At 49.1% G+C, this 57,671-nt stretch carries 50 protein-coding genes (1 of these 50 running past the window's edge); 3 read left to right on the top strand and 47 right to left on the bottom strand.

Annotated features, from left to right (window positions below):
* The 25 genes from VN447_RS05150 to VN447_RS05030 form a co-directional block, all read right to left on the bottom strand.
* Window positions 1–426: the 5' end (the start) of an anaerobic glycerol-3-phosphate dehydrogenase subunit C gene (locus tag VN447_RS05150; RefSeq protein ID WP_325523503.1), read on the bottom strand. Its footprint begins 768 nt before the window's first position; the window shows 426 of its 1,194 coding nt (coding positions 1–426); the start codon lies at window positions 424–426; the stop codon falls past the left edge of the window.
* 52 nt (window positions 427–478) lie between these two features.
* Window positions 479–1,723: an anaerobic glycerol-3-phosphate dehydrogenase subunit GlpB gene (gene glpB / locus VN447_RS05145; protein WP_325523501.1), complete on the bottom strand. Its 1,245-nt coding sequence runs from the start codon at window positions 1,721–1,723 to the stop codon at window positions 479–481.
* Window positions 1,710–3,320 carry an anaerobic glycerol-3-phosphate dehydrogenase subunit GlpA gene (gene glpA, locus VN447_RS05140; protein WP_325523499.1) on the bottom strand — a complete coding sequence of 537 codons (1,611 nt, stop codon included), beginning with the start codon at window positions 3,318–3,320 and terminating at the stop codon, window positions 1,710–1,712. The genes glpB and glpA overlap by 14 nt, the downstream gene beginning before the upstream one ends.
* 184 nt (window positions 3,321–3,504) lie before the next feature.
* Window positions 3,505–5,001: a glycerol kinase GlpK gene (gene glpK, locus VN447_RS05135; protein ID WP_325523497.1), complete on the bottom strand. Its 1,497-nt coding sequence runs from the start codon at window positions 4,999–5,001 to the stop codon at window positions 3,505–3,507.
* An 85-nt stretch (window positions 5,002–5,086) separates the two neighbouring features.
* Window positions 5,087–5,812, bottom strand: coding sequence for an MIP/aquaporin family protein (locus VN447_RS05130; protein WP_325523495.1), 726 nt, complete (start codon window positions 5,810–5,812; stop codon window positions 5,087–5,089).
* A 299-nt stretch (window positions 5,813–6,111) separates the two neighbouring features.
* A complete protein-coding gene (locus tag VN447_RS05125) occupies window positions 6,112–6,678 on the bottom strand; it encodes a glycerol-3-phosphate responsive antiterminator (RefSeq protein WP_325523493.1) in 567 nt (188 codons plus the stop codon).
* A 294-nt stretch (window positions 6,679–6,972) separates the two neighbouring features.
* Window positions 6,973–8,388, bottom strand: coding sequence for an RNA polymerase factor sigma-54 (rpoN, locus tag VN447_RS05120; RefSeq protein WP_325523491.1), 1,416 nt, complete (start codon window positions 8,386–8,388; stop codon window positions 6,973–6,975).
* Window positions 8,389–8,472: 84 nt separating this feature from the next.
* Window positions 8,473–9,489, bottom strand: coding sequence for a hydrogenase expression/formation protein HypE (hypE, locus tag VN447_RS05115; protein ID WP_325523489.1), 1,017 nt, complete (start codon window positions 9,487–9,489; stop codon window positions 8,473–8,475).
* Complete coding sequence (gene hypD, locus VN447_RS05110; protein WP_325523487.1) at window positions 9,482–10,579, bottom strand: hydrogenase formation protein HypD; 1,098 nt, start codon at window positions 10,577–10,579, stop codon at window positions 9,482–9,484. Before hypD ends, hypE begins: the two co-directional genes overlap by 8 nt.
* Window positions 10,563–10,790 carry a HypC/HybG/HupF family hydrogenase formation chaperone gene (locus VN447_RS05105; protein WP_325523485.1) on the bottom strand — a complete coding sequence of 76 codons (228 nt, stop codon included), beginning with the start codon at window positions 10,788–10,790 and terminating at the stop codon, window positions 10,563–10,565. Before VN447_RS05105 ends, hypD begins: the two co-directional genes overlap by 17 nt.
* Before the next feature lie 2 nt (window positions 10,791–10,792).
* Window positions 10,793–13,063 (bottom strand): carbamoyltransferase HypF, encoded by a 2,271-nt coding sequence (gene hypF, locus VN447_RS05100; protein WP_325523483.1) that lies wholly within the window; start codon window positions 13,061–13,063, stop codon window positions 10,793–10,795.
* Window positions 13,064–13,095: 32 nt separating this feature from the next.
* Window positions 13,096–14,451: a thioether cross-link-forming SCIFF peptide maturase gene (scfB, locus tag VN447_RS05095; RefSeq protein WP_325523481.1), complete on the bottom strand. Its 1,356-nt coding sequence runs from the start codon at window positions 14,449–14,451 to the stop codon at window positions 13,096–13,098.
* 90 nt (window positions 14,452–14,541) lie between these two features.
* Window positions 14,542–14,682, bottom strand: coding sequence for a six-cysteine ranthipeptide SCIFF (scfA, locus tag VN447_RS05090; RefSeq protein ID WP_075757400.1), 141 nt, complete (start codon window positions 14,680–14,682; stop codon window positions 14,542–14,544).
* A gap of 143 nt (window positions 14,683–14,825) precedes the next feature.
* The gene (locus tag VN447_RS05085; RefSeq protein ID WP_325523476.1) at window positions 14,826–15,911 is read right to left on the bottom strand and encodes a copper amine oxidase; all 1,086 of its coding nucleotides are present in this window, start codon (window positions 15,909–15,911) and stop codon (window positions 14,826–14,828) included.
* 81 nt (window positions 15,912–15,992) lie between these two features.
* Window positions 15,993–16,754, bottom strand: coding sequence for a polysaccharide deacetylase family protein (locus tag VN447_RS05080; protein ID WP_325523475.1), 762 nt, complete (start codon window positions 16,752–16,754; stop codon window positions 15,993–15,995).
* Complete coding sequence (whiA, locus tag VN447_RS05075; protein WP_325523473.1) at window positions 16,744–17,709, bottom strand: DNA-binding protein WhiA; 966 nt, start codon at window positions 17,707–17,709, stop codon at window positions 16,744–16,746. The genes VN447_RS05080 and whiA overlap by 11 nt, the downstream gene beginning before the upstream one ends.
* Window positions 17,710–17,726: 17 nt before the next feature.
* A complete protein-coding gene (locus tag VN447_RS05070; RefSeq protein WP_325523471.1) occupies window positions 17,727–19,082 on the bottom strand; it encodes a YvcK family protein in 1,356 nt (451 codons plus the stop codon).
* Window positions 19,083–19,140: 58 nt separating this feature from the next.
* Window positions 19,141–20,016 (bottom strand): RNase adapter RapZ, encoded by an 876-nt coding sequence (gene rapZ / locus VN447_RS05065; RefSeq protein WP_325523541.1) that lies wholly within the window; start codon window positions 20,014–20,016, stop codon window positions 19,141–19,143.
* A 195-nt stretch (window positions 20,017–20,211) separates the two neighbouring features.
* On the bottom strand, window positions 20,212–21,948 hold the full coding sequence (locus tag VN447_RS05060; RefSeq protein ID WP_325523469.1) for a methyl-accepting chemotaxis protein: 1,737 nt from the start codon (window positions 21,946–21,948) through the stop codon (window positions 20,212–20,214).
* 216 nt (window positions 21,949–22,164) lie between these two features.
* Window positions 22,165–23,853, bottom strand: coding sequence for a putative bifunctional diguanylate cyclase/phosphodiesterase (locus VN447_RS05055; RefSeq protein ID WP_325523467.1), 1,689 nt, complete (start codon window positions 23,851–23,853; stop codon window positions 22,165–22,167).
* 13 nt (window positions 23,854–23,866) lie between these two features.
* Window positions 23,867–24,292 (bottom strand): response regulator, encoded by a 426-nt coding sequence (locus VN447_RS05050; protein ID WP_325523465.1) that lies wholly within the window; start codon window positions 24,290–24,292, stop codon window positions 23,867–23,869.
* A gap of 100 nt (window positions 24,293–24,392) precedes the next feature.
* A complete protein-coding gene (locus VN447_RS05045) occupies window positions 24,393–25,190 on the bottom strand; it encodes a Cof-type HAD-IIB family hydrolase (RefSeq protein WP_325523463.1) in 798 nt (265 codons plus the stop codon).
* A 118-nt stretch (window positions 25,191–25,308) separates the two neighbouring features.
* Window positions 25,309–25,653 (bottom strand): phage holin family protein, encoded by a 345-nt coding sequence (locus VN447_RS05040; RefSeq protein WP_325523461.1) that lies wholly within the window; start codon window positions 25,651–25,653, stop codon window positions 25,309–25,311.
* A gap of 184 nt (window positions 25,654–25,837) precedes the next feature.
* Entirely contained in the window at window positions 25,838–26,359 is a 522-nt protein-coding gene (locus tag VN447_RS05035) for a methylated-DNA--[protein]-cysteine S-methyltransferase (RefSeq protein ID WP_325523459.1), read from the bottom strand.
* Window positions 26,353–27,366 carry an alpha-hydroxy-acid oxidizing protein gene (locus VN447_RS05030; RefSeq protein ID WP_325523457.1) on the bottom strand — a complete coding sequence of 338 codons (1,014 nt, stop codon included), beginning with the start codon at window positions 27,364–27,366 and terminating at the stop codon, window positions 26,353–26,355. The genes VN447_RS05035 and VN447_RS05030 overlap by 7 nt, the downstream gene beginning before the upstream one ends.
* A gap of 152 nt (window positions 27,367–27,518) precedes the next feature.
* Between VN447_RS05030 and VN447_RS05025 the strand changes: the two genes are divergently transcribed.
* On the top strand, window positions 27,519–28,058 hold the full coding sequence (locus VN447_RS05025; RefSeq protein WP_325523455.1) for a DUF3231 family protein: 540 nt from the start codon (window positions 27,519–27,521) through the stop codon (window positions 28,056–28,058).
* A gap of 45 nt (window positions 28,059–28,103) precedes the next feature.
* Here the strand turns inward: VN447_RS05025 and rd are convergent, their stop codons facing one another.
* The gene (gene rd / locus VN447_RS05020; protein WP_325523453.1) at window positions 28,104–28,262 is read right to left on the bottom strand and encodes a rubredoxin; all 159 of its coding nucleotides are present in this window, start codon (window positions 28,260–28,262) and stop codon (window positions 28,104–28,106) included.
* A 78-nt stretch (window positions 28,263–28,340) separates the two neighbouring features.
* Window positions 28,341–30,146, bottom strand: a complete 1,806-nt coding sequence (gene uvrC / locus VN447_RS05015; protein WP_325523451.1) for an excinuclease ABC subunit UvrC — start codon at window positions 30,144–30,146, stop codon at window positions 28,341–28,343.
* A gap of 145 nt (window positions 30,147–30,291) precedes the next feature.
* On the opposite strand from uvrC, the gene VN447_RS05010 reads away from it, so the two are divergent.
* Window positions 30,292–31,623, top strand: a complete 1,332-nt coding sequence (locus VN447_RS05010) for an acetyl-CoA carboxylase biotin carboxylase subunit (protein WP_325523449.1) — start codon at window positions 30,292–30,294, stop codon at window positions 31,621–31,623.
* Window positions 31,624–31,688: 65 nt separating this feature from the next.
* On the opposite strand, the gene uvrA is transcribed toward VN447_RS05010, so the two are convergent.
* The 19 genes from uvrA to VN447_RS04915 form a co-directional block, all read right to left on the bottom strand.
* Window positions 31,689–34,523: an excinuclease ABC subunit UvrA gene (uvrA, locus tag VN447_RS05005; protein WP_325523447.1), complete on the bottom strand. Its 2,835-nt coding sequence runs from the start codon at window positions 34,521–34,523 to the stop codon at window positions 31,689–31,691.
* A gap of 93 nt (window positions 34,524–34,616) precedes the next feature.
* Complete coding sequence (gene uvrB / locus VN447_RS05000; protein ID WP_325523445.1) at window positions 34,617–36,701, bottom strand: excinuclease ABC subunit UvrB; 2,085 nt, start codon at window positions 36,699–36,701, stop codon at window positions 34,617–34,619.
* Between the two features lie 52 nt (window positions 36,702–36,753).
* Window positions 36,754–37,995: a PDZ domain-containing protein gene (locus VN447_RS04995; protein WP_325523443.1), complete on the bottom strand. Its 1,242-nt coding sequence runs from the start codon at window positions 37,993–37,995 to the stop codon at window positions 36,754–36,756.
* Window positions 37,996–38,083: 88 nt separating this feature from the next.
* Window positions 38,084–39,220 carry a S41 family peptidase gene (locus tag VN447_RS04990; RefSeq protein WP_325523441.1) on the bottom strand — a complete coding sequence of 379 codons (1,137 nt, stop codon included), beginning with the start codon at window positions 39,218–39,220 and terminating at the stop codon, window positions 38,084–38,086.
* A 103-nt stretch (window positions 39,221–39,323) separates the two neighbouring features.
* Entirely contained in the window at window positions 39,324–40,460 is a 1,137-nt protein-coding gene (locus VN447_RS04985; RefSeq protein ID WP_325523439.1) for a murein hydrolase activator EnvC family protein, read from the bottom strand.
* A 14-nt stretch (window positions 40,461–40,474) separates the two neighbouring features.
* On the bottom strand, window positions 40,475–41,362 hold the full coding sequence (ftsX, locus tag VN447_RS04980; RefSeq protein ID WP_325523437.1) for a permease-like cell division protein FtsX: 888 nt from the start codon (window positions 41,360–41,362) through the stop codon (window positions 40,475–40,477).
* Window positions 41,352–42,038, bottom strand: a complete 687-nt coding sequence (gene ftsE / locus VN447_RS04975; RefSeq protein WP_325523430.1) for a cell division ATP-binding protein FtsE — start codon at window positions 42,036–42,038, stop codon at window positions 41,352–41,354. The genes ftsX and ftsE overlap by 11 nt, the downstream gene beginning before the upstream one ends.
* A gap of 126 nt (window positions 42,039–42,164) precedes the next feature.
* On the bottom strand, window positions 42,165–42,905 hold the full coding sequence (locus VN447_RS04970; RefSeq protein ID WP_325523428.1) for a site-2 protease family protein: 741 nt from the start codon (window positions 42,903–42,905) through the stop codon (window positions 42,165–42,167).
* A gap of 86 nt (window positions 42,906–42,991) precedes the next feature.
* Complete coding sequence (locus VN447_RS04965; RefSeq protein WP_325523539.1) at window positions 42,992–43,936, bottom strand: transketolase family protein; 945 nt, start codon at window positions 43,934–43,936, stop codon at window positions 42,992–42,994.
* 182 nt (window positions 43,937–44,118) lie between these two features.
* Window positions 44,119–44,964, bottom strand: a complete 846-nt coding sequence (locus tag VN447_RS04960; protein ID WP_325523426.1) for a transketolase — start codon at window positions 44,962–44,964, stop codon at window positions 44,119–44,121.
* 274 nt (window positions 44,965–45,238) lie between these two features.
* A complete protein-coding gene (locus tag VN447_RS04955; protein WP_325523424.1) occupies window positions 45,239–46,084 on the bottom strand; it encodes a YitT family protein in 846 nt (281 codons plus the stop codon).
* A gap of 13 nt (window positions 46,085–46,097) precedes the next feature.
* Window positions 46,098–47,189, bottom strand: a complete 1,092-nt coding sequence (gene csaB, locus VN447_RS04950) for a polysaccharide pyruvyl transferase CsaB (protein ID WP_325523421.1) — start codon at window positions 47,187–47,189, stop codon at window positions 46,098–46,100.
* Entirely contained in the window at window positions 47,182–49,251 is a 2,070-nt protein-coding gene (locus VN447_RS04945) for a DUF5693 family protein (RefSeq protein ID WP_325523419.1), read from the bottom strand. Before VN447_RS04945 ends, csaB begins: the two co-directional genes overlap by 8 nt.
* Window positions 49,252–49,313: 62 nt before the next feature.
* Window positions 49,314–50,006 (bottom strand): DUF2993 domain-containing protein, encoded by a 693-nt coding sequence (locus VN447_RS04940; protein ID WP_325523417.1) that lies wholly within the window; start codon window positions 50,004–50,006, stop codon window positions 49,314–49,316.
* 30 nt (window positions 50,007–50,036) lie between these two features.
* A protein-coding gene (gene prfB, locus VN447_RS04935) for a peptide chain release factor 2 (RefSeq protein WP_325523415.1) occupies window positions 50,037–51,147 on the bottom strand; the annotation gives its coding sequence in 2 pieces (ribosomal slippage) (window positions 50,037–51,074 and window positions 51,076–51,147; 1,110 coding nt in all).
* Between the two features lie 11 nt (window positions 51,148–51,158).
* Complete coding sequence (secA, locus tag VN447_RS04930; protein WP_325523413.1) at window positions 51,159–53,681, bottom strand: preprotein translocase subunit SecA; 2,523 nt, start codon at window positions 53,679–53,681, stop codon at window positions 51,159–51,161.
* Window positions 53,682–53,907: 226 nt separating this feature from the next.
* Window positions 53,908–54,606: a cytochrome b/b6 domain-containing protein gene (locus VN447_RS04925; RefSeq protein ID WP_325523411.1), complete on the bottom strand. Its 699-nt coding sequence runs from the start codon at window positions 54,604–54,606 to the stop codon at window positions 53,908–53,910.
* 14 nt (window positions 54,607–54,620) lie between these two features.
* Window positions 54,621–54,932, bottom strand: coding sequence for an iron hydrogenase small subunit (locus VN447_RS04920; protein ID WP_325523409.1), 312 nt, complete (start codon window positions 54,930–54,932; stop codon window positions 54,621–54,623).
* A 12-nt stretch (window positions 54,933–54,944) separates the two neighbouring features.
* Complete coding sequence (locus tag VN447_RS04915) at window positions 54,945–56,204, bottom strand: [FeFe] hydrogenase, group A (RefSeq protein WP_325523407.1); 1,260 nt, start codon at window positions 56,202–56,204, stop codon at window positions 54,945–54,947.
* A gap of 283 nt (window positions 56,205–56,487) precedes the next feature.
* Here VN447_RS04915 and VN447_RS04910 point away from each other — a divergent pair, with 283 nt between their 5' ends.
* Entirely contained in the window at window positions 56,488–56,718 is a 231-nt protein-coding gene (locus VN447_RS04910; RefSeq protein WP_325523405.1) for a hypothetical protein, read from the top strand.
* A gap of 50 nt (window positions 56,719–56,768) precedes the next feature.
* On the opposite strand, the gene hpf is transcribed toward VN447_RS04910, so the two are convergent.
* The gene (gene hpf, locus VN447_RS04905; RefSeq protein WP_325523403.1) at window positions 56,769–57,314 is read right to left on the bottom strand and encodes a ribosome hibernation-promoting factor, HPF/YfiA family; all 546 of its coding nucleotides are present in this window, start codon (window positions 57,312–57,314) and stop codon (window positions 56,769–56,771) included.
* Window positions 57,315–57,671: the final 357 nt, after the last annotated feature.

The raw sequence follows: 57,671 nt of genomic DNA, 5'->3' as shown, positions 1-57,671 counted from the left end.
GGCATAGGCAGGCAGCGGTGCTTTATCGGAAACGCCGATTCCTTTCATTACCGCCCTGCTCAGGAAATTGTTCATGCCCATATTGGCCAAGCCTGGTGTCAGACTAGCCATCTTGGCCATTTGTTCGCCATGTGACAAAATCCAATCCCTTAGCGGCGGCTTGTGAGTTTTATAATACTGGGCTTTAGCCTTCATATTAAGCGTAGAAATCGGCACCCGCGATGGACAGCTGATATCACAGTTCTTACAGTTAGAGCAGTATTCCAGTGCGGCATCAAAATCATCTTCCGACAACCGGAACCGCTCACCCGCCGGTCCGGCCAGTTTAGGGCCCCTGAACTCCCGCATAGCGTGAGTGACAGGACAATGCACAACACAGGCAGTGCATGTGGTGCAACTATCCGGGTTATAATGATGTTTTTTCATATATTTTCTCTCCATATATCCATAATAAAGTACACTGTTCAGCGACAGCTTCTTAACAGTTTAAGCCAGCTGTGTAGCCTGTCACCAGCGCCACCCCATTACCTGACTTCTCCAGGCAATAATCGTAGCCGGCCAGATTACGGCCAGCAATATACACGTTCTCTAACAGTACCCGGCCTTGTGCGTCTACCGGCCGCAGGCTGGCATCAACTTTGAGGCCAATTTTGGCAAAGGGCTGGGCGGCACCGCTAAACAGCTTAAGTGTTCCCCACTCTTCCCTGTCAGGCGGGGCAACTACCGGCAGATGTAACACAGCCTCCTGCACATTGTCAGGGTCTGCACTAATACCACCGCCGAAAAATCCGCCTGTTGCTAAAATCACCGCCTGCGTGGTATAGCTACGCTCACGGTCGATGTTACTTGTAACAACAGCTGTAACGCGGTTGCCGTCCTGCACAGCCCAAGCGGCATGCGCTTGTTCCATAATATTAACACCCAGTTTTTTTGCACGGTTTAAGAGCATAGCGCGCAGTCTGAGCCCGGTAATCGCGGTCGGCATAATCACTGTTTCGACAAACTTGCAGGCGAGTGCCTGTTCCAACTTATTCCTGATATCATAATTGGGACGGGAGCCGAGGACTGGGGGAATGATGACAACACTTCCTGGTCTGATATGCTTACCCAGCTGTTCAAAACAAGCCTGCTGGCCTGTTGGAGTGTCCAGCCATCTGGCAATATCAAGTGTTGTTACATCCCGCCCGCCAACAAAACCGGGGTCAATAACAACCTGTTCATAATTTTTCTGATAGCCGGGGATTTTGCTTAACCCTTTAATAATTAGTTCCGGAAAATAGTCTTTCAGCCTGGTAAAACCGGCTACTACTACATGACTGGCCGTTTTGACCGGAGTCATATCCATGGTCAGTGGTACCAGGCAGCTGGGTTTCAAGGTACCGACAGCGGTAGCCAGCCAATGGTTGCTGTCCAGACTGCCGGTATAAGCAAAGCCTTCTTCCTGGCAGAGACTAAGAAAGAACTGCACTGCGTCTGCCACTGCCTGACCGCCTACTTTGCTGTATGGGTGGTCTGCTGCTAAACGGCTGAGACCATCACGCGGACTGTCTACCAGCGTACTGTCTTCAAGATATCCCAGTAAATCAATTGTACCGCCGCCAATGGCAAGCGTACCCGCGCCTGAAGTCATAAGCGTAACCTGCTTACCCCGCCCAGCAGCTGTAATCGCTGCCGTCAATCCGGCAAAACCGCCGCCAATAACAATAACATCACTCGTTCTCATGTTTAACCGCTCCATCTATATTTAATGCGGCTGCATAGATGCCGCGCATCAGTTCGGCCTCTCTCAGCTGATTGCCCCATAGTACCGGGCGAATGCCATTCCACCGTGCTTCCAGAAAATCTTCAATAAGCTTTGGCGCATCCTTACCTGTAATTAAATCATTCTTTGCCGCCACGCCTACACCACGAAAGCCACAGAACGCACCTTGGCAAGTCCCCATCCCCATGCGGGTCTTGCGTCGCACATCCTCTAGGCTATAGCTGGTGGGATCTGAAGCCATGACCTCAACCTCGGCCAGTGTGACCATCTCGCATTCGCATAGCAGCTGGCGTTTAGCCGGATTGGTTTCCATCGCTTTAACAACTTCAGTTAATTTAGGACCCAGCCGCGAAACAGCCCGGTTGACGCTGTAAGCAGGGAAGAATCGTTTAGCCATTTGCACATCAGCTGCAGGTGCATCGTCAATCATCGCTTCCACGGCAGTGCGGCACTGGGCTTTGACATCAAGCTGCGCACAGACTTTATCAGCCATCTTTTCAGCCATAAGACGATAGGTTGTCAGTTTGCCGCCGACAATTGTCGCCATACCTTTAAGACCTTCTTTTTCATGGTCAATAATTGTAAAGTTACGGGACGCCGCCCTGCCTGCTGCATTGGGGTCAGCACTATACAGCGGCCGCGTTCCGGCAAAGGTCCGGAGAATACGATAGTTATAGATGTCTTCAAATAATGGCTGGCCGATCCTCAGAAGTTCCGCCACCTCAGCCGTACGTGGAATCGTATCGTCAGGACGGGATGCCGCCGATGAGGTTGTACCCAAAATAGTAATTGACCCATGCGGCACAAAGATGTCGCCATCAGACGGCGGCCGCAGCCGGTTGACTATCCGACTGGTAAACCGGTGATTGAAGGCAATGAGTACCCCCCTGTCCGGCTTAACATTAACATTAATTCCGGCTAACCCGGCCACCTGCCCAACCCAGGAGCCTGCAGCATTTACAATATAATCGCAGGCAATTGAGCTGGTCTCACCTGTTAGTGTGTTTCTGACCTTAACCCCTACTACCTGATTATTTACATGTTCAATGGCAGTCACTTCGGTATATGTCAAAGCCTGACCGCCGTATTTCCGGGCAGAAATGACATTCTGCCATACCAACCTGAAGCCATCAACAGCTGAATCAGGTACACGATAGGCTGAAACTGCCTTGCCGGTAAGCTGTGGCTCCAAGCGTTTCGCTTCAGCCGGGGTGATAGGAATGGCTGGAATACCTACTTTAGCACATGCCACCAGCCAGGCTGCTTCAAACTGTTCATCATCTTCCGGCAGCCTGACAAAAAAACCTTCGGTTTCTTCGACAGAATGCCGGGCAATTTTACGTAAAATATAGTTCTCTTCAATACACTCCTGCGCCGACTCAGCATCTTTTACTGCATACCGGCCACCACTGTGCAAAAGCCCGTGAAACCGCGAGCTTGTGCCATAGGCTAAGTCTTTTTGTTCAACTAAAATTGTTTTTACGCCGCGCATGGACAAATCCCGGAGAATACCAACCCCGGTTGCCCCGCCGCCGATGACTACTACAGTAGCTTGCATATTTTATACTCCTTTGGGAGGATTGGTTATAAACGCCTAGCAGTGGCATTTCTAGCCAGCCTCCGTAATTTAGGGTAAAAAAGGATAGAGAAGTCCCCTTGGGCCGATTACTGGCGCAAGAAGGACTTCTCTTCATCTCTAAGTCCGATATATCAATATTGTTTAATAGTTATTGAGCAGTGGCTTATTCTTCCCAATCCATCGAGCGCTTGACTGCTTTTTGCCAGCCTTTATAAAGTTTGGTGCTTTGCTCATCTGCCATCTTAGGCTCGAAACGGGTGTCAAGCTTCCAATTTTGAACCAAGTCTTCTTTGTTGCTCCATACACCAACAGCCAGACCAGCAAGGTAGGCTGCGCCCAGAGCGGTAGTCTCGGTAACCTGCGGACGGTCAACCGGTACGCCCAGGATATCGGCCTGGAACTGCATGAGGATATTGTTTACTACAGCCCCGCCGTCAACTTTAAGTGCCTGCAGTTTAATCTCAGAGTCAGCTTCCATAGCGCTTAGAACGTCTTTTGTCTGATAAGCCATGGAATCAAGGGTAGCGCGAACAACATGCGCCTTGGTAGTACCGCGGGTCAGACCAAGGATAGCGCCGCGGGCTGTCATGTTCCAATAAGGAGCGCCCAGACCAACAAAGGCTGGAACCACATACACGCCTTCGGCGTCGCTGACCTTTTTAGCATAGTATTCAGAGTCAGGAGCGGCATCAATAAGTTTGAGTCCGTCGCGCAGCCACTGAACCGCTGAGCCGGCTACGAAGATACTACCTTCCAGAGCATACTCGACTTTACCGTCAAGGCCCCAGGCAATGGTTGTTAACAACCCGTTTTTGGATTCAAATACCTTGTCGCCGGTGTTCATAAGCATAAAGCAGCCGGTACCATAGGTGTTTTTAGCCATACCAGGTTTGAAGCAGGTTTGGCCGAACAGAGCAGCCTGCTGGTCACCGGCAGCGCCGGCGATCGGCACGGCAGCGCCTAAGAACACACCAGGATCGGTATTGCCGTAAACTTCGCTGGATGGGCGAACTTGAGGCAGCATGCTGGCCGGAACGGTGAGTGCTGCTAAAAGTTCTTCATCCCACTTGAGTTCACGGATGTTATACATTAAGGTCCGGGAAGCGTTGGAGTAGTCAGTTACATGCACTTTGCCTGCAGTCAATTTCCAGATTAGCCAGGTGTCAATCGTTCCGAATAAGAGGTCGCCCTGCTCTGCTTTGGCGCGGGCACCTTCAACATTATCAAGAATCCACTTAACTTTGGTTCCGGAGAAATAAGCGTCTACTACCAGGCCTGTTTTTTGGCGGAAGGTAGCTTCCAGACCTTTGGCTTTAAGGTCATTACAAATTTCCATAGTTTGACGGGACTGCCAGACAATAGCGTTATACACCGGTTTGCCTGTGGTCTTATCCCATACCACAGTGGTTTCGCGCTGATTGGTGATACCGATAGCGGCGATATCGGCAGCACTAATACCTGCTTTCGCTACAACTTCCGCCACGACACTAATTTGTGAGCTCCAAATTTCGTCAGCATTGTGCTCTACCCAACCTGGTTTCGGGAAAATCTGAGTGAATTCCTTCTGAGCAACAGCAACAATGCTAGACTCTTGGTCGAACAAAATGGCCCGTGAACTGGTAGTTCCCTGATCAAGCGCAAGTACATACTTTTTTGTCATAACAGCAACTCCCTCTTTTTTCGTATCATATTTTTTGGACTACGTATGAAATGTTGAGATGCCAATGGGCTTTTATAAGATTCTCTTATAGCAATCCAGCAGCTTTAGCCACAACAACGGCTACACCTGCGCCAACCATCGGACCGGCAACAGGAATCCAGGCATAACCCCAGTCTGAGCCGCCTTTACCGGCGATAGGCAGAATTGCGTGGGCAATACGGGGACCAAGGTCACGGGCCGGATTAAGAGCATAACCGGTAGGACCACCCAAGCTGAGACCAAGTGCCCAGACCAACATACCAACAAGGTAAGGGCCGAAGCCAGGAGCCAAGCTGCCAACAGGCTTAGAGAAGATTGCAAAGATACAGATGATCAGCATGGCAGTGGCGATGATCTCACACAGCAGGTTAGCAAAAGTATTGCGGATTGCCGGAGCGGTAGAGAAGACAGCAAGTTTGAGACCTTTGTCTTCAGTAATTTCCCAGTGCGGGAGGAAAGTTAGCCAAACCACGGTTGCACCGGCGATGCCGCCGGCTATTTCAGCCAGCATTGTCATTACAGCGTGCCCAGGCTCATATACACCTAAGAACATTTTTGCAAAGGTTACTGCAGGATTAAGGTCGGCCTGTGGCGCGCCGGTAGCGATTGCACTAAATACGCCAAGAATAACTGCCATGGCCCAGCCTGTAACAATAACCATCCAACCAGCGCCTTCTGCCTTGGATTTACTTAACAGGCAGTTGGCAACAACACCACAACCAAAAATACAGAGAACCATCGTTCCAAAAAATTCACCAAACAAATTAGTCATAGAGAATACCCTCCTCTTTTTAGATAAATTAGAATTTTCAGATAAACACCTTCATTTATTGCCCTTTTGCTACTGCCAGCCACGCACCTCCTTAGGACGACACAAAATAAAATAAAAGCCCAAATTAACGCCTACAGGATTGCAATTACAACTCCGGCGAAAAATTCGGACTTCTCTTTTATCTCTGTCCCTATATTAACTTCTTGCTATTATATATTCTGTCTTGCTGAGATAATTCCTGCCGCTTTTTAAATTGTTTGAAAATTATTATTTTCACATACAATTCCTGTTAATTAGAACTACCACAGCTCGCGTTTACTGGCGCTTACTGCACTAAGGCCGCTGTCTATTGCCTGCTGAACCTCTTCCTTAGTATGCATAAGCCCGCCTCCCAAAATAGGCAACCCTGTCAAGCCCGCCAATTCAGCAACTACACTGGATGGGACAGATGCCGGCAGTAGTTCAAGCGCATCCGGTTTGTACCCCTTGAGCAGATTTACTCCTGTTTTAATGGCCTCCGAGTCCATCAAAAACAGCCGGTGGATAACTAGCATTCCTGATTCTCTGGCAATTTTACCAAGCTGCGGCTTTGTGGTGATAATAGCCGACACACCCATTCGTGCCAAGAACAGAATACCGGCCTTATCTTTGCCAACACCTCCTAACAAGTCAAGGTGTACCAATACCCGCTTTTTATGCTCACGGGCTTGCGCTAGAAGTTCAGGAAGGATGTTAATATCGCCAAACAGCAAACTGACACTAGGACTTGAAGAATGGGAAATAGCATATTTAAAGTCCTCATAGTTACGCGGCGCCGGTATAATATAACCATCACTTAATGACATGATAACGCTGTTTTGTGCCATACAATCACCACCTTAACGTAATCTTCCAATTTGTTATTCGCCATTGATTTCAATATACCTTTCCCAAATTTATTTAAATTTTGCCATTTAATGGCATAACGGTAATAATATTCCATATCTTTGCAATAAATAAACTTTCCCGCAAAGGAAGGTTTATTAGTATTTTCATCCTTAAAAGCTGCTGCTATACCGCATCAAAATGGTATAACCGTCATTCCGGTTATTTTGTTGCAACAAAAAAGACCTCCAAAAGAGCCGAAGCACATTCAGAGATCCTAAAATAACCCACCACAGTTAATGCCTTTTACGTCTACTCGATGCAGGGATTCCTAATTCTTCCCGGTATTTGGCCACTGTACGACGTGAAACCATGATTCCTTTGCCGTTCATCAGGTCACTTAACGCCTGATCACTTAAGGGCTGGGACTGGTTTTCAGAAGAAACTAGTTCTTTCAGCTCTTGTTTCACCCGGCTGGCTGACACATCCTCGCCGCCGCTACTCTGGAGACCTGAGGTGAAAAAGGTATTCATTCCAAACACGCCGTGCGGGGTGCACGCATACTTATTGGCTGTGGCCCTGCTGACTGTCGATTCGTGAACACCAATTTGCTCGGCCACTTTTTTCATGGTCAACGGCCTCAAAAACTTAGGGCCATGGTCAAAGAACCCGCGCTGTAGGTCAATAATAGCCTCCGTCACATTATATAAGGTGCGGCGGCGCTGTTCGATGCTTTTTATCAACCAGACAGCTGAATTAATCCGGCCTTCAACATACTTACGGGCATCACTGTCGGCGTCCCGGACAATCTGCCGGTAATAAGGATTAATTGACAGCTGCGGTACATGATTGTCATTAATATGAATGACATATGCATCATTCAGGCGCTCAATCGTAACGTCAGGTGTAATATACCCAGGCTGACCGCCCCCAAAAGCCCGTCCCGGTTTAGGGTCAAGCGTACGGATTATATCGACAGCCTCTTGGACTTCATGGGCTGTACAATGCAGCTTATCTGCAATCTGTTTATAGCGACCGCACGCCACTTGGTCAAGATATTCACCGATAATTGCTGAAGCCAGGCTAATTTCCGGGCTAGGCTGCGGCTTCTGCGCTAATTGAATAAGCAGGCATTCCTGCAGGCTGCGAGCACCCACACCGATCGGGTCAAAGGTTTGAATAATATTGAGGACATCGGTCACGCAGGCCTCAGTTACCCCCAGGCGGGCAGCCGCTTCGGCTGTTGTACCGCATAAATAGCCGTTATCGTCAATACAGCCAATCAGATATTTGCCGACTGTAAGGTGATTCGATTCAAATACAGCAAAATGCAGCTGCATTTCCAGGTAGTCTTGCAGTGATACAGTCTGGGCATCAGCTACTTCCCGCGCTTGCGTTGTCTCTGCCGTCCCTGTCTGATTACCTGCAGACGTCTGTGCGCCGCTGAGCAGATATTCAATCCAGCCATCAGCCTCAGGCTGGTTGTCGTACTCCACGGCAGGTGGCTCAGCCACAGCTGTTGGCTCATCGCCATTCTCGTTTTCGCTCTCACCGGCATCAGCCTCAAGCACCGGGTTTTCCAATAGTTCTTTTCCCACAAGCGCCGCCAATTCCATGGATGGAAGCTGCAGAATGGCAATTGCCTGGCGTAGCTGGGGAGTCATGATTAGTTTTTGTGTTGTTTCTAACTTAAGTCCGTAGTCTAATTGCACACCCGTTAACCCTCCCCCTGTTAGCATCTGACAGGCTTGTGCCTGCCCTTATACCATAATACTATTGAAGCATTATAAAATATGTCAACAGATTCGTGGTAATTGTTCGCCTGACAGCATGTCTAACAAGCGAAGTCCGCCCACGTTAGTCCGAAGCGCCACCTGACCAGCCGGCTGAGCTGTCACCGCCCCGATGATCCGGGCAGCGGCAGAGATCTCATGCTGCCGCATTATCGTCAGAACTTTTTCACTATATTCTTTTTCGACAATGGTAATGACTTTTCCTTCATTGGCAAGGTATAAAGGATCAAATCCCAATAATTCACAGACGGCCACTACTTCAGGCCGCACCGGTATAGCGCTTTCTTCCAGAATCATGCCCACCCCGGCGTCAGCGGCAATCTCGTTTAGCGTGGTCGCCAGCCCGCCCCGGGTAGGATCACGCAGCATGGTGATTTGCGGCACTTCCGTCAACATAGCCTGGATGAGCTTGTTAAGTGGGGTGCAGTCGCTGATAATTTGCTCAGGCAGCGTCAGACCGTGCCGCTCGCTCATAACGGCGATGGCGTGATCGCCGAGATGTCCGCTGACAATGATATCCTGACCCGGTTTGACGCGCTCAGCAGCAATGTGGGCTTTAGGCAGCATCACACCAATCCCGGCAGTATTGATATAGATGCCGTCAACAGCCCCTTTTTCCACTACTTTGGTGTCACCGGTGACAATATCTACATTGGCTTCCAACGCCGTTTGGCGCATGGATTCGACAATTTGTTTAAGCTCAGCAACAGGCAGTCCTTCTTCCAGGATAAACCCGGCACTTAGATATAATGCCTGAGCGCCACACATGGCTAAGTCGTTTACTGTACCGCACACAGCAAGCTTACCGATGTTGCCGCCAGGAAAAAAACGGGGTTTAACGACATAACTGTCAGTTGTAAACGCCAGCCGGGCGCCGCCCAGTTCCAGCCGCGCACCATCATGCAGTTCCGCCAGGGCAGGATTGGTGAACGCTGGCAGAATAATATTTTTTATCAAGTCATGACTGAGGCGACCGCCGCTGCCATGACCGAGCAGGATGCGTTCTTCCCGGTTATTCATACTTCCACCGTCCTTGCCCGTATTTGTACCACGCGGCACAAGCCCCCTCGACCGAGACCATGCACGCACCAACAGGCTGCTCAGGTGTGCAGCTAAGGCCGAAATGCGGGCAGTCAGCCGGAATAATGAGGCCACGCAACACCTCACCACAGCGACAGCCAGCTGCTTCTCGCGACTCTACCCTGGCCAGCGGCAACGCCACTTTGGCATCAAAACGCCGGAAGTCTGCCGTTAGCCCAAGGCCGGAACCAGCAATAACGCCAAAGCCCCTCCAGGCAGCATCGTCAGGCTGATACACCTGATCCAGAATGTTCCTGGCCGCCGGGTTGCCTTCGGCTTTGACCACCCGCCGGTATTGATTCATGAGTTCGGCCTTACCGGCACTTATCTGTTCCAAGAGCATGTATACGCCCTGCAAAATGTCAAGCGCCTCAAACCCGGTAACAACTGCGGGCACACCATGTTCCTCCGCGACAAAGCGGTAGGGTTCAAGGCCGCTGATGGTTGCTGTGTGTCCTGGCAGCAAAAAACCGTCGACTTTTGTTTCAGGCGTGGCTAAGATGGCCTTCAGCGCCGGAGGCACCAGTTTGTGGGCTGACAAGACGAAAAAATTAGTGAGACCTTGCTGGCCGGCTTGTAGTATCGTGGCCGCCGCAGTAGGCGCTGTTGTCTCAAAACCAACAGCCAGAAAAATGACTTTTTTACCAGGGTTTTCCTTGGCAATCGTCAAACTGTCCAGTGGCGAGTAGACAATGCGGATATCAGCGCCCCGCGCCTTTTCAGCCATTAAACTGGATTCTGATCCCGGCACTTTGAGCATATCGCCAAAGGTCGTGATAATGCTATCCGGACGGCGGCTGTAGGCAATAGCCGTATCCAGGTATTCATTGGGCGTCACACATACCGGACACCCGGGGCCGCTGACCAGTTCAACAGTTGCCGGCAGCAGCTGCCGGATACCGGCTCGGAAGATCGCTACTGTGTGGGTGCCGCACACCTCCATAATACGCACCGGACGGCTGGCCAGGCTTTTTATGCCATCTGTGAAAAAGCGGGCAGCACGGGCTGTCTCCTCAGCTGTCAACCGCATATTGCTCAAGCTCCTTAAATAGTTCCAGCGTCCGCTGGGCTTCTTCTTCATCAATAGCCTGAATAGCAAAACCGGCGTGGATCAGCACATAATCGCCCACCACGGCGTCAGGCAGCAACATAATGCTAACCTGGCGGGTTACGCCACTGATATCAACAGTAGCCATAAACTCTGTTCGTTCAATGATTTTGGCAGGAACAGCCAAACACATAATTACCGGCTCCTTTCCCCGGCAATGATAGCCTGGCCAAGTGCCAGGCCGCCGTCGTTAGGCGGCGTCTGCCGGTGAAGATATACTTTGAGACCATATTGTGTGAGCATTCCGATAACTTGGGTTAACAGTGTGATATTCTGGAAAACGCCGCCGCTTAAGGCGACTTGTTTAAGACCGGTGGCTTTGCTGATTTTTAGAACAAGCGTGCTGGCGGCTTCAGCCAATGTGGTATGAAAATCAGCGGCAAGCTGCGGTATTGTCATACCTTTCATCAATGATTGGCACAGGCCGGCAAACATTGGCTTACATTCAAGCACCCATGTACCCCCGGCCTCACTAATTGTATAAGGCCGCACCCGGCCTGCGACACCTTGAGCAGCCAGTTCCAGTTCAACAGCGGCCTGGCCCTCATAATTGATACTCTGCCTGATGCCGAGCAGTGCGGCAGCGGTATCAAACAGCCGGCCTGCCCCTGATGACAGCGGCGTATTAATGCCTTTTTCAGCAGCGTGCAATACAAGCTCCCAGCCTGGCGGCAGGTTATGCACAAACGGTATATCCATATTGATAAAATCCTGACCGTACAGTTCCTTAAGCAGCCAGGCCGCTAGCCGCCATGGTTCTTTGATCGCTTTCGCCCCGCCTGGCAGCGGCATATAGGCCAGCTGCCCCAGCCTGCGGTAGCCGGTTAAGTCAGCCACCAGAAATTCGCCGCCCCACAGAGTGCCGTCAGGACCATAACCTGTGCCGTCAAAAGCCACGCCGATAACAGGCTCAGTCAACCGGTGCTCGGCCATGACTGCGGCAATATGGGCATGATGATGCTGAACTGCCACACAGGGCAAATCAAGCGTTGCCGCATACTTGGTTGACAGATATTCGGGATGCAGGTCACAGGCGACAACCCGCGGCGTAACATTGAGTAATTTTTTGAAATGCTCTATGGCTGCCACATAGGCTTGATAGGTGGGCAAATTCTCAAGGTCGCCGGTGTGTGCACTCAAAAAGGCCTGTTTGCCTCTTGTCAGGCAAAAGGTGTTTTTAAGCTCACCGCCCACGGCCAGCACCGGTGGCAGTTCCCGCACCAGATTGACCGGCGCCGGCACATAGCCCCGGCTGCGACGTATGAAGTATGGCTTGTCTAAAACTGTTCTAACCACAGAATCATCGGCCTGACAGTGAATATCCCGGTTGTGGACCAGAAAATAATCGGCAATATCCTTAAGCCTTATTGCAGCATCGGCATCCTCATGAGCAATAGGCTCATCACTGGCATTGCCACTGGTCATTACCCAGATATCATCATCAGCAAGTAATAAGTAATGCGCCGGGGTATATGGCAGCATGCTGCCGATGTACGGATTACCTGGTGCTATCTGGTCTGCCAGACTATACCCCGTCTCCTTGGCCAGCAGCACAATAGGCCGGGCTGCGCTAACAAGCAGTTGTTCATCAGCGGCTGACACCCTGCATTGTCCTTTAATCGCCCCGAGACTGCCAGCCATGACGGCAAACGGTTTATCTTCCCGCACCTTTCGCGTTCTTAGCCGTTCTACAGCCAGACCATCAAAGGCATTGACTGCCAGGTGATAGCCGCCAATGCCCTTGATGGCCAGGATAGCGCCGTCTGCGATCAGCCTTCTCGCCGTTGCAAACACATCCTGTTCACAACCATCGACCGGCTGTCCCGTCCTGTCCAGCAGCCGGTATACGGGGCCGCACACCTGACAGGCATTGGGCTGGGCATGAAAACGCCGGTTGGCCGGGTTGTCATATTCGGTTTGGCAGGCCGGACACATGATAAACTCCCTCATTGTGGTCGCTTGCCGGTCATAGGGGATATCCTGAATAATTGTATAACGCGGTCCACAGTCAGTACAGTTGATAAAGGGATAACGGTAACGCCGGTCCCCCGGCTGTAAAAGCTCCTCCCGGCAACTCAAACAGGTAGCAACATCAGGCGACACCAGCGCAGTCTTCTGCTCGCCATCAACACTTGGCTTGATATGAAAGCCCGCATATCCCTGCGGTTCCAGGCTGCTGACCGTAATCGCCTCGATGACTGCCAAGGGGGGAGCCTGTCCCCGGAGTGCGGTGACAAATCCATCAAGCTGGGCCTGACTGCCCTCGGCTTCAATATCAACGCCACTGGCATTATTCGATACCCAGCCGCTTACCCCATACCGCCCGGCCAGATTATAAACAAAGGGGCGGAAACCCACCCCTTGCACGATACCGGTTATATGAATATGAACTGCTGCACAAGTCATAGTAAAACTCCTTAGGGCTAGATTCAGTAATCTTATCCCTGATTCGCGATAGCGAGTTTAGCCTGGATCATGATAGCACACTCCAGACGTTTTTTCTGTAATTCGCAGCCCAATTCATAAGGCTTACGCAGGTCATTATGGAACAAATCAGCGTTAGCATGGCAGCCGCCACTGCAGTAGAATCTGGCCCAGCACTCACGGCAGGCTGGTTTATTCAGGACATGTGCCTGACGGAATTTTACCGGCAGCTCAGTATTGCAGACACCCTCATATACGTTGCCCAACTTATATTCATCCCGTCCGACGAACTGGTGACACGGGTATAAATCACCCTCAGGCGTCACGGCAAAGTACTCATGCCCTGCTCCACAGCCGCTCAGGCGCTTGGCTACACAGGGACCATTACTCAAATCCAGGTTAAAATGGAAAAAGTCAAACCCCTTGCCGGCCAGCTTGCGTGCCAGATACTCCTCGGCCAATATTTCATATTGGTGATAGAGCTCCGGCAGGTGCTCTTCGGTCAATTCGTAATCCGCCTCTTTCGCCACAACCGGCTCAACAGACAGTTGACTAAAGCCCAGATCGGCCATTGACAGCACATCGGCGGCAAAATCAAGATTGTAGGCTGTAAACGTGCCCCGCAGGTAATAGTTTTGGTCGCCGCGGGAATCAGCTACCTGCTTACATAGCTTAACAGCCTCATCATAGCTGCCACTGCCGTCAACACATGGCCGCATACGGTCATGCGTTTCCGCTCGTCCATCCAGACTGAGCACCAGACTGATATTGTTAGCATTTAAGTACTCAATAATTCTATTATTTAACAGTACGGCATTTGTCGTCAGTGTCAGCTTAAACACTTTACCTGTTTCAGTTTCACGTTTCCGGACATAGCTGACGACATGACGGACAGTATCCATATTTAACAGCGGCTCACCGCCGAAAAAGTCCAGTTCGCAATTACGGCGCTGCCCGCTGTTTTCAATAATAAAATCTACAGCTTTTTCGCCGATCTCCTTGGGCATGAGGCCACGGGTATGACCGAAATCACCTGTTCCGGCAAAGCAGTAGCCACAGCGCAGATTGCAGTCATGGGCCACATGCAGGCACAGCGATTTAACCAGCGGTTTATCGCTAAAAGTCAACGGCACTGTCAGTTCAGGTGCAAACAGCTGCCCGGCTTTCACTAATTCTTTGAGCTCAGTCACTGCTTCGCCGACTGCGGCTTGGTCATATTTATCGGCAAGTGCGGCAACGACCTCGTCATCGTTGGAACCGTCATAAATATCCAGTATATCGTACACCAATTGATCGACAATATGTACGGCGCCACTATTAATATCAAGAACAATATATAGACCGTTTAAATAAAATTTATGAACTTGCATTAGTATTCCTCTTTCTAACGGAGGCGTCTTAGAAATGCCTCTCCAAAAATATAGCCCCTTAGCCTTCGGGGCAAGGGGCTATGATGTGGCCTACTTCTGGCAGACCTGATTGCCAACAGTGCAAGAAGTCTTGCAGGCTGACTGGCAGGAAGCCTGGCATTCCCCGCAACCGCCGGTGTGTACAGTTTGAGCCAGCGATGCTTTATTGATAGTTACAACATGCTTTTTCATATTTAATTCCCTCCTTGCATACGCAATATGTAGTTAAACTGCTACTATACTATTTTAGCCGTTTTACCGGCAGGAAGCAATAGAAAAACGAGATTGCTGCGCTGACGCCAGCAATCTCGTTCTTTCTCGATCCCGTGTTGCTTTTACTTAGTGACAGGAGCCAGAAGAATCTTCACCGGTAGATTGGAAGCACCAGGCGGTGAGAAAGTCAACCACAGTGACTGGCCGCCGGCGTAGTCACCGATATGGGCCGTATCTTTGACAGTTTTACTGCCAAAAAACAGCGTGTCCGCCGGAGTACCGATTGTCGTTTCTTCCTGATGGCGGTACTTAACTTTTAGTGCGCCGGCATATTCCCCGCCCCGGGGATTTAGATAGACGGCGTATTTTTGTTCAAAAGCAGTAGGGAGAAACACCTTGTACATAACACCGTAATTGCCATAATTAAGGGTTTGTGAACCGTCAGTGGCATCAATGCCGGCCACGTAGGTATCAAGTTTATGGTCGGCCAGCGTAATACCAACTACGCCGTCATGATTGGAATTATACACCTGGCTCGGTACTATCAGGCGGTCCCGCCCGGAGAAAGTTCCCCGCAGCCGCTGACTATCGGCAGGCAGTACCTTAGCCTCCTTAACAAACTCAACCGGATCGGCGTCAACCGGCAGCATCATAACGACAACTTTAACCGGATTTTTGGTCTGGAAATCGTAAATGCCATTGACCAGCGCATCTGGCGCAACCACAGTTTGGTTAAGCACGGGTTCCAGGAACGCCGTACCTTTGGCCGGCACCGCAATCAGTTCTACCTCTTCCTGATTCAGGTAGTTGAGCTGAGCCGCTTTCCCAACTGCTAAATAATCAAGACCAGGTCCGCCCAGTCCATACCGGTTGACCACGACGTCAATCGCAGTGGTTGATTCGTTAACAAGCAATACCACAACCTTTTTTAGCTCCTTTGTCGCATTGACATGATGGAAAAAAAGGCGTACATCCCCACTTACTGTGTCTTGGTACATAATACCGTCCGCCGGTACCATCTCCGGGCTGTCTGAGAGCATTAACTTTCCGCCCTGCTCGGTCATGGTAACAGGAAGCTCGGAGACATTATAAATATCCGTTTTTACTGGGAGACCGGGTTTAGCCAGGGCAGCATGAGGGGCTGAAACAATGCTAACGGCAACTGTGACAGCAACTGCTACACCTGCCAGACGAAACCTGTTTAACAAAAAGCATACCTCCTAACAGGCTAAACGCCTACTAGGCCATTATAACAAACTATAGCCTGACCATCAACCGTTAGGGGTATTTTACCAAAGTAATGGCGATAGCTTAGCATAAAGGTGCGCCCGGATAAGTCTAAGGCGAAATTCCCATAAACCGTATTTAGGGCGAGGTATATTAACACGTTTAAGCTGATAGGCATCGTCCGTGGTTGTGCCTAAGCCTGGTAGTCCGGTACAAGCCCCGGTATAGCCGGCCTGTTTTAAAGCGGCTATCGTATCTATGTTGTATTGACCAAAGGGGTATGCAAAAAAATCAACCGGCCTTGCCAGGTTATTCTCAATCATCTGCTTAGAACGCGTCACTTCGTCCATAAGCTGGGGCTGGCTGATTTCGCTTAATGCAACATGGCTGTAAGTGTGGGACCCAACCTCCGTCCCTTTGGCCTGCATGGCTTTAACTTGATCCCACGTTAAATAACCCGGCTGACCGACTTGACCGGCGATGACAAACACAGTGCCTTTCATGCCATACTTCTCCATAATCGGCAAGGCGGTCAGGTAATTGTCGTCATAACCATCGTCAAAAGTAATAATGACAGGTTTGGGCGGCAGTGACTGTACGCCACTCTTGGCAGCAAATAATTCAGCCAATGAAATGGCAGTATAGCCATGACTCTCCAGATACCGCATATGTTCTTCAAATTGATCAGGGTCAATACTGTATACTTCAGGCACACTGCTGACTTGATGGTAGGCTAATATAGGAACACCGCCACTAGGCATCAGCAGCCATAATATAAACACAAGCATCAAAGCAGCGGCCATTTTTATAATTCTAATCATCATTATCCTGCTCAGCTTTTGTCAGGCGGCTACGCAGCGAATCCGCGATTTCTCCAAGCTTACGCAGACGGTGGTTAATGCCTGATTTGCCTACCCGCCCCTCCAAAGCCTCCACCAATTCTGACAAGGTAGCCTCCGGGTGCGCCAACCGAGCCTCAGCTACTTCCCGCAGAGGCGGTGGCAGCTTGTCTAAACCCAGGTTCTGAGCAATGATCCTGATGCTTTCGACCTGACGTACGGCTGCGTTAACAGTTTTCTGCAGGTTGGCTGTCTCGCAATTAACCAGGCGGTTAACCTGGTTGCGCATATCTTTGACCACCCGTACGTTTTCAAAAGTCAAAAGGGCATTATGAGCGCCGATGATTTGGAGAAAAGCCGTAATGGCGTTGCCGTCTTTTAGGTATACAATATAGTCGTCCTTCCGGTCAGTCATACGGCCTGGTAAGCTGAGCGACTTCATAATTCTAACCAGCGACTTGGCCAATTCAACATTGCCTGTGACCAGTTCCAGGTGATAAGAGCCTTCTGGGCGATTGACCGAGCCGCCACCTAAAAATGCCCCTCTTAGATAAGCCCGGCGGCAGCATACTTTACGAAGAATGCCGCTGTCAGACTGGACATTAAGACCGTCAACCCGCATGATACCCAGTGAGGCCAGCAGTTCATTAACACCTGGCGAGGGGACGACCCTCACATGATATGTATTACTCTTTTTAAGCCGCCGGCCTCTGGTGACCACCACTTCGGTTTTCACATTAGAATAGCGTTTGATGAGACCCAGTACCTTCCGGGTGACAGCAGCATTTTCACTGCTAAAATTAATGCCCAGGTTGGCATTACCGCCGATCGACATGGCTCCACCCATCCGGATTAAGGCCGCCAGTTCAGCGGCTGCGCAGCAGCTTTGCTCGCCGATTATGCGAGCCAGTTCATTTTTTACTTCAGCAGAAAACGACAAGGGCGTCAGTCCTTTGGTTAGTCTTTTAATTTTTTGATGCTCTCGGCCATAATGTAATAGTCTAACAGCCGCATGCGATCAGAGTTGATCTTTAGGTCATATACCATTGACATAATTGTTCGCGACAGCCGCGCCGGGTCATGCCGCACCAGGTTGGTTTCGCTGATAAGGTTGGCCTTAACGACCTTGACCCCCAGCGCTTCGATGATATCGATATCAGGCACAACGGGGTGCGCGCCCCGCTTAGCATAAAATTCCCGGAGTTCGGGCGCTACTTCCTGGACATTGACAACAGCCATATCAATACAGCCTGGTCCGGCATGGTCTATTATGGCCTTAATGTGATCAGAAGCACTGTAGCCGTCGGTTTCACCCGGTTGGGTCATAACGTTGCAAATATAAATTTTAACAGCGTCACTTTCGCGCAGTGCATCAGCAACGCCTTCTACCAACAAATTAGGAATTACGCTCGTATATAAACTTCCTGGACCTAAGATGCAGGCATCAGCCTCGCGGATAGCCTCGATTGCGCCCTTGACAGGCGTTACGTTTTCAGGTTTGATATATACCTGTTTAATCTTTTTACCTGACAGCGGAATCTGCGATTCGCCCTGCACCAGGGTGCCGTCAGTCATTTCAGCCACCAGCAGCACTGGCTCGATTGAGGAGGGCAGTACCTGTCCGCGCACGGCCAATACCTTGCTGGATTCTTTAAGCGCTAGTTCAACATCACCGACAATCTCAGCCATGGCCGCAATAAACAGATTACCAAAACTATGCCCGGCCAACTCGCCGCTGCCGCCAAAGCGGTGTTGGAACAGCTTCTCCATAAGCGGCTCGGTATCGGCCAGCGCCACCAAGCAATTGCGTAAATCGCCTGGCGGAATTATGCCAAAATCTTTCCGCAATCGTCCGGATGACCCGCCGTCGTCCGCTACGGTAACTATGGCAGTTATATTACTGGTAATGCTCTTGATCCCTCTAAGGAGCACCGACAAACCGGTGCCACCGCCGATGACGGCTATCGCCGGTCCGCGGTTGAGCTTGCGCTTTTCAAAAATAATCTCGACAAGCTTGTCTGATCCTTCCGGAACCAATACGCTGATGACAGACTTAATAATTTGTTGCGTAGCTGCCAGCATGATACTCATACCTAAGACAACGATGGCAATCCCGGCTACAGTCGTGACGGCATAATAAAAGTTGCCTGTCGTTAGATAAAACAGCCGGAAAATTGCTTCTTCCACTACGCCGATGTATTTATAGTTAAAAACAATGGCCAAGCCTATACTGACTAAAATAACGCCTGCCGAAAATAGGAGCAGCCAGCGCTTGAACTTCATACCCGGATATAACCATTTCAAAAAGTGCATTTAATCACCCGCATCAATTCAATCATTTCGAATTGCCCGTTTACCACCTGCCGACCCATTATTCGATGACGTTGTGTTTAATATCTCTGTGTTCGACATTGACTTTAAAGCCTTTGCCTTTCAGATACTCAAACATCTTCTCGGCGATAAACACTGAGCGGTGAAGACCGCCGGTGCAGCCGATAGCGATGATGAGCTGGCTTTTGCCTTCTTTAACATAGTGAGGAACAAGGAAATCAATCAGACCTGACAGCTTTTCCATAAATTGCTGGGTCACAGGCCACTTCCAGATATACTCACCTACCAAAGCCTCTTGGCCGCTCTTACGCCGGAGTGATTCAACATAAAATGGATTGGGGAGAAAGCGGACATCCATTACCATGTCAGCGTCAAGCGGCATGCCATATTTAAAACCAAATGATACGACGGTCACTGTCATGCGCTCATGTTCGCGCTCTTCAGCAAATAATGCCGTTATCTTACCTCTAAGCTCGGCAGTTGCCAGGCCGGATGTATCAATGATGTGAGTAGCCCGCCCCCTGATTTGCTCTAGACGGTCACGCTCCCGGCTAATACCCTCGCTGATGCGGCCGTGCGGTGCCATGGGATGTCGACGACGGGTCTCCTTGTACCGGCGAATAATGGTAGCGTCAGAGGCTTCCAGAAACAATATCTCATATAAATGGCCCTGTTTTTCCATACCTTCAAGCACCTGAGCCAGTGTATCAAAAAACTCACCGCCACGGATATCAACAACAAGTGCAATTTTTGAAACCTTGCCCCCTGATTGGGCGCATAGCTCAGCAAACTTAGGGATTAACATGGGCGGCAGATTATCGACACAAAAGTAGCCTAAATCCTCCATGGCCCGTATTACCTGCGACTTGCCGGCGCCTGACATACCAGTGATAATTACCAGGCGAAAGTTATCTATCGTCATCGTGAACACCTCAACTTTTCCTACCCTTATCTTCGCTAACAGCCTGTAAAACCCTGCTGTTTTTAGAACAGACAGGTAAAAATGCCTATATAACTTAATTATAGGATAGTATGGGGAAAAAAGCAAAAAACAGTTCCCGTTATTTCATAATCGGGAACTGTAGACCGCCAGCTGCCTTTTGCCCATTATTTATAGCTTAAACTTACTCACTGATGTGTGCAGCTCTTGTGACATCTGCTGGAGACCCTGGCCTGATGCCGCGATTTCCTGCATGGAGGCTGACTGTTCCTGACTCGCTGAGGCTACTGTCTGTGTCTGGCTGGCAATATCTTTACTGCTGGCAGAGAACGACTCTACCGCTGTCACAATCCGCTGGCTGCCACCTGCCATTTCCGATATGGCGGCTGATATTTCCCGTATTTCTGCTGACATCTTATCAATATGAAGGGTGATTTCAGTAAAAACGCCGCCTGTTGTGCTAACTACCTCGGCTCCCAGCTTTACCTCCCGTGTTCCCGATTCCATGGCCTTAACTGCTAAACTAGTCTCCGCTTGTATCTCGCCGATCAGTCCGGCAATCTGTTTTGCAGACTGGCCGGATTGTTCGGCAAGTCTGCGCACTTCCTCAGCAACAACGGCAAAACCCCGCCCCTGCTCGCCAGCCCGGGCTGCTTCAATAGCGGCATTTAGAGCTAATAGATTGGTCTGACTGGCAATCCCTGATATCGCGTTGACTATCTCGCCAATCTGCTGCGAATATCCACTCAGTTTTCCTACCACATCAGCCAAGCTTTTCACAGTTGATTCAATATTTTCCATTTGTGTAACAGCTTTGCCAACTGTCTGGCTGCCTGACCGGGCAGCCGCAGCCGTATTCTGGGATGCAGCAACCACTGCGCCGGCGTTGGCGGCTATCTGTTGAATCCCGGCTGCCATTTGTCCGGCAACAGCCAGCGCATCATTAGCCGCTGACAACTGAATCTCCGCATCTGAGGCGACATGGGCAACTGATTCATCCACTTGACTGGCAGCGCGAGCCGAATTTTCCACAACAACAGCCAGGGTATCTGACGCTGCTGCCACCTGGCTGGCAGAACCCAGGATTTCCCGAATGGCTGTTTTAAAACGTTGTTGCATTGTGTTGAGCGCCACTGCCAGCTTACTCAATTCATCACCATCATCTACCCGTTTAACAGGAATACTCAAATCACCTTCGGCCAAACTATTAGCAACCGCAAGCATATTTTCAATCGGGCGGCAGACCATGCGGGTGAGCAGCACACTCAGCACAGCGCCAACGATGATAGCAAACAGAGCGACCAGGGCAGTAATACCCAAACTTCTGTCCATACTTATGTAAGAGCTGTTTACATGCTCATCTACAAGGTCTTTGTTATCTTTGACCACCTTAGTTAAAATACCGGCAATTTGCTCAGAATATGGGGTAATCCGGCCGGCAACGGCATAGGCTTCGGTTTTTAACTGCTGCGCCTCTACGGCATTTCCTGCAGCAAGCTGTTTATGATAAGCTCGAACGACTGGAGCTAAATCGTTAACAATGCCATCTGCATGTTTACTTGTCAACTGAATAAGCTTCTGCACATCCTGACGGGAGTTTTCGTCCACAACATCGATAAGCTGATGCTCCAGCACTACGGTATTACTCATGGCCTGATCCTGCTGCTTGGCAAAATTCTCATCCCCGTAGGCAATGAAACCGCGGGTAGCAGCAACCCCGGTAACAAAACTGCCTTCAATTTGCATAGCCAGTTGTAACCGTTTATTGGCAGCATCAATCGAGGCCAGGGTTTTACTGAATGAATTCAGGGAAACGTATGCAATGCCTCCCAACATAATAATCAAGCCAAGCATGATAACAAACCCTAGACTAATTTTAGTACCTATCCTCAATTTCCTAAGTATCATGTGCCATCTCCCCCCAGCCTGATAATTATAAGTATATAAAAAAAGACACTTTTAGGCCAGCATTACTATTACTGTACAAAAAGCGTCTTTGCTAAGCGTATATGTGTTTATTATTTATAATATCAGGTTGTCTGTCACTTGACAAGAACACTTCAGGAAATTAATGTTATTATTTTAATATAATTACTATTATAAATAAAGAAGACCGCCGTGGGTTTACCATTGGCGATCTAGCATATTCTCCACCTGGGCAGCAGGCAGCGGACGACTAAATAAGAAGCCCTGCATTGTATTACAATTCATTTCCCGCAAAAATAGCCGCTGCTCACCTGTTTCCACACCTTCGGCAACAACTTTAAGCCTAAGATTATGTGCTAACACGATAATCGCAGATATAATTGCAGCATCCTGGGCATCTTGGGTGGCATCCTTGACAAAGATTCTGTCGATCTTAAGCGTTGTAATAGGAAAACGTTTTAAATAACTTAGCGACGAGTATCCGGTCCCAAAATCATCAATAGCAATTTTTATGCCCATCGAGCCTAACTCTCTGAGAATTGCAATTGTATAATCCACATCCTGCAAGGCAATGGTCTCGGTTATTTCCAGTTCCAGATATTCTGGGGCCAAACCAGTGTCTGCGAGCACATGACTAACCCTACCGGTAAAGTTAGGCTGGCGAAATTGACGACCGGACAAATTTACCGCCATAACTACCGGAGGATAGCCGGCATCCTGCCAGGCTTTATTCTGGGCACACGCCGTCCTGAGTACCCACTCGCCAATCGGCACAATCAGACCTGTTTCTTCGGCTAAAGGAATGAAATCCATGGGCGGCACCAGGCCGCGTTCAGGATGTTGCCACCGTAGAAGCGCCTCGAATCCTGTGGTACGGCCAGTTATACCGTCAATTAAAGGCTGATAATATACTACCAGTTCGTTATTGCTAAGCGCCTGCCGCAAGCTGTTTTCCAGCATCATGCGCTCAAGCACCTTCTCGTTCATGCTCTTGGTATAAAACTGATAACTGGCGCCGCCCTGTTCTTTTGACCGGTACATAGCCGACTCGGCATTTTTCAGCAGCATGTCTGCATTTTGTCCATCATCAGGACATACTGCTATACCCACGCTGGCTGCGGCATGCCAGATATAACCGTTCAAATCAATAGGCCGGCGAATTTCCTCAATCATAATTTCAGCGAAGATTGCCGCTATTTTGGACTCAACTAAATCAGGCAGTAAGATGGCAAATACATCGCCGCCAACCCGTGTCACTACGGCTTTCTCCCCCACACATTGGGTTAGCCTGTTCGCAACAATACTGATAAGCTTATCCCCTAAGGTATGGCCTAAAGTATCGTTTACCATTTTGAAGCGATCAACGCCAACAAAAAGCAGTGCCAGCATACTGTTACTGCGTTCTGCTGCCGACAGGGCCATCACCAGGCGGTCAATCAACAGCAGCCTGTTGGGCAAACCTGTCGCCGTATCAAAGTATGATAAATACTCAATCATGGCTTCGGCACGGCCTAACCGTATCGCTGTCCGTAAACCCTGGGACAGGCTTTCTTCTGTGAGTTTACCTTTTACCAGGTAGTCGGTGGCACCAGCCTTCATTGAATCAACAGCCAGCTGCTCGTCTCCCTGGCCTGTCAAAATGATAACAGGGGTTTTAACACCGGCCGCACGAATGGCTGATAGCACGGCCAACCCATTATCCCCAGGCAGGCAGTGATCAAGCAAAATACAGTCATAGCCACCTGTCCGGGCTTTATTTAGCCCATCAACACCATTATCGGTTTCGTCAATCCAAATGCCAGCGTGTGTCGCCTTGAGCGCCCGTCTGACCATGATTCGATCAACTTCATCATCATCAATAAGCAGTATACGGAGTTCTTCAGCCATGCCAAGCCTCCCCTTATGGCATTTCGCTCAATGTCCAGTAGTGATCAAGCGCAGCCATGGTTTCCACGAATTGTTCAAATGACACCGGTTTAATAATATAACCGGCAACATTTAGCTGATAAGCAGCAACAACATCACATTCCTCATTGGAGGTTGTCAAAACAATAACAGTCAGTATCTTATGTTCAGGATCCTGTCTGATTTCACGCAGAAATTCAATCCCGTTCATGCGCGGCATATTAATATCAAGGAGAATGATTCCAGGCCGCTGCATACCCGGTTGACCGCTCTGTCCGCGCAGCATGGCTAATGCCTCAACACCATCACGGGCTAGGTATAAAGGATTGGTCAGATTAATTCTTTTAAAGGCTCGCTTCACATTCATTATATCTACTTCATCATCTTCCACCAGCAGTATACTCATGCTTTTATCCCGCATAATGAGCCTCCATACCCTTTTGGTAATGGTAATTCTCACCCGGACTTGTAATTTCCTGCTGAATGGTGTGGCAATGCAAGTTAATTTTTCAACATTTGGATTATATTAAAACATATTTTTCAATAGCTTCCGCTACACCGTCAGCATCGTTCGACAGTGTCTCCAGTCGTGCAGCTGCTTTAACCGCCGGACTGGCGTTGCCCATAGCGACTCCCCAGCCTGCATATTTAACCATATCCAGATCATTGCCGCTGTCGCCGAGTGCCATAATTTCTTCTTGCTTAATACCCAGCTTGTCGGCTAGAAAGGCCAGCGCATACCCCTTATTTGCCATTGGGTCAGTAATCTCCATAAAAGTCGGTTTGGAAATAGCGAGGTTGAGTTTGTCGCCAAAAGCGGCCTTAAACGTGTCATAGATCAGAGCAATTCCTTCTTCTGTCGCCATGGTAAGCATCTTGCTCGGCCGTTCTTCGGCAGTATATAATCGATCACCAAGAGCTATCGCCGGTACCCCTGACAGCTCCGAATAATACTTTGCATAGTCGTTAAGCTCTGCTACGTATAGCTTGTCATCCACATAACTCTGGATATACCAGCCCCGGTCCCGGCATAGTTCAAGTGCCTGGCGGGCAAGTTCTTTTGAGATTGGCCGGTCAAGCAGCGTCTCGCCAGATAAACTGGACTTGATCAGCGCCCCGTTATAAGTAATAAGTGGTACATCAAGCTCCAACTGCCTGGCATAAGGGAGGGCTGAAGCATGCATCCGTCCTGTAGCAATCGTCACTGTAACGCCCCGCGCCACCGCCTGGCGGATGGCCTTACAGGCCCGTGGCGAAACAGCCAGTTTACTGTCTAATAAGGTGTCGTCTAAATCTAATGCAATTAGTTTTATCGTCATTGTTGATCTCCTTTTTCGTATATGGAATCTAATAAAAATTTCTCTCAGCTATCCCTGTACATCAACCTAAGTATAACTAAAAAAAGGAATTTTGCTATTCGCAAAATTCCTATAATTCTTACCTGTCATGTATCACTTTGGACAGCATAAAGCTGCATACGGTCATCAGCAAGACACCTGTCATTAAGGCTACCGCACCGGAGATTTGAAAACCTGGCAGTGCTTTGACTACCATAAACGGTGTAAAGATGTTGGTCATGACAGTAATACCGCCCAGCGTCAATGCATTAAACGGTAGTGCAGCAACAGCTAACAGCGGCCTGATGGCGGCATTTGCCAGGCCGACAATCGTCGCGCCAAGCAGTGTCCCGCCTAGGGTATCAACGAAAATACCTGGCAGTTCGGCCACCACTACTATTAAAATAACCGCATTGATGATAATCCGCAACAAAAAACCACTCACCGAGTTTATCCCTCCTGCCGAATAAGACCGTTTGCCAGCATAGAGCCGATATTAAATATTATATCCCACTGGACAAAATTCCGGCAACATTTTTTTTACCTCAATGTTAAAGACTGTTTAAAAATGTCAGATGCAAGGAGCATCGGAAAACGCGCAGCGTCGTACAAGGGTTGGCCACGCATAATCAGTCTTCGCTCTCTAATAGTAGCAGCGCTTTCTTCATATCTACCCCGCCCCCAAAGCCGGTAAGGCCGCCATTGGCCCCCACCACCCGGTGGCAAGGTACCACCAACGGTGTGCGGTTGCTATTCAGGGCGCCACCAACCGCCCTGGCAGCCTTAGGACTGCCAATAGCCTGGGCAACAGCCTGATAGCTGACAGTGGTTCCATAGGGAATATCAGCAGTATATGTAAGGACTGCCATCTGGAACGGGCTATAGAACCGCCAGTCGACTGGAACGGTGAAAGGTATAGGAAACCCTTGAAAATATAACTTTAGTTCATAAGCCAGCTGCTCAGACCAGAGGCTGGCCTTATGATCTGCCTCCAGCCTCATAGGTTCTTTGGCATGAATATCGTCAAAAGCAAGTACCTCATCCGGGCGTGGAAAACCCAGTTCCCATAAGCCAGTGTCTGACCACACGGCTGCCACCTGGCCCCAGCCGGTAGTAATTACATTGCCATAAAGGTCTGCCGGTTTTACCATAAAATTTCAACAGGTACGTCACTCACCCCGGCGGTGCCTGTCAGTGTCATCGCGGCGCTAAGTTCAGCCTTATATTTATTTAAAACGAATTCCACACCGTCAATACCACCGCCTACCGCGGCAATGGCCAGCGGCCGGCCAAGCAACACAGCGTCAGCGCCCAGAGCTAACATTTTAAGAACATCAGCACCGCTTCTAATGCCGCCGTCAACCAATACTGTCATCTTACCTTTTACAGCCTCGACGATATAAGGCAGCACCTCAGCCGTACCAGGCGTATGATCAAGAGCCCGCCCACCGTGATTGGAAACAACAATGGCATCAACCCCTGCCTGCCAGCAGGCTTCCGCGTCGTCAGGGGTCATGATCCCTTTGACAATAAACGGAATAGTTATGTGGTTCTTAATATATTCAAGTTCTTGGATGGTTTTGGGACTTACCGGCTGTCCGGCATTGGTCATATTGACAAGCGCGGCAGCGTCGATGTCCATGCCGAAGGCTGGAGCACCCGCCGCCGCAGCCTGTTTAGCCAGTTCAATGACTTTGTCAGTTTCCCGCGGCTTGACAATAGGTATGCCCCAGCCTTGCTCGCGGGCAACAGCGGCCATGCCTGAGTCAAACACTAAAGACATCGGGCCGTCACCTGTCATGCCAATAGTACCGGCCTTACGACAGCCGCTGACGATAGCCTCGGTATATTCTTCTTCAGACAACGCGCCATTCATATTAAGCGCAATGCCGCCGATCGCTGCGCCGATAACCGGCAGCGCCAAATCTAAGCCTAAGATACGGCAGGAAAAATCAGGATTCTTTACACTATGGACTGTTCTTAAGTTCAGCCGACAATCAGCTAAAGCTTGTACATTGTGGCGGAAGGCTGCACCTGTACCCAAACCACCCATACCAGGCACTTCTCCGGCACAGGCAATTCCGTTGCACACCGGACAAAGCCGGCAGGCCCCGCGGAACTTCTCTTTCGCTGCCGTTTTAATGGTCTTTATATCCATATTGAGTCCCTCCCGAGTTAGACATTTCACACTTTGTTGAATTTCTTTTTTATCTGGCAAAATCCTGCTAGTGGGACTAAAAGTGAGTATAAATTTTGTCAACTTGCCCATATTACATCTATACGTTTAACCAAGCATAGGAGGTAAAAAAGATGACGGTAATGGAAAAAGTCAGCTCACAAACCCGTAACATTATGAATATGATGTTTGACAAAGAACCGCTTAATTACATTGAAGCAGCCGGGTTATACGGCATAATCGCACAAGGGCGTTTCAACGCAGCTTTGCTCCAGGTATTGCATAATCATGCCCACGATCCTGAGCTCAAGAGCCTCATCAAAGAAGCCATTGTGGAACACAATAAAATGACTGTCAACGAAGCTGAGGATAAATTGACTGACAGCGACGGTCATACCCCTTCTTTACAGTTCGTAAAACGTAACTTACATACTTCCCCACTTAATATTCCTGACGATGCCCGCCTGACCGACCAGGAAATTGCCCTCGCTGTTGGTACTTTGGCCAAAGGCTCTCAGATGGCACTGCTAACCGCCCTGCACCAATCCTACCAGCTTGACGTAGCCCTTATGTTCCGTAAAGCTTTAGACGACGGTCTGGATTGGGACTACCGCCTCCTTCAACTTATGCTTAACCGTGGCTGGCTGCCGCACCTCAAAAAAATAACCCATTAAAAAATGTCGCGCTCATTGAATTGAGCGCGACATTTTTCAGCCTATTTAAATCTTTTCAAACTGGTCTTTGCCTACCCCGCAGACCGGGCACTGCCAATCCTCAGATACATCCTCAAATGCCGTTCCCGGCTTAACATCATGATCCATATCACCCTGAGCCGGGTCGTACACATAACCGCATACCATACACTTGTGTTTTTCCAATCGAAAACCACTCCTTTTTGATAATTAGATCGCTTGTCTACATTTTACTATTCTTGGAAGAATAATGCAAACAATAGTTCATAAATTTTTGTTGCGGAAGAAGTTGTACACCGCCTCAGCCGCCGGTGTAGTCATGCCGTCAACCTTTGCTAATTCATCTACCTCGGCAGCTTTAATCTTAGCCAGGCTGCCAAAGTGATCCCACAGCGCTTTGCGTCGTTTGGCGCCAATGCCGGGAATATGGTCAAGCACTGAGACCAGGTTACGTTTAGAGCGCAGTTTACGGTGATAAGTGATCGCAAAACGGTGGGCTTCGTCGCGAATACGCTGCACCAGGTAGAGCGACTGGGAGTGACGCGGCAGGATAACCGGCTCGCTGATTCCCTCGCGAAAAATGTGTTCAAATTCTTTGGCAAGACCGACAACAGTCACTTGGCTCAGTCCAGCGGCACGAATAATAGGCAGCGCGGAGCTAAGCTGGCCTTTACCGCCGTCAATGATGATTAAGTCAGGAATAGGCCCTTTTTCAATAGCCTCACGGTATCGCCGCCCCACGACCTCTTGCATCGACTTAAAGTCGTCAGGTTTGCCTTCCACTGTTTTGAGCTTATAGCGACGGTACTCACTCTTCTTGGGCTGTCCAGCTTCAAATACCACCATGGAGGCTACTGTTTCCGATCCCTGAATATGCGAAATGTCAAAACACTCAATCCGTTCAGGCGCAGCCGGCAGACCCAAATACTGCCCGAGCTCAGCAGCTGCACCGGTTGTTTTGTCAAAGTCGGCATCCTGCCGAACCGCCTGCTCTTGCAGCACTGTAGCAGCATTGCCTGACGCCATGTTGACCAAATCCTTTTTGGTGCCGCGTTTAGGCGTCTCCACCTGCACTCTGCCGCCTTTGACACTGCTCAGCCATTCAGATAAGAGATGCTGCTCCTCCACTTCGAACGGCAACAGAATTTCCCGGGGAATAAAGGCCGCTTTGCTGTAGTACTGTTTGACAAAAGCCTCCAGGATATTCTGGTCGGTCTCGTCTTCGCCACCTGACAGCATAAAGTGGTCACGCCCCACCATCTTGCCACTGCGGATAAAGAATACCTGCGCACAAACCCCTGCTGCCGACCGGGCCAAGCCAACAGCATCCTGGTCACCGCTGCCTGTCACGATATTTTGCTTTTCAATAATCTTCTCAACAGCCGTGAGCTGGTCGCGCAGTCTGGCCGCCTGTTCAAACTCCAGTTGCTCAGCGGCTTCAGCCATGCTCCGCCTGAGATTTTTGACAACAGCATCACTGCGTCCTTCAAGGAACAGCCCTACGGCTTTAATCATTTCGCCGTAGGCTTCTTTTTCGATTTTGCCGGCACAGGGGGCCAGGCAGCGTTTTATATGATGCTCGAGGCAAGGCCGCTTGGCATCAAGATTACGGCAGGAACGCAGCGGAAAGAGTGTCTTTAACAGCCGCAGCGTTTCATGCACCGCCCCGGCACTGGTGTAAGGCCCAAAGTAACGGGCACCGTCTTTTACCACTTTGCGGGTAGCATACACCCTAGGATAATCCTCATAGGTCACTTTAATATACGGATAGGTTTTATCATCCCTAAGACTGATATTATACTTAGGCCGGTGCTTTTTTATCAGGTTGCACTCTAATATCAGCGCTTCAATCTCAGACGCTGTAATGATATATTCCAGGTCAGCAATCCTCGCCACCAGCGCCAGTACTTTAGGCGCATGATTGCGGCTTGATTGAAAGTATGAACGCACACGATTTTTTAGGTTGATGGCTTTGCCAACGTAGATAATCCGGCCTTTATCGTCTTTCATCAAATATACGCCAGGCTTATCAGGCAACAGGGCCAGTTTTTCCTCAATATCAGTATTCATCGGCTAGCCTTCTTTCTGTCACGGACAAATGATTGTATACATGCGAAAGGCATTGTAAAGTTTACCGTCCAGTAGTATAATCTGTTCATTAGTCCTAAGCGCACCCCGGCTTAGGCAACTATAATTGCAAATGGAGGTCTAAACGATGTTCAAAAGACTACTAATCGCCAATCGCGGCGAAATAGCTGTCCGAATCATCAGGGCCTGCCAGGAGCTGGGCATAGAGACCGTTGCTGTTTACTCTGACGCTGATTCTACCGCTTTACATGTTGGGCTTGCCGACTATGCAATTCATATCGGCCCTTCTGAAGCAGAGCTCAGTTATCTAAACGCAGCAACAATAGTTACAGCCGCTAAAATGGCGGATGTCGACGCTGTCCATCCTGGTTATGGCTTTCTATCGGAAAACGCTGAGTTTGCCAAAATGGTAACCGAGAGCGGCCTTGTTTTTGTCGGGCCGTCAGCCGAAACCATCGAGCGAGTCGGCAACAAAGATGCCGCCCGCGAAGCCATGCAGACAGCAGGACTGCCAATGGCGGCAGGAACCAACCCGCTCGGCAGTCTGGGTGAAGCCATCCAGGCTGCCGAAGAAATTGGCTACCCGGTTATGCTTAAACCAGTCGCCGGCGGCGGCGGGAGAGGTATGTCGGCGGCTAATAACAAAACAGAATTAGTCGCTGCGATTAAGAATTTAAATCAATCCAGTGTTGCCGGTACTGCCTATTACCTTGAAAAATATATTGCCTGCGCCCGCCATATCGAGGTGCAGATTGTCTCTGACAACTATGGTCATATCATCCACCTTGGCGAGCGGGAATGCTCACTCCAGCGCCGTAACCAAAAGATCCTGGAGGAAGCACCCTCCAGCGCCCTGACGCCGGCCATGCGCCAAAAAGTAGGAGAACTGGCCGTGCAAGCTGCCAAAAGTGTCCATTACACCAATATCGGCACAGTTGAATTTCTTTTGGATGCAAGCGGTAATTTTTACTTCATGGAAATCAATCCACGAATTCAAGTCGAACACGCCATTACTGAAATGATTACCGATATCGATCTGGTAAAAACTCAAATCCAGGTTGCGGCAGGCCTGCCGCTGACTATTCAGCAACAGGACGTTGTCATCAGTGCTCATGCCATTGAGTGCCGGATTAATGCCGAAGATCCTGAGCTAAATTTCCTCCCATGTCCTGGAAAAATCGAATTTTATCATCAGCCAGGAGGCCCCAACGTGCGGGTTGACAGCGGTGTGTGCGCCGGTTCGGTTATTGAGCCGTATTACGACTCGCTGATTGCGAAGGTAATCGTGCGGGGCAAAACCCGTGGTGAGGCCATTCAAACAATGCAGCGGGCACTATCTGAGTTTCGCATGAGCGGCATTAAAACCACCGTCGACTTCCACAAGGAGATACTAAGCAACCCCTGCTTCCGGGTGGGCAAAATTGATATTCAATTTATTAGTAAACAAATGATTTCATGAGGTTACATAAAACAGGCGGGTACATACCCGCCTGTTTTTAATTTTGGGACATTACTTTGCTGCAACTACTGTCGTGGTCCACGTGCTAGAATCGGAGCCAAATAGTGACCGGTGTATGACTGGGGCACGGCCACCACTTCTTCAGGCGTGCCTTGAGCGACAATGGTCCCGCCCCGGTGTCCACCCTCAGGACCAAGATCAATTATATAGTCGGCGGTCTTAATCACATCCAGGTTATGTTCAATAACAACAACCGTGTCGCCGCCGTCGACCAGACGCTGCAATACCTCCAGCAGCCGGTGAATATCGGCAGTGTGCAGGCCGGTAGTCGGTTCATCCAGGATATAGAGGGTCTTGCCGGTGCTGCGGCGAGCCAGCTCGGTCGCCAGCTTAATCCGCTGGGCCTCACCGCCTGATAATTGGGTAGCCGGCTGGCCAAGTTTGATATAGCCTAAACCGACATCCTGCAAGACCTGCAGCTTGCGGTGAATCTTCGGGATGTTCTGGAAAAACTCAACAGCCTCATCAACAACCATATCAAGCACGTTGGCAATGCTTTTGCCTTTATAGCGAACCTCTAAAGTCTCACGGTTGTACCTCGCCCCCTTACATACCTCGCACGGCACATAAACATCAGGCAAAAAGTGCATCTCGATTTTGATAATACCGTCACCTTTACAAGCTTCACAGCGGCCGCCTTTAACGTTAAAGCTGAACCGCCCCGGCTTGTAGCCGCGCATCTTGGATTCAGGGGTCTGGCTGAATACCTCCCTGATGTTATCAAACAAGCTGGTATAAGTGGCTGGGTTGGAACGCGGTGTACGACCAATGGGTGACTGGTCGATATCAATAATTTTGTCAATATATTCGAGGCCGCGCAGTCCGTCATGGGCCCCTGGCCGGGCATGACTGCCACGGTACAGTTGACTGGCCAAACCTTTATATAATATCTCATTGACCAAGGTACTTTTTCCTGAGCCGGACACACCGGTGACAGCAGTAAATACCCCTAAAGGGAAACGGGCATTAAGCTTTTTGAGGTTATTTTCCTTAGCACCAATTACCTCCAGCCATTTACCGTTAGGCTGACGGCGCACGGCCGGTACCGGAATGGCTTTACGGCCGCTTAAATACTGCCCGGTCATAGATTCTTCGCAGGCTTTAATCTCTTCAACAGTGCCCTGGGCGACAACGGTACCGCCGCCTGCACCGGCAACCGGGCCAATGTCAATAATATGGTCAGCCGCATACATAGTGTCTTCGTCATGTTCAACCACCAGCAGTGTATTGCCCAGGTCTCTCATATGCTTTAAGGTGTCTAAGAGCCTGTTGTTATCACGCTGGTGCAGGCCGATGCTTGGTTCATCCAAAATGTAGAGCACCCCTACCAGACCTGAACCAATCTGGGTCGCCAGCCGGATACGCTGGGCTTCCCCGCCGGAGAGAGTGCCCGCCGCCCGGTCAAGCGTCAGATAGTCAAGACCGACATTGAGCAAAAAGCCCAGACGGGCATTGATTTCCTTTAAGATTTGGTTGGCAATAACAGTCTCGCGCTCAGTCAGTTCAAGACTGCCAAAAAAATCTTTTGATTCAGCTACCGTCATCCGGGTCACTTCATTAATATTCTTACCGCCTATCTTAACAGCCAGCGCTTCCGGCTTAAGACGGGCACCCTTACACGCCGGGCAGGGCTTAGAGCTCATGTACTCTTCAATCTCTTCCCTGGCCCAGTCAGAGGTCGATTCACGGTGACGGCGGGAAAGCAGGGGTATGACACCCTCAAAATTCGAGTGATAGGTCTTGTTTTCACCATACATATTCTCATAGCGGAAGGTAAATTTATCTTGACCTGCGCCATTGAGAATAATCTCTTTGACCGGTTCGGGCGTCTTTTCCCAAGTGTCATACAGCGTCTGCCCGTAGTGTTCAAGCACCGCTTCCAGCTGGCACATAAAGTATGAGTTAGAACTCTTGCTGAGCGGTGCAATTGCACCGTCAATAAATGCCTTGCCCGGATCAGGGATTACCAGTGCCGGGTCAATCTCCAGATTGTTTCCCAGACCGGTGCAGTCAGGACAAGCGCCAAACGGACTATTAAAAGAGAACATCCTCGGCGCAATCTCCGGCAGACTGATGCCGCAGTCAACACAGGCAAAGTTCTGGCTGAACATAAGCTCATTTGCACCGCCAACATCGACAGTCAGGATGCCGCCACCCAAATTGAGCGCTGTCTCGATTGAATCTGCCAAGCGGCCGGCGATGCCCTCCCGCACAACAATACGGTCGACAACAACCTCAATCGTGTGTTTTTTATTTTTTTCAGGCTTAATTTCATCAGTAATATCGCGAATCTCACCATCCACCCGCACCCGGACATAGCCGTTCTTGCGGATATCTTCCAATACCTTCTGATGCTCACCTTTTTTGCCGCGCACCACGGGGGCCATGATGCTCAGTCTGGCGCCATCACCCAAGGCCAGCAGCTGATCAACCATCTGCTCCACTGTCTGCTGGCTGATGGGCTTACCGCACTTAGGGCAAAAGGGGCGGCCCGCGCGGGCAAATAGCAGGCGGAGATAATCATAGATCTCGGTAACTGTGCCCACCGTCGACCGCGGATTACGGCTGGTAGTTTTCTGATCAATTGATATGGCTGGCGACAGCCCTTCAATATAGTCTACATCCGGCTTGTCCATCTGGCCTAAAAATTGGCGGGCATAGGCCGACAAGGATTCAACATAGCGGCGTTGTCCTTCTGCGTAGATGGTATCAAATGCCAGTGAAGATTTTCCTGAGCCGCTCAGGCCGGTGATAACGACGAGCTGGTCACGCGGGATCGTTATATCAATATTTTTAAGATTGTGCTGTCTGGCACCTTTAACAATAATGCTGTCTGTCATGTATTGGTTCCCTTTCTTTAGGCTACTGTCTATTAATGGATATTAATTATTTTACTTTATATTATACCAGTATTCTCACTGTAATGATAGCATCTACTTTTTCTTTGACTTAGCCACCGTCTTACTCCGCTTTCCTGCCGCCTTGCCTTGTGCAGGCCCAGCCCCGGCTTTTTGCCGGAGTTCGACAACCATATCTCGGAGTTCGGCGGCCCGCTCAAACTCAAGCTGCTTGGAGGCCTGACGCATTTCTTTTTCAAGATTGGCTGCCAGCTCAAGCATATCGTCGCGGCCCATATTACCGATACGATCAGCTTTGTAGGCGGCCGGGGTCTCAGCAACTTTGGTGGTTTCGATGAGTTCTTTAACCCGCTTTTCAATCGTCTTGGGGGTTATGCCATGCTCGACATTATAGGCCATCTGGATTTCGCGGCGGCGTTCCGTCTCGCCCATAGCCCGGCGCATAGAATCAGTGATTCTGTCGGCATACATAATAACTTTGCCGTGGGCATTACGGGCAGCACGCCCAATTGTCTGAATCAGCGAGGTCTCAGAACGCAGGAAGCCCTCTTTGTCAGCGTCCAGGATGGTCACAAGCGACACTTCAGGCATATCAAGCCCTTCCCGCAGCAGGTTGATGCCGATAAGCACATCATGCACGCCGGCGCGTAAATCCCGGATGATTTCCACCCGCTCAATTGTCGCAATATCAGAGTGAAGATAGTTGACCTTAATCCCCATATCTTTCAGGTATTCGGTCAGGTTTTCAGCCATTTTCTTTGTTAGAGTGGTCACAAGCACCCGCTCATTGGCTGCTGAGCGCAGTTTGATTTCACCAAGCAGGTCATCCATCTGGCCTTTGATGGGGCGAACCTCAATCTCCGGATCAATCAGGCCGGTTGGCCTGATGACCTGCTGGGCCACCTGGCTGGCGGCTTTTAATTCATACGCGGCAGGTGTAGCCGAAACATAGACAATCTGATTAATCCTGGCAACAAACTCATCAAAGGTTAGCGGCCGGTTATCAAATGCTGATGGTAAGCGGAAGCCGTTCTCGACAAGCGCTTCTTTGCGTGAACGGTCGCCTGCATACATAGCCTTGATCTGAGGCAGTGTAACATGGGACTCGTCAATCACAATGAGAAAGTCTTCGGGAAAATAGTCAACAAGCGTAAATGGCGACTCGCCCGGCTGGCGCTTGGTAAGATGCCGGGAGTAGTTTTCAATGCCTGAGCAGTAGCCCATTTCCAGCATCATTTCCAGGTCATATCTGGTGCGCTGGTCTAGGCGCTGCGCTTCAAGCAGCTTACCGTTAGCCCTAAAATGCGCCAGGCGATCATCAAGCTCACCCTCAATATCCTGCACCGCCCGCAGCATGTTTTCCCGTGAGGTAACATAGTGGGATGCCGGATAAACAGCAATGTGTTTACGCTCGGCAATAATTTCGCCTGTGAGTGTATCTATTTCCAGGATTCTTTCTACTTCATCACCGAACAACTCAATCCGTAATGCCTTTTCCCCATAGGCAGCGGGAAAAATCTCAACAGTATCGCCCCGTACCCTAAAGGTTCCCCGGGTAAAGCTGTAGTCGTTACGCTCATACTGGATATCGACAAGCTTGCGTAGTATTTCATCCCGGTCTTTGACCTGGCCTTGCCTGAGTGACAACACTAAGCCCCGGTATTCATCCGGTGAGCCTAAACCGTAAATGCAGGACACACTGGCTACAATGATGACATCACGCCGCTCAAACAGCGAACTGGTGGCCGAGTGGCGCAGCTTGTCTATCTCATCATTAATTGAAGAGTCTTTTTCAATATAGGTATCAGTCTGAGCAATGTAGGCTTCAGGCTGGTAGTAGTCATAGTAGCTGACGAAATACTCAACAGCATTATTCGGGAAAAATTCTTTAAACTCGCTAGCCAACTGGGCTGCCAGCGTTTTGTTATGAGCAATAACCAAAGTCGGTTTTTGCACAGCCTCGATGACTTTGGCCATGGTAAAGGTCTTGCCTGTGCCGGTAGCTCCTAAGAGTACCTGGGCCGGTTCACCGCGTTCGATACCGTCAGCCAATTGGACAATAGCTGTGGGCTGGTCGCCGGTGGGCGTAAACGGTGCTTCGACTTTAAAGGGAATGCCACCTTCCTGGTGGACAGTATTGAGTTTTGGTACAGTTGCCATATCTATTTCACCTCAATGCCTGTAAATCTTTATTGGAAACTATATAGGTTATTTAGCGACGTTTAATTTTATCGATAATCCAATCAATCAGACCATAACGTTCATCAGTCATTTCAGCATAAAACTGCTCGTCCCCATCAGGCACCAAAATTACACCCAGGCGGCGTTCACCGCGCTTAAACCGGATATCTTTAACCAGATCCTTGCCGTCCCGCTCAAAGGCAATACTGAACTGCTCAGGCACGTGGCTAATGGCGGCGGCCAAATCATAGCGGTTATTAACAGGTATACCGCCCAGGTTTGTAATAATATCACCAGGCTTAAGTACTTTAGCAGCCGGTGTATCAAGAACAGTATCCAGGGCCATTACGCCATAAGGCGGTGGGACAAACCGGGGGGGCGCATCCATTTCGCGGCGGTTATCCAGTTGAATAAGGAGTTCGTGGCCGACTGGCGACAGTACGGCAGCGATGGCTTTAAGCCAGGAGTATTTCGCTGCCAACAGCGCCAGTGCAAGTAAAATAATGCTATATACCGCCAGATTCAGTGCTGACTGCCACCGTCGCTGCTGTGGCAGGCTGGCTATTGCCATATCGGTATAACCGAGGGCGGCTACAACAGGAGCCATTACATAGATCCAGCTTGAACCAGCCGGGGGTTCCAGGGATAACGGCAGGAGCGGCCACCATTCGGGCATTTTTATAATACCCCCAGGGGTAGTGTCTGTGGGCACAGCGACAGCTGCAAGGATAACCAGCGGCAGCGGCCAGAAATTCTGCAGGCTGAAAGCGCCGACTAACCTACCGTCTGCTTTTTTGATGATCATGGGCATAGCACTGTAACCGCCGCTGATAGCGATCAATAAGCTCTCCGTGATATGAAGTACAGCCACTAGCGACAGTACCTGCGGCACATTAACATCAGGCCAGCCAAATAATACATTTGATAAAGCTACCAGGCCGCCTGCGTAGGCAAAGCATAGAAACCGCATATTGATGAGCATAAGTCCCAGCGCCACAGGCCAGATATAGGCAAGACCAAGCTGGTTCAGGGTAACACCGACAAGTGTCAGTAAAAAACTGCCGGTAATGCCGCCAACAAGACCATAAAACCCGGCCAGCAGTATCTGCTGGGTCAGTGTGTAATTGTATACGCCAAACATTTGTCGCTGGCGTTTCTGCATCTGCCAGTATTGATAACCAACCAGCGCCAGAATCAACCAGAAATTAAAATCAAATAATATGCCGAAGGCACCGCGAATAATGAGTAAAGCAATATCAGGCCATGGAAACAAGTTGTCCTCACCTCAAGCGAACTTAGTTTGAATTGGCTGTTAATGAAGATAAAGGTTGGTTTATATTCGCTATAAACCAACCCAATCCCTACATTTTACTTTTCAAAACCTCAAGTGCTTTATCAAGCTGTACATCTTTATCTTTGGCTTCAGGCAATTCAACCTTAATATCAGGTTCAATGCCGATACCATTAATCGACCTGTCTTTAGGCGTTAGATACTTGGCGATGGTCAGCTTAATGGCTGAGCCTTCATCAAGGCGGATCACTGTCTGGACTGAACCCTTTCCGTAGGTCTTAGTACCAATCAGTGTGCCCACGCCGGTATCCTGAGCCGCCCCGGCTACAATCTCCGAGGCGCTGGCGCTGCCGCCGTTAACTAAAATGGCTACCGGATATTTCGGCGCGTCAAGGTTGGAAGAGTGAGTTTCACGGCGCCCGTCCCGGGTAACAACCGAAACTACCGGGCCTTTGGGGACAAACTGACTGGCGACTTTAACGCTTTCATCCAAAAGCCCTCCCGGGTTATCCCGAAGGTCAAGCACCAAAGCTTTTAGACCTTGTTTTTCAAGTTCCTGTAATTTGCGGACAAAATCATTGCCTGTATTTTCGTTAAACATCGCGATGCGAATATAGCCGATATTATTATCCAGCATTTTACCGGCTACAGTCTTAATCTGAATGTTGGAGCGGGTTAGGGTATAATCTTTGACTTCCTGTCCCCGCAGAATAGTCAAAACAATTTTGCTGCCTTCCGGGCCGCGGATTTTGTTAACAGCTTCGTCAAGCGCCAGGTCTTTGGTATCCTGGCCATCGATCTTGATAATCTGGTCACCACTTTTGATACCGGCTTTTTCACCTGGGGTACCTTCAATAGGCGCAACAACCGTAAGCAGCTTATCTTTGGTGCCGATAACAATACCAACGCCGCCAAAGGAACCCTCTGTCTCAATCATAAACTCTTTGAACATTTTTGCATCCATATACACGGAATGCGGATCATTCAAGGAGTTTACCATGCCTTTAATTGACCCGGCCATCAGTGTCTCAACCGGAACATCTTCGACATAGCGGGATTTGACAACCTGCATTGCCCGCAGCACTCTAATGGTGCTGACAACATCAGAGGACCAGGCATTCATCAGGTACAGGAATCCGGCCGATGTTGTCAAAAATGTCACTAAAACCAATAGCACTGCACCAAAAATTAATTTACGGCGGCTCAATCAATACACCTCGCTGAAGTCGCGGGTTCGATACCGGACTTATCCCTTTTTCATTTTATCTGTTTAACTATATGTCAAATTGCCGATAAATATTCTTGCGATCCTACGGCAGATATCCCATCGGGCTGACTGGCGAACCATTTTCACGCACCTCGAAATGCAAATGCGGGCCGGTCGAATAGCCGGTCGAACCGCAGCGGGAGATCAACTGCCCTTTTTGTACACGGGCCCCTTCTTCCACGAGCAGTTCAGAGTTGTGTGCATAGAGCGTCGAGATGCCGCCGCCATGATCAATGATAACCGCCTTGCCATAGCCGCCCATCCAGCCGCTGAAGATTACCGTACCGCTATCTGCAGCCAGAATTGAATCGCCATAATCGGCACCGATATCAATACCGCTGTGGAAGCGCTGTGTACCAAAAATCGGATGTGTTCGCCAGCCGAACGGCGAGGTAATTGGGCCAGAGGCCGGCCACATCAATGCACCGCTGCCGCCCGCAGGTCCAGAGGCCTTCCCGCCAGACTGGATATTCCTGATCATTTGTTCAATCTGACGCGAGGTATCCATAAGCTCCTGATAGGCACGCTCTGCCGTATCGCGTTCACTTACTGCCGAATCTAATACTTTTTCCCGCTCACTTTTGCGGGCTTCGATCACAAGCTTTTTAGCCGTTGCCTGCTGCTTAAGCTCAGCAATGGCCGCTTTGTCCCGCTCAAGCTCTGCCCGTTTTTGAACAACAAGCTCACGTTCAGCCTTTACCTGAGCAACAAGCGTCAGGTCTTGATTAACAACCCTTTTTAGTAAATCAGCCCTTGTGGTAAAATCAGCAAAGTCGGCAGCGCCGAACAGTACGTCCAGATAATTCACCTGACCGTTTTTATAAATATCCCGCATCCGCTTATTGAGAACTTGGCTGCGCTCAGCCAGGTTTTTTTCAACTTTAGCCAGCAATTCCGTGTTTGCTGTTATCTGCTGCTCGGTAGCTGCCAGCTTTGATAAAATAGCGTTATATTCACTGGCAGCAGTATCAAGGTCACCTTGAATAGCCCTAAGTTGACCTGATACGCTGTCAACCTGCTGCTGCGCTTGTGCCGCCCGACTTTGCTGGATTCCCATCTCCCGTTGAATCGTTTGAAGTTGGCGCTGTTTTTGGTCGATTTCATCGGCCAACGCCGTGCTTAGTATGCTGGCCAAGAGCAAAGCAACCAGACCTAAAGACAAAATCCGTTTGATTACCAAGAGTCTCCCTCCTGTTACACCTTCATAAAGCGACGAAGTGAAATAGTACTGCCCAGTGCGCCGATTGCCGCCCCCACCACCAGCAGCACAATGCTGATATGGGTTAAAAACGGATTTTTAGGAATCAGAGGTAAAAACGCCAGTGATTCATAGACTTTTTCAGTTAGCGTGCTGTAGGTCTGGCTCAAGATGAGTACAGCGCAGAGCGCTCCGCCAAAGCCTAAGATCATTCCTTCAATCATAAAGGGCCATCTGATAAACCAGTCTGTTGCGCCAACATACTTCATAATCCCAATCTCTTTACGGCGGGCAAATACAGTGATTCTGATGGTATTGGCGATGATGAACAAGGCCGCCAATGCCAGGAAAACAATCAGGATAAGCCCAACAATCCTGATCATCTTGGTCAGACTAAACAGCTGTTCAATGACTTCCTGACCATATTTGGCGGTTTCCACGCCTTTAAGCTGACCGATTGCCTGAGCCACAGGCTTAACAAACTCCGGCTTGTCCACTTTAACTTCAAAAGAGTTAGGCAGCGGATTGGTGTCGCCTAGAGCGGTAAGAAGCCCCTGCTGCTCGCCCAGCCGGTCTTTAAACTTAACCAAGGCTTGTTCTTTATCAACAAACATAACCTGTGTAACACCGCTGAGCTTGGTTATCCTTGTGCCAATTTCCCGCATGTCCCGGTCAGACAAGGCGTCTTCCATGTATACGGTAATCTGTACTTGGGTTTCCAGTGTTGAGGCCATGTGGTTAAGGTTAAGTACCATGACTAAGAACATCCCCAAAATGAGCAGCGACAACGCAACCGTACTTACTGACGCAATGCTCATAAGTCCATTATGTCTAAGTGAAGAAATGGCCTCGCGCACAAAATATTCAAATGTCCTAATCTTCATAGCCGTATACTCCTTTTACCTGGTCACGGACGATACGGCCCTTTTCGATGGCAATAACCCGTTTCTTCATAGCGTCAACCACTGTTTTATCATGAGTAGCCATAACAATGGTGGTGCCTGCCTTGTTAATTGTATCAAATACCTTCATGATCTCCCATGAAGTATCTGGATCAAGATTGCCTGTTGGTTCGTCGGCAATCACAACAACCGGATTATTAATAATCGCACGGGCAATAGCCACCCGCTGCTGCTCACCGCCTGACAGTTCTGACGGGTACGTGCGTACCTTGTGCCTGAGACCTACCAGGTCAAGCACATTATGAACGCGTTTTTGCATCTCGCGGCGTGAAGCTTCAATCACCTGCATAGCAAAAGCGACATTATCATATACGGTTTTATTAGGTAACAGACGATAATCCTGGAATACAATCCCCAGGCCCCGCCGTAAGTAAGGCACTTCCTTAGACGTCATCTCAATGACGTTGCGCCCGTTAACGACAAGCCGCCCGCTGGTAGGCAATTCCTCTCTGAAAATAAGTTTAATGAAGGTCGATTTGCCTGCGCCGCTCGGACCGACTACAAAAACAAAATCTCCTTTGCCGATTTCCACTGTAACGTCTGCTAGAGCAACCGAGCCGTTGTTATATACTTTCGACACTTCACTCATGTAAATCAATCCTAAAGTACCTCCATTGTTAATTCAAAGACTAAAAGCAATTAGTTGTATTCGACATGATTTACGAAAAACCTCCTTATTCATGTAATATCGATATTACTTGCTATATTTTTCCAGGTTATGACACTACTTCAATAAATCCAGCGTGTATAAGGTAGTAATGCCGAGCACACTCAATAAACCAAAATACCACCAGGCCACATTGAGACGCTGGGTGGCTGTAAGCTGATAATAGCTGCTATCCTGATGGTCTTCGCCCCGCCATAGCTCAAATAAGGAAAATAGAAAAATAATTAAGATTAATATATTACATGTATATAAAAAGACTCCACCAATAACAAGACTACCAATCCACCAAAGGCGCGGTGAGATGGCAGCGGCAATGCGTTCACCGTCAAGCGGCGCACAGGGAATCAGATTAAAAAGATTCAGCAGACAGGCTGTATACGCCAGTACCAGTATGAGTGTACTGTCGCTCCATAGGTAAAAAGCCAGACATACCAATGCGCTAAGGGTACCGGCCGCCGGGCCGCCAATGGCGATATTGGCTGTCATTTTGGCGTTGACCGGGGCCCGGTTTAAACTAATTATAGCACCGATAAATGGAATAAAGGTCGGCCCAGTGGCCCGGAGCCCGACAATGCGTGAAGCCGCAACATGCCCTAGTTCATGCACCAGCAAAAGAAAAATAAATCCCAGCGCAAATTTACCGCCAAATGCGAGGGCATAAAAAGCCAGCGACACCAACATAGAGGCGGCTGTCGAGAGGGCCCCGCCCATCTGTATTAGCGCCAGCAGGCCAACAATCCCGATCCCGGCTCTGCGCAATACCCGGCGGCCCAGATTTATTACTTTCCAGGACTTCACACAACCCCTCCTTAATATAAAGATAGAAGCCCGCACATACATAATACATATGCATGTGCGGGCTTCTTTAATGCTTCAGTCCGTCCTTACGCTTTTTTACGGCTAACTACCCTTTGGGCGGCTGCGACAATAGCTTCTTCGGTCAGATTGTATTTTTTCAACAGGTCGCCTGGTGTGCCAGATTCACCAAAAGTGTCCATAACACCGACTCTTTCCATGGGTACAGGGACGTTTTCGACAAGTACTTCGGCTACAGCACTGCCGAGGCCACCGATGATGCTGTGTTCCTCGCAGGTAACAATGGCACCGGTCTCACGGGCAGCGGCAATAATTGCATCTTTATCAATTGGTTTGATTGAAGCCATATCAAGCACCCGGGCACTAATTCCCTGGGAAATAAGTTGTTCAGCCGCATGGCGGGCAGGTGCAACCATAATGCCGCAGGCAATAATAGTCAAATCAACACCGTCAGTTAAAAGAGCGGCTTTACCTAGACGGAATTCATAAGCTTCTCCAAATATATTGGGTACAGCCGCACGGCCTAAACGGATATAGACAGGGCCATGATACTCAGCGGCAAAATCGATGGCTTGCTTAGTCTCAGTCGGATCAGCCGGTACAATGATTGTCATATTCGGCACTGCCCGCATGATAGCAATATCCTCAATCGACTGATGGGATGCACCGTCTTCACCAACGGTCAGCCCAGCGTGGGTAGCCGCAATCTTAACATTAAGCTTAGGATAGCAAATCGAGTTACGGATTTGTTCAAACGCCCGGCCAGTAGCAAACATGGCGAAGGTCGATACAAAAGGAACCTTACCGGCAGCGGCTAAGCCGGCAGCCACACCCATCATATTCTGCTCGGCAATACCGACATTGAAAAACCGGTCTGGATGCGCTTTGGCAAATACGTTGGTCTTAGTGGATTTGGACAGGTCAGCGTCCAGCACCACGACATTATTATTGCGATCACCCAGGTCTTTAAGTGCCAGACCGTAGGCTTCGCGAGTGGCTAATTGGTTGGCCATCTTTTGTTTTTGCACCTCTTTCATAGGCGGGCGGCTCTGAACGCCCATCTGCGTTGTTGCTCCTGCGATCCGTTGCTCAGCGTACCACGTGTACGCCTCCGCTACGGTTCTCGTCGCGCCTAGCATCTGGACATTCATAGCCACCCGCGTGTATATTCATAATTTTTAATAACGAGAGAGAATTATTGACTTTCCATCTCGTTTAATTCAGCTAAGAACAGCTCGCATTCTTCGCGGCTGGGGGCTTTACCGTGCCAGTCGGCAACGTTTTCCATTTTGCAGACGCCTTTACCCTTGATGGTTTTGGCCACAATCATGGTTGGTTTGTCTTTTACCGTCTTGGCTGCTTGAATGGCATCATAGATTTCGTTATAGTTGTGTCCGTCGATGACAAGCACATTCCAGCCGAAAGCCTGCCATTTTTCAGGGATAGGCAGCGGCGACATGACTTCGGCAACAGGGCCGTCAATTTGCAGGCCGTTAAAGTCAACAAAGGCGGTAAGGTTGTCCAATTTATAATGAGCAGCAAACATGGCGGCCTCCCAGATCTGGCCTTCTTCCAATTCGCCGTCACCTAACAGGGCATACACCCGGTAATTCCTTGCGTCAATTTTGCCAGCCAGCGCCATACCATTAGCAGCACTCAAGCCTTGTCCCAAAGAACCTGTCGACATATCGACACCAGGGATCCCCTTCATCTCAGGGTGACCCTGCAGACGGCTGTTGACCTTGCGCAGCGTAAGCAGTTCTTCCACAGGCAAATACCCTTTTTCAGCAAGCGTAGCATACAGCACCGGGGCCGCATGCCCCTTTGACAGTACAAAACGGTCGCGATCAGCGTCTTTCGCCTTAGCAGGCTCCACATTCATTTCAGCAAAATACAGCACCGAGAGAATGTCGGCAGCAGACAGCGAACCGCCGGGATGGCCTGATTTAGCTTCAGTAACCATGCTTACAATATTGCGCCTGATGGACTTGGCCCGACCGGCAAGCTCATGGAGCTGTTCCGGTGTTAACTTTTTTACCATATCTTTCAACAACCTCCCATAGTCTTTATCGAATTAAGAGTCTCACTTCTTTAAGCAGGAGATAATCCCCACCGAGTCTCGATGTCCAGCTTCGCTGGACGAGTCACATACTCTATCTATAATTGCATTAAATCAACTTAAATGCCTGAGGCCTGAAACGGGCGAGAAATGCCCAGATGCGAGGCGCACCGGAAGAACGTGCAGCGCCGCGTACATCCGTACGCAAGCAATCGTTCTGAGGAGCAACGAAGCAGGTGGGCGTTTATCGCCCGTTTCAGCGCGGGGAAGTAAAGCCTTCGCCCAGCACCTCATGCGCATCGGCGACAATAACAAAAGCCTGGCGGTCAATACGGTACACCAGGTCTTTAACAAGTGTAACCTCGCTGGTACTGACAACACAAAAAACGACATCACGGTCAGTCTGAGTGTAACCGCCACGTCCTGATAAAAATGTAACACCCCGGCCAAGTTCAGCCATGATGGCATCAGCTACCGCTTCGGGTGAATTGGACATAATAAAAAATGCTTTGGCAGTACTAGGCCCTTCCTGTACCAGATCGATGATCTGGGTGGTAACAAATAGGCTAATCAGTGCATATAATGATAATTCGGCACTTTCAAAAACAAATCCGGCCAAGGCAATAACAAAGAAGTCAACACCTAACAGTGCCTGGCCGACGCTAATACCTGTTAACTTGTTAATGATAGCTGCAGCTAAATCAGTCCCGGCAGTAGTTCCCTTAAACTTAAATACCAGACCCATGCCAATACCTGACAGCACGCCACCATAGAGCGAGTTGAGCAGCAGATCACTTGTCAGTATCCGGGTAAAAGGCGCCGTCAAATCAATAGATATACTCAGTACTGCTGCACCTAAAAGGGTATTAATGCCAAACCTGGTGCCAAGTATCTTAACGCTTGCAAAAAACAGCGGAATGTTCAGCGCTAGCATAGTCATACCAACCGGCAGGCCGAAAGCATAGTGAAAAACAGTGGCCAGGCCGCTCACGCCGCCTGCTGCAACTTTATTAGGGATTAAGAAGATATTAAGCGCCAGCGCGGTGATAACCGTGCCCAGCACAATTCCTAAATAGTCACGTATCCACTTCCTCGTCACCATCGCTACCCCCTTATTATTTCCTTATCAGGCTGAGCGCGAGTTCGGCGTTTTGAAAAGCTTTGTTGCGCAAAATATTGATATGTTCTACCCGCTCGCGATTGGGCTGTTTACGTTCATCCCACAGTTCGCGTATTCTGGCCATCAGGCTGTCAGCATTGATTGTCTTGAGCGTGCCGACATGTCTTTCCCCAATGGTTTCAAGAAAACGATCGATTTTAGGGTCATATGAGATGCCGGCCATCGGCACATGCATAACAGCGGCAAAAATAAGCGCATGCAACCTGATGCCAATTAAAAGATCCAGATTGCCGACAAGGGATAGCAGCTCACTGGTAGTATATTCACCAGGCAGCACGCCAGACTTATTTTTCATGCGGCTGGCTATTTTTTTTGAAACACTAAGATCATCAGGCCACTGCATCGGGATGAACACCACCCTGGCACCCAATTCCTCGATCATCAGATCTGCTGCATGGGCCAGCACGTGTTTAAAATGGCTCCAGTCCTTCCACTCCCGTACCGAGATGCCAATTAAGGGGGCCACACCTTCCTGCTCGTGCTTTTTTAGAATTGAGCGGCCGATTTGTTTATCGACCTGATGCATAGCCAGCACCGGGTCAGCTGTTATATAGATGGGAGGCGTTGTCACTTTTAACCGCTTAAGCTCCTCAAAGGAACCATCATCGCGGACAGTAATCAGGTCAACCATATTGCCAATATAGCGCATAGCGCCCTGAGCCAGCGCCCCCTGTACCGGACCGATGCCCTGGGCATAAAGCATGACAGGTTTTCCCAGTTTCTTGGCCAGCATCATAATACTAAGATAATAGTAGAGACTGCGGTCGCTGGTCACATCTTGGAGCAGGCTGCCGCCGCCGCTGATTAGCAGCCGACTTTTCGCCATCACTCTGGCGATTTCCGGATAGTTAAGACGGTAGACAGCCGAAACGCCATGCCGCCGCCTGGTATCGTCCGGATCGCCGGAGATAACGGTAATATGAATATTGGGGTCAATGTCGGTCAAAGCCTCAATCATGGCCGCCAACATGGCCTCATCACCGGCGTTGGCAAAACCATAATAGCCTGAAACAACAATTTCACTCATGGGCTGCCGGACTCCTTCCCAAACGGGCGATTACGACTTGGATTACGTACACACCGATAACCGCAGCCGCGCCAACTACTGCACCTAACACCAAGCCATCCAAGCCCCGGATGACCGACATGAAGATCGGCGTCCTCAGATGCGCGAACGTCTCAACAATCGAACCCTGGGCAATGGTAGCCGTTATAATTAAAATGTATTGAACAAGCCTCGGCCACTGACGATAGACAGCCATAGCCGCTAATAAAAACGCCGGATGGCCGATTAAAAATTCTTTCCCCCGCGGCCGCGCATACATGACCTGCTCTAAGAGTGCTCGAAGCTTAAGCTCAGCAGCAGGTACAGGCACACCGGCAGTATGCCCGGAACGGCCGATAAATACCCACGCGGCAAAAGCAGCCGCCCCAACAAACAGCAGTGCTCTAATCGTCACCGGATAGTTCAGGATCGTAACTACCTGACGCCATAACCCGCGGGCATCCCGAGAAAGAGCATTATCAAACAGATTATACCGGGTTAAGTACACTATGGTTACTAATATAAGCGGCGCAACAAAAGTCAGCTTTACACCCCGGAATATCTCCATCTCCAGAAAAAATCGCACATCACTAAGAACAGCCCCTAAATACAATCCGCCCACTAATGATAACAGTGTTGTAACGACAAGTGCTCCCAAACCAGCAGTAATAATACGACCGATATTGGCAGAATGTCCGAATTGCCCGACCGCCTCCTGCGCGCGCCAGCGGTCAAGCTGCCAAGTCATCGCTAACGCCGGGAAAAGGATAGCGCTGGCCAAACCAGCCATCTGGCGACTCAGTGTGCCGCCGCCTTTAAGAATGGGGAATATCAATACCGCTGCCAGCAGCGCCACAAGCGCGTACTGCCAACGGGCAGAAAACGGATATACAAGTGATAAGTAAAGCACCCCGGCAGCTGTCGCCCCAAGCACAATAACAGCTAACAGCCACGGTGCCGGGAAATAGGGCTTAAAGGTAGTCGCCCTTCCAGTAGTAAAGCCCGCAGCAATCAGGTCTTCTTTTACGCCTGACACATAGGCCAAATTGGTTTCAACGAGTGTCTTGCCCGGCTCAGGTTTTTCATACTTACGCATGAGATTAATACGAATATTTCGTTCCTGATCGGTAACCGCCCAACGCTGAATGGCCTCAGCTAATTTAAGCTTAGGCTGTTCATCTTTGGGAATGGTGTACACACGGGCGGACTGATAGTTATTGGCAACAGCCAGTTCAATCAGCCCCTCCTGTTTGAAAAACTGTAATTGAAGCGGGTGTTCAATCATCGCCAGTGTTAGTTTTCTTTCTTTAAAATTGCTGGCAGTAAGGGGTAACAAATCAGGATAACCTAAGACTTCATCCCCAACAAAAATCATACTGCTCAGGTTATTAATACCTGATAAGCGACTGAACACTGAATTAACATCATCCGGGGTTACCTTGGTATAGTTAGTCGGACGGGGGACTACGTAAAAACCCAGCTTATCTACAGCGGCCAGTTCGTCTGACGGAAGACCCAGGTTCCATTTGACCACTTTCTCGAAATTGGCTTTCGCTGCCAAAACCGGCCGCTCACCTTCAGCCAGCAGGGTTACCCTGCCTGGCCCCAAACGGCGATTCAAATCGCTTAGCACTTCCATAAAAACTTTTTTATCCTGGCCAACAACGTACACGTCTTCAGCCTTTATTTTGCCCTCGGCAATTAAGCTGCGCCAAAACGGGTCAGTGAGCGTACCTGTGCGATTTTGGTGGAGAATTTCTGCACCAGGCAGCGCTGTTATTTTGCCGCTTTTATTGAGCTTTTCCAGAGTGGCTTCATACACAGCCAATGAAGTAATGCCTGCTGTCTTAAACTGAGTAAGCAGGCTGTCCGGTTGAACACCTTCGATTTGCGCCAGTTCCACAAGGTCTTCGTATTCCATGACCAACTCCACGGTAGAATTAGCTTGTTCTACCGTGTGACGCTGCCAGTCAACCGTAACTGCCGCTAACAGCCCGATAATAATGAGACCGATTAGCAGCTTGTTGTATGTAAAGGTTGTCAAAATCTCTCCACCCTTTTTGAAACTGCTTGCTAAATGCTGTTTCAATTGAATTACACTAAACACTATTTCCGGTTATCAGTATAAATAACGACTTGTCCCTGTTCCATGACAATATCACGCACATTCACGCCAAATGGCAGTTTTTTGAGGTCAAGCAGCAGCACCTCGGTCAGGAGTGAGCCACCGATATTTCCGACAGGGGTGTTGTTAAGCCAAAACCGGTCTGTGACAAATTTAATGCTGTGATTCTCCCGGTCACCGGCAATCCGGCCTTCCAGCTTGACATCGACCCGGGCAATCCCTCCCAAGGTCAAGACGCTGCTGACTTCCACCTTACCAGGGGTAATGGTAACGGCGGCGTTCTTGACGCCTTTTACCGAGCTGTTCAGAAATGCAGCCAGCTCCTCCTGGGTTATCGTGGTGGTAATAACGGCATCGTCCACCTTTTGGAGTACCAACGTCCTGTTAGTAAGCAGTGACTGAATATCGACGGCAACACCAGTTAACGTAATATGCATATTGCGAATAGTTAACTTATCGGCTTTAACGTCACTGGCATCTGCCGACACCCGGTCGAACTTACCTCCCAGCATGAAAATAGCCGGGCTTTTATCCACTTTGGCCACTACCTGCTTACTGCCTGTCAAGTCACGCAGACCTTGGGCAACAGCATCAGATACCACCTTGGGCAGCACTATCTCGACAGCGGCTAACACCATGGTGATAAACAGAATTATCGTTGTTAGGCGTTTCATGTCATACGCCCCCTTTGAGCAATCTTACCTTTATCCTCGCGAATTCAAATCACTCTTTAAATAGGCTTCAAGAAACAAGTCTATTTCCCCGTCCATAATGGCCTGCACATTGCCGGTCTCAGCCGCTGTACGGTGATCTTTTACCAGGTTGTACGGATGGAAAACGTAAGAACGAATTTGGCTGCCCCATTCAATAGCCTGATATTCGCCGCCTAACTCGGCCTTCTTTTCGTCTTGTTTCTGCCGCTCAAGCTCAAACAGCCTGGCACGTAAGAGACGCATACACTGTTCGCGGTTTTGAATCTGGGAACGCTCACTTTGGCATTGGACAACAACACCTGTAGGCAGATGAGTCATGCGGACAGCCGAATCGGTTTTGTTGATATGCTGCCCGCCGGCACCGCTGGCCCGGAAGGTATCAACGCGGAGATCGACCGGATTAATACTAATTTCCACCGAATCGTCAATCTCTGGCATGACGTCTACAGCAGCAAACGAGGTATGACGGCGGCCGCTGGCATCAAACGGTGAAATGCGGACAAGGCGGTGCACTCCCTTTTCCGCTTTTAAGTAGCCATAGGCGTTTGTGCCGGTAATCATTATGGTAACACTTTTTACACCGGCTTCGTCACCGGCCAGAAAGTCCATTGTTTCTACTTTATAGTTTCTCTTTTCAGCCCAGCGAACATACATCCTCAGGAGCATCTGGGCCCAATCCTGCGCCTCAGTACCACCGGCACCGGCATGGAGTGTCAATATGGCGTTGTTGCCGTCATATTCACCTGACAGCATTAGGGTAAGCGCAACCTGTTCAAGCTCCCGCTCAATGCCGGTAAGGGCCGCTGTTACTTCAGCGTAAACACTCTCGTCAGCTTCCTCCATCCCCAGCTCCCATAAAGTGGCCATATCGCTATGCCGGGTAGCCAGGTCACGGTGCTGGCTGATACTATCTTTTAAACGAGTAACCTCCTGGGCAGTTTTCTGGGCTTCCTCAGGATTATCCCAGAAGGCAGGATCGCTCATTCTATCTTCTAACTCTTCAATTCGTTCCGATTTACCGGCAACGTCAAAGAGAAACCCTCATTTCGTCAAGCCGTTTGGCCAGGGTCTCAATTGACCCGCGTAAGTCTTCCAAAAGCACTATCTCATCTCCTACTTAGCCCCACAGCAGCGTTTATACTTTTTACCGCTGCCGCAGGGACACAATTCATTGCGGCCTGTTGTGTCGGCATTAACTACCGGCTCTACCGGCTGCGCCTGTTTGTCGCCTTCTTCGTCGCCACGGCTGGTGTGGGCTCCGCGCAGATGGTCTTCAGGCTGCGCCTGTGAAATGATATTAACTCTAAATATGTAGCGGACAATATCTTCCTGAACATGCTCAATCATTTGTTGGAACATGTCAAAGCCTTCGAGCTTATACTCAATAAGCGGATCTTTTTGACCATAGGCCCGTAAGCCAATGCCTTGACGCAGCATTTCCATGGCATCAAGGTGATCCATCCATTTGGCATCTACGGTTTTGAGCATGACAACTTTTTCGAGTTCACGCATATTATCCGGGCCAAACAGTGCTTCGCGTCCGCTATATGCGGTATCAGCTGCCCGCATGAGCTCTTCCTTAAGCTCTTCACGGCTCAGTTTATCGAGCACATCTACTTTAAGTTCACCGGCAGGCGCAAAGAAGCCCTCACAGTATTCAATAAGCCCGGCATAATCCCATTCTTCCGGGTACACTTTTTCATTGGCATACAAATCCATACCATGATCAATAAGCTTTTCAATCATGTTAAAGATGTTTTCTTTAAGGTTTTCGCCTAACAAGATCTTCTTACGCTGACTATAGATAACCTCACGCTGCTGGTTCATAACATTATCGTATTCAAGCACATATTTGCGGATGTCAAAGTTACGTGCTTCGACCTTCTTCTGCGCTTGCTCAATAGACCGGGTAATCAGAGCGTGTTCAATCGGCTCATCCTCTTCCATTCCCAGTTTATCCATGATACCGGCAATATTCTCAGAGCCAAACAGGCGCATAAGATCGTCTTCCAGCGACAAGTAAAACCGTGATGACCCTGGGTCGCCCTGACGGCCGGCCCGGCCACGCAGCTGATTATCAATCCGGCGGCTCTCATGCCGCTCAGTACCGATAATGTGAAGTCCGCCCAGGTCGGATACGCCGGTTCCGAGTACAATGTCAGTGCCACGACCGGCCATATTTGTCGCAATTGTCACAGCACCAGCCTGACCGGCCTGTGCTACAATCTGTGCTTCCATTTCATGAAATTTTGCATTCAGAACATTGTGGGGCACACCCTGTTTCTTGAGCATTGCCGACAAATCTTCCGACTGGACAATCGAGGTGGTGCCGACAAGAACCGGCTGGCCCTTGCTATGCTTTTCGGCAATTTCGGCAACAACAGCTTTATATTTGGCCCGCTTCGTTTTATAAATAATGTCAGGCAAATCCTGCCGCTGCATCTCCCGGTTGGGTGGAACAACGACAACGTCAAGATTATAGATTTTCCGGAATTCAGGCTCTTCCGTCTTGGCTGTACCTGTCATACCGGCTAATTTTTTATACATGCGGAAATAGTTCTGGAAGGTAATTGTGGCCAGTGTCTGACTTTCGCGCTCAATTTTGACGCCTTCTTTGGCTTCAATAGCCTGATGAAGACCATCAGAGTAACGGCGGCCAAACATAAGGCGGCCGGTAAATTCATCAACAATGATTACTTCGCCGTCTTTAACCACATAGTCGCGGTCGCGCTTCATGAGAGCATTGGCTTTGAGAGCCTGGTTAAAGTGATGGGACATCTCTATGTTTTCGCTTTCATAGAGGTTCTGCACATTAAGCAGCTTTTCTGCTTTAGCTACACCGGCTTCGGTAGGTGCTACCGTATGGGCTTTCTCATCAATGGTATAGTCTTCGCCTTCTTTGAGTTTGGGAACAACTTTTGCCAACACAAAATAAAGGTCTGTTGACTTCTCACCAGGGCCGGAAATAATGAGCGGTGTCCGCGCTTCATCAACTAAAATACTGTCAACTTCGTCGACAATCGAGTAATTGAGAGGCCGCTGCACCATTTGCTCCGGGTAAATAACCATGTTATCCCTGAGGTAGTCAAAACCAAATTCGTTGTTGGTGCCATATGTAACATCAGAGCTATACGCCAGTTTGCGCTCGTCAAAGTCAAGACCGTGAACAATCAGACCAACAGACAAGCCGAGGTAGCGGTATAGTTTTCCCATCCACTCGCTGTCACGGCGCGCCAGATAGTCATTGACGGTAACAACATGCACCCCTTTGCCTGTTAATGCGTTCAAGTATACCGGCAGGGTAGCTACCAGTGTTTTACCTTCGCCTGTACGCATCTCAGCAATTTTGCCTTCATGCAGCGTTATGCCGCCCACCATTTGCACATCAAAGTGACGCATGGCCAGCACGCGGCGCGAGGCTTCCCGCACCACAGCAAACGCTTCCGGCAAAATATCATCAATTGTCTGGCCTTTATCAAGACGACGTTTAAAGTCACTCGTCTTGGCAGTCAGTGAGGTATCACTCATGTTCTGAAGCTCGGGTTCAAACGCATTGATTTTTTCAACCAATTGCAGCATGCGTTTAATCTCTTTTTCGTTATCATCACCAAATAAGTTTTTCAAAAATTTAAACAAATTATCAACTCCCCGGCAAAACAATGATATCTAATTACAAAGTTTAGACCGTTTTTAAACAGTCGTAGGCTTAGTATGTGCCTAATATATGATTTTAACAGATTCCCTGTATAAAGTCAAAAATTGGGTAGGCTGGAAAACGAAAAGGAGATTGCTTCGCATCGCGAAGCAATCTCACTTTTCACTTTAGCAGGCAATGCCTTTCATAGCAAAACCAGCCGCTTGCTTAACCTGCCTGATGCTGGCCGGGGACGGTAGTTTGGCCGCCTTTGACCGGCTCGATTTCGTTAGCTACCCATACCGGGTTATGATGCTCAGCTTCCTGGATCGACTGAGTGCCATCACCAAACATGCACAAAAACTCACCCCAGTTATAGATGCCAAGGAATATATGCGCAAACACGCACAGTCCGAGGAATATGCCAATCACCAGATGTAACATATCAAACCAGTACATTACTGCTTTCGGTGCTACCGGCAAGAAAGCGTACAGGGCCCAACCGGTAACAATCAGGACAATGCCGCCGATCAACATCATAATACCCATTTGCTTCTGGCCGGAGTTCATTTTACCCATCGGTGGTACAGGAATGGTTTTACCTAACAGCATTTTTTGCGGATAGCCGCCGCAAATCAGCATCCAGCCGATATCCCGGTCATCCCAGGAGAATATGCGACGGGTAAAGGCAACAATTCTGTCTAATCCAAAAATCGTATAGAGTATACAGGATATAGTAAGAATGCTCGCACCGACAATGTGAATCTGCATGATAAGGTTCTGCATATCATCGCCGAAAGGCTTCAGCCAGATAAAAAATCCAGTGATTGCCGCCGGTAAAAAACCGAGAATCAAACCCCAGTGAAATAGCCGCGAGATAAGAGGATGTTTCAGTACTCGCGGGCCGTGTTCATCATGATGGCTCATCAGTATTATCCCTCCTACACCAACTTAGTCCGATTTACATATTTAGTATGAAAGAGTTCCTCGGCCAGATGGCTGAGCGGGTTATGGGCAAACTTTTTGTATACATCAGTAACTGCCTGATTGTTATGGCTTTGGCGGATTTTTGACTTTTCATCATCTTTATAAATGCCTTGTGCCCGCAGCTTGATGTATTTAGTGCGATCCTGCACCAAATCTGTGGCTACATACGCGCCAGTCCAAAGAACGGCGCCTGCCACACCCACTATTCCTAAGAATTCACGCCGTGAAACCTTGACGGCTTTTTCTACATAATCATAACGCGCCATAGTGTTCCCTCCTTATGCCCAAGGCAGTACGGCCTTGGCTTTATCCAGCCATGAAGTGCCCATCGGATTGATCGGCTGGCCACCACCGTTAACACAGCCGCCGGGACAGTTCATTATTTCGATGAAGTGGTACGGCGATTTGCCTGCTTTGACCTCATCCAGGAGCGGTTTTACATTCTCTTTAGTGCCATGGGCTACAGCTACTTTAAGAGTAACCTCTTTGCCTGTCTTGGCATCTTTCATGGTAACACTGGCTTCTTTTACGCCCTTGAGGCCGCGTACAGGCTTAAATTCCAAGACATCCAGCTCTTTGCCGGTAATGACAAAATAGGCTGTCCGTAAAGCAGCTTCCATTACGCCGCCGGTGTTGCCAAAAATTGTGCCAGCTCCGCTATACTGGGCTAACGGGTTGTCTTTATCAGTAAATTCAGCAACAGTTTTGACGTCAATGTTCAGTTTCTTGAACAGGCGAGCCAAGTCTCTTGTGGTAAGAACTACATCTATATCAGGATAGTTGCCCGATTTTCCCTGCGTTTGCCAATAGTGGGCGGCGCTGTGGAACTCAGGGCGCGAAGCCTCAAACTTCTTGGCAGTACAGGGCATAACACCAACCATAAATATGTCTTCAGGATTTACCTTCCAAACTTCAGTTGCACCATAGGTTTTAGCCAGGGCGCCAGCCATCATCATCGGCGACTTAGCAGAGGACATATTCGGCAGCAGTTCCGGGTAATACAGCTCGGCATACCTGACCCAAGCCGGGCAACAGGAAGTAAACTGCGGCAATGGTCCTAAATGATGTTCCGTTGGCTCACCTAAGGCATAGTGCCGGATTTTGGCAATAAGCTCCATACCTTCTTCCATGATGGTCTGGTCGGCAGTAAAGTTGGTATCAAGCACTTTAAAACCGGCCTGCTTCATTGCACCATACAGTTTCTCGGTAACCAGACTGCCTGGCTCCATCCCGAACTCCTCGCCGATAGCAACACGAACAGCCGGCGCAATTGTGCCGACAACTGTCACTTGTTTGTTCTTGAGCTTGTCAATTACCTTATCCACGACGTCCACAGTATCCTGTGGAGCACCAAATGGACAGTTGACAAGGCATTGACCGCAGGAAATGCATTTTTCGCTGCTGATTTTGTGTATGGCTCCGTATTTGCCCTCGATAGCGTCTGTTGGACAAAATGCCTTACACGAGTCACAGCCTTTGCATGTCTTGCGGTCAATTTCAATAATACGGGTTAACTCCTGTGATTGAAAGCCTTTCAAGACAAAACCTCCTCACCTACGAAAATTAAATTATTAGTGCCTGTGCGACAATGGACATTGTGAAATCTGGAACATTTAATAGCAATGATATACTATAAGAAATATAAATACATGATTTAACTGTAAGTTATATTGTGGAACTTGTCAATAAATATTGGAATAGTCTGAACAAGTTATTTATTTCACTATTGGGAAAAATAGCCATAATTGGTTTATTTTCCGGCATAGTTGTGCATACTATTAGAAAAGGTTTAAGGAGTTCATCCCTTTAGGAGGTTTTACCATGAGTCGTGATGTAATGAACATGCTGGATATTGCCGGTCAGCTTGCTGATCTTAAAGATGTCGACTACAAAAATACGCTCGCAATTGCTACGCTGATAGAACTCTTAATTGAAAAAGGCCTGTTCACCAGACAGGAATTTGCGCAAAAAGCGCAGGAAATGGAGTCAGCATCACTCGCTGAGATTATTATTAAACGCAGGTCGGAAATGCGGACACAACGTCAAACTTAAACGAGCCAGGTTAGCTACCCGGCTCGTTTATTTTTGTTTGATTAGAACTCTTAGAATTCTGGTTCAATTAAACCGTATTGACCGTCTTTACGGCGGTAAACGACATTGACCTCCTCGGTATCGGAATTCATAAATACGAAGAAATCATGGTTGATAAGATTCATCTGCATAACTGCCTCGTCGGCATTCATCGGCTTAATGGCAAACCGCTTGGTTTTGACAATGTTGAACTCATCTTCGCTGACTGTTTGAACCGCTGGCGCTGCCGCAGGTACCAAATCGGTTTTAAAGCTGCCGGTTTTTAACTTGCGGGATAGTTTCGTCTTATATTTTTCAATTTGCTTTTCCAGTTTTTCAATGACCAAGTCAATGGAAGCGTACATATCAGTCGTTGCTTCTTCGCCCCGGAGAAGTATGCCGTTGATGGGCACGGTTACCTCAACAATGTGACGCCCTTTATTAACAGTGAGGATTGCAGTAATCTCGCCCATACTGGCACCGTCAAAATATTTAGTGACTTTACCAACGCGTTTGGCGACATAGTCTTTTAGTGCTGGTGTAATCTCGATGTTTTTTCCACGTACTGTAATTGCCATACTACCCATCCCCTTTCCTGATCCTATATATTTAATATTCCCTATTCATTTAAAAATTCCTGTCTAAAAATTCTCTATCTTTTATTTTTTTACACATTTCCCGAAATTTCTTAAAAATGGACAGCTGCTTGTATAAAGAAAACACGGCTTGCGCCTAGACTTTGACGAAAGCGGAAGCCGATGTTGCCCTTGTCCAGGAGAAAGTTATATTTTCTGTCAGGGAGTCTGCTTAAAAAAAGAGTGATTTGGACTGTTCCAGTCCATTCGAGAGAGATAAATCATCACAATGTCTTTATTTAAGCAAGAAAGAGGGTCTATTGCTCGCTTAAGACCTACATTCTAACTCTTAACGGTTCC

This window comes from Sporomusa sp., assembly GCF_035561155.1.
Classification (GTDB): Bacteria; Bacillota; Negativicutes; order Sporomusales; family Sporomusaceae; genus Sporomusa.
This window is presented reverse-complemented; position numbering and strand designations above follow the sequence as displayed.

Coding starts and splice junctions, on each gene's coding strand:
- glpB (WP_325523501.1), bottom strand. CDS start 1,723: ATGAGAACGAGTGATGTTATTGTTATTGGCGGCGGTTTTGCCGGATTG.
- glpA (WP_325523499.1), bottom strand. CDS start 3,320: ATGCAAGCTACTGTAGTAGTCATCGGCGGCGGGGCAACCGGGGTTGGT.
- glpK (WP_325523497.1), bottom strand. CDS start 5,001: ATGACAAAAAAGTATGTACTTGCGCTTGATCAGGGAACTACCAGTTCA.
- VN447_RS05130 (WP_325523495.1), bottom strand. CDS start 5,812: ATGACTAATTTGTTTGGTGAATTTTTTGGAACGATGGTTCTCTGTATT.
- VN447_RS05125 (WP_325523493.1), bottom strand. CDS start 6,678: ATGGCACAAAACAGCGTTATCATGTCATTAAGTGATGGTTATATTATA.
- hypE (WP_325523489.1), bottom strand. CDS start 9,489: ATGAATAACCGGGAAGAACGCATCCTGCTCGGTCATGGCAGCGGCGGT.
- hypD (WP_325523487.1), bottom strand. CDS start 10,579: ATGCGGTTGACAGCTGAGGAGACAGCCCGTGCTGCCCGCTTTTTCACA.
- VN447_RS05105 (WP_325523485.1), bottom strand. CDS start 10,790: ATGTGTTTGGCTGTTCCTGCCAAAATCATTGAACGAACAGAGTTTATG.
- hypF (WP_325523483.1), bottom strand. CDS start 13,063: ATGACTTGTGCAGCAGTTCATATTCATATAACCGGTATCGTGCAAGGG.
- scfB (WP_325523481.1), bottom strand. CDS start 14,451: ATGCAAGTTCATAAATTTTATTTAAACGGTCTATATATTGTTCTTGAT.
- scfA (WP_075757400.1), bottom strand. CDS start 14,682: ATGAAAAAGCATGTTGTAACTATCAATAAAGCATCGCTGGCTCAAACT.
- VN447_RS05080 (WP_325523475.1), bottom strand. CDS start 16,754: ATGATGATTAGAATTATAAAAATGGCCGCTGCTTTGATGCTTGTGTTT.
- VN447_RS05070 (WP_325523471.1), bottom strand. CDS start 19,082: ATGCACTTTTTGAAATGGTTATATCCGGGTATGAAGTTCAAGCGCTGG.
- VN447_RS05060 (WP_325523469.1), bottom strand. CDS start 21,948: ATGATACTTAGGAAATTGAGGATAGGTACTAAAATTAGTCTAGGGTTT.
- VN447_RS05055 (WP_325523467.1), bottom strand. CDS start 23,853: ATGGCTGAAGAACTCCGTATACTGCTTATTGATGATGATGAAGTTGAT.
- VN447_RS05050 (WP_325523465.1), bottom strand. CDS start 24,292: ATGCGGGATAAAAGCATGAGTATACTGCTGGTGGAAGATGATGAAGTA.
- VN447_RS05045 (WP_325523463.1), bottom strand. CDS start 25,190: ATGACGATAAAACTAATTGCATTAGATTTAGACGACACCTTATTAGAC.
- VN447_RS05035 (WP_325523459.1), bottom strand. CDS start 26,359: ATGGTAAAACCGGCAGACCTTTATGGCAATGTAATTACTACCGGCTGG.
- VN447_RS05030 (WP_325523457.1), bottom strand. CDS start 27,366: ATGGATATAAAGACCATTAAAACGGCAGCGAAAGAGAAGTTCCGCGGG.
- VN447_RS05025 (WP_325523455.1), top strand. CDS start 27,519: ATGACGGTAATGGAAAAAGTCAGCTCACAAACCCGTAACATTATGAAT.
- uvrC (WP_325523451.1), bottom strand. CDS start 30,146: ATGAATACTGATATTGAGGAAAAACTGGCCCTGTTGCCTGATAAGCCT.
- VN447_RS05010 (WP_325523449.1), top strand. CDS start 30,292: ATGTTCAAAAGACTACTAATCGCCAATCGCGGCGAAATAGCTGTCCGA.
- uvrA (WP_325523447.1), bottom strand. CDS start 34,523: ATGACAGACAGCATTATTGTTAAAGGTGCCAGACAGCACAATCTTAAA.
- uvrB (WP_325523445.1), bottom strand. CDS start 36,701: ATGGCAACTGTACCAAAACTCAATACTGTCCACCAGGAAGGTGGCATT.
- ftsX (WP_325523437.1), bottom strand. CDS start 41,362: ATGAAGATTAGGACATTTGAATATTTTGTGCGCGAGGCCATTTCTTCA.
- VN447_RS04965 (WP_325523539.1), bottom strand. CDS start 43,936: ATGGCCAACCAATTAGCCACTCGCGAAGCCTACGGTCTGGCACTTAAA.
- VN447_RS04960 (WP_325523426.1), bottom strand. CDS start 44,964: ATGGTAAAAAAGTTAACACCGGAACAGCTCCATGAGCTTGCCGGTCGG.
- VN447_RS04955 (WP_325523424.1), bottom strand. CDS start 46,084: ATGGTGACGAGGAAGTGGATACGTGACTATTTAGGAATTGTGCTGGGC.
- csaB (WP_325523421.1), bottom strand. CDS start 47,189: ATGAGTGAAATTGTTGTTTCAGGCTATTATGGTTTTGCCAACGCCGGT.
- VN447_RS04940 (WP_325523417.1), bottom strand. CDS start 50,006: ATGAAACGCCTAACAACGATAATTCTGTTTATCACCATGGTGTTAGCC.
- VN447_RS04925 (WP_325523411.1), bottom strand. CDS start 54,606: ATGAGCCATCATGATGAACACGGCCCGCGAGTACTGAAACATCCTCTT.
- VN447_RS04920 (WP_325523409.1), bottom strand. CDS start 54,932: ATGGCGCGTTATGATTATGTAGAAAAAGCCGTCAAGGTTTCACGGCGT.
- VN447_RS04910 (WP_325523405.1), top strand. CDS start 56,488: ATGAGTCGTGATGTAATGAACATGCTGGATATTGCCGGTCAGCTTGCT.
- hpf (WP_325523403.1), bottom strand. CDS start 57,314: ATGGCAATTACAGTACGTGGAAAAAACATCGAGATTACACCAGCACTA.